Origin of the sequence: Nonomuraea sp. NPDC050783, from assembly GCF_040802095.1 — a bacterium.
Classification (GTDB): domain Bacteria; phylum Actinomycetota; class Actinomycetes; order Streptosporangiales; family Streptosporangiaceae; genus Nonomuraea.
In genome coordinates this window covers 163,718-219,402 of sequence record NZ_JBFAHK010000013.1, presented here as the reverse complement: position 1 = coordinate 219,402, position 55,685 = coordinate 163,718, and the positions used below count along the sequence as shown (strand labels likewise).

Below are 55,685 nucleotides of genomic sequence, written 5' to 3'. Positions count from 1 at the left end.
CGAGTTCGACGGCTACGTACGGGTGGTCCGCTCCGACCCCACCGAGAACGAGTGGGCCGACGCCGAGGTCTACACCAACCTCATCGAGATGAAGATGGTCGGCGAGTCGGAGGAGCTGGGGACGATCACCGTCACCCTCAACCCGACGTGCCTGTCCGCCGGTCAGATCCGCAACCCCTTCGACCCGTACGCGGGCGAGGGCCCCTCGGCCAAGGCGTGCCGGATGGCCGTCGGCTGCCTGTTCGACATGCCGAAGCTGGGCAAGACGCTGTTCAACAAGGAGCCGGTCATCCTGACCATCGACGACGTCCGGTCGATCCCGCCGGCGGGCGCGCCCGGCAAGGGCCAGATCTACCGGATGCTGCCGCTGCACGACCTCAAGGACCCCGACGGCCAGCCGGTCGGCTACCTGACCAGCCTGCGCTTCGCGATGGGCGGCTACCTGGCCCCGGAGAGGTTCGCCTGACCAGGACGGCAGGTCCCCCGAACCCACTGACCGAGCCGAGGATGCCATGACCACTGTCACGTCACTGCCCGACGACCTCACCGTCCCGCTGTCGGAGCCGTCCCCGTTCCCGCCCTTCCGCTCGACGGCCCAGCCCGTCGCGCACGACCGGTGGGAACGGCTGGTCACGACGGTGACCGTGCCGGCCGAGCTGGACGCGGTGTGGACGGCGCTCACCGAGCCCGGCCGCGTCGGGCTGTGGCTGGCGGAGACCGGCGAGACCTGGGCCAGGGAAGGCGAGCGGAGCATGCTCGACTTCCACGACGGCGAGTTCTTCTGGTGTCACACCGACGCCGTCGAGCCGCCGGGCGCCGACGGCCACGCGGCCACCCTGAGCTACCGCTGGCGGTGGGTGGGCGTCGGCCCGGCCACCCGGGTGACCTGGCGGCTCACCGCCCTGGGCGCCGCCACCACGGTGACCACCACGGAGATCAGCTCGAACGGGCCGTCGGACTGGCGGAGCTGGAACGGCACCGGCTGGCCGGGCATCCTCGACCAGTTCTCCGACCACGTCCAGACCGGGCGGGACGTGCGCTGGACCTGGCGGCGCATGGGTCCGTACGTGCAGGCCGAGCTGCCCCTGCCGCCCTTCGAGGCGTGGGCGGCGCTGACCGCCGTCCCGGCCCTGCAGTACTGGATGGGGCGCACGTCGGGCTCGTTGAACGTCGAGGACCCGATGGCGTTCGTGATCGGTGACGCGAGCGGGAGCTGCGTCCTGACGGTGTCCGAGCACGTCGAGGCCGGCCAGCGCTTCCCGTCGTACCTGCCGAGCCTGAGCTTCCGGCTCGGCCGCGGCGGCTGGCCGGACCAGCTCTCCGGCCACCTGTGGATCGAGCCGACGCACCTGGGCGGCAGCCTGCTGCAGGTCTTCCACCAGGGCTGGGAGATGTTCGGCTCGACGCCCGTCGCCCCGCACGACCGCGTCCTGCTCACGCGGTTCTGGGCCTCCGCCTTCGACCGTCTCGGCATGCTCGTCCGGCGCATGTCCCCTCCACCGCCGACGCCGGACGGCATCCCCGGATGACGGCGGTCACCCCCGCGCAAGTTCCGCACCACATACACAACGGAAGGACCGGCGACATGGCACACGCCGAGGACGAGGTTCACCCGCTCTACCACAAACATCTACGCAACGACCCCTTCCCGATCTACGCCGAGATGCGGGAGGAAGGACCGGTCCAGCTCGTCAAGGAGCCGCGCGGCATCGAGCACTGGGTGATCACCCGTTACGACGAGGCGCGGGCCGCGCTGGCGGACCGGCGGCTGTCCCGCGACCCGCGGAACATGTGGGACGTCATGCGGCTGACCGAGCTGTACGACGAGGGCGAGGAGGACTCCGAGCCGCACATGCTGAACGCCGACCCGCCCGAGCACACCCGGCTGCGGCAGCTGGCCAACAAGGCGTTCACCGCCGAGCGGGTGCAGCGGCTGCGCCCGCGCATCCAGCAGATCACCGACGACCTGCTCGCCGCGATGGACACCTCCAAGCAGGTCGACTTCATGACCACGTTCGCCGCGCCGATGCCGATCAAGGTCATCTGCGAGCTCCTGGGCGTTCCGTACCAGGACGCGGTGAGCTTCACCAACTGGGTGCTCGCCGCCCTGACCCCGACCTACGTCAAGGGCGAGCGCATCCGCCCGTACGAGGCCAACCGGCTGCTGCGCGAGTACTTCATCGACCTCGTCGCGCGCAAGCGCCGCGAGCTCAGGCCCGGCTCCGGGCACGAGGAGGAGCAGCCCGACCTGCTCAGCGCGCTGATCGTGGCCTCCGACTCCGGCAACACCTTCACCGAGAAGGAGGTCGTCTCCACGGCCGGCCTGCTGCTCATCGCCGGGTACAAGACCACCGTCAACCTGATCGGCAACGGGATGCTGGCGCTGCTGCAGAACCCGGCCGAGATCAGCCGGCTGCGCGAGGACCCGTCGCTGATGCCGTCGGCGGTGGAGGAGCTGGCCCGCTACGACGGCCCCGTGGAGCGCGCGATGCTGCGCGTGGCCACCGAGCCCGTCACGATCGGGGACGTCACGATCCCGGCCGGCGGCCTGGTGACGATCGCCAACGCCTCGGCCAACCGCGACGAGCGCAGGTTCGACGACGGCGAGCGGCTCGACGTGGGCCGCGGCGACCGCAACCACCTGGGCTTCGGCTACGGCATCCACTACTGCATCGGGGCCCCGCTGTCCCGGCTGGAGACCGAGATCGCGTTCTCCTCGCTGCTCAACGAGTTCTCCGAGATGACCCTGGCCTGCCCGGTCGAGAAGCTGGAGTACCGCGAGACCGGTGTCCTGCGCGGCCTCGCCGAGCTGCCGGTCTGGTTCACCCGGCGCGAGACGGCCTGACCGTCCACCGGCCGGGCCGGAACCGGCACGCCGGTCCCTGCGCATGACGCGGACCGGCGTGCCGGTTCTCCATGTAAGCGGACCGGCGTGCCGGTTCTCCATGGAGGCGGACCGGCGTGCCGGTTCGCCTTCCGGCGCAATCTCGAAGAAGCCGCCCGGCCGGGACCCTGCTTACGCTGGCGGAACCCGACAGAAGCCGACGACAGGTGGCATGTATGGGCAATCCCCCCGTTTCTGACTACGCGCCCCCGTTCGACCAGGCCGCCCTCGACGAGGCCATGGCGGCCGGGGCCCGGTTCATGGCGGATCTGAGCCGCGCCATGGTGACCCTGTCGTGCGCCCTCGGGGACCGGCTGGGGCTGTTCGCGGCGCTGGCCGACGGCGCCGGCCACAGCGCCGAGGAGATCGCCGCGCGGGCCGGCGTGGACGCCCGCTACGTGCGCGAGTGGGCGCGGACGCTCACCGCGGGCGGCTACCTGGAGACGGACCCCGCCGGGCACGAGTTCCGGCTGCCGGCGCCGTACGCGCTGCTGCTGGGCGACCCCGCGTCCCCCTTCTACGTCGGCGGCATCGCCCGGCTCGTCCCCCCGCTGGCCGCGATGACCGACCGCGTGGCGGAGTGCTTCCGCAGCGGCGCCGGGCTGGCCCCGGGCGACTACCCGCCCGAGATGTACGAGGCCATGTGGCGGATGAGCGCCAAATGGCTCAGGGCGATGCTGCTGGAGCAGTGGCTGCCGCTCGTCCCCGGGCTCGGCGAGCGGCTGGCCGCCGGCGCCCGGGTCGCGCACCTGGCCTGCGGCTCGGGCACCGCGCTCGCCCTGCTCGCGCAGCGCTACCCCGCCTCGCGGTTCGAGGGCGTGGACCGGCACGAGCTCAACGTCGAGCGGGCCCGCCGCGAGGCCGCCGACCTCGGCGTCTCCGACCGGGTGACGATCACCCGGACGAGCGGGTTCGCCGACGGGCTGTCCGGGCCGTACGAGCTGGTCATGGCCTTCGACTCGCTGCACCTGGCCGCCGACCCCGCCGAGGTCCTGCGTCAGGTGGCCGTGGCGCTGGCCCCGACCGGCGTCCTGCTCCTGCTGGAGACCCACTGCTCGGCCGACCCGGGCGAGAACGTGGGCGACGTGCCCGCCTTCCTCTACGGCACCAGCACCCTGTACTCGGTGCCGCTGTCGCGGACCGGGCCGCGCGTGGCGGGCATGCTCGGGCTGCCGTACCCCGTGCTCGCCGGCATGTGCGCCGGCGCCGGGCTGGCGGCCCCCCGGCAGATCGCCGCCCCCACCCCCTTCAACGTCCTCTACGAGATCAGGAAGGCGTCATGAGCGCAGCCCCGCCCCCGCCGCCCGCGCCGATCCGCTGGACGCGGGCGAGCGACGGCTCGCAGCGGGCCCGGATGCCCGTGCCCGTGGACCACCGCGACCCGGACGGGCCGTCGATCGACCTCGCCCTGGTCCGCCACCCGGCCGGCGAGCCCGGCGCCCGGCAGGGCGTCCTGGTGGTCACCCCCGACGATCCGGGCAGCTCCGGCATCGCGCTGGCCGGCGAGCTGCGCCAGGCGCTGCCCCCGTCGGTCACCGCCGCCTTCGACCTCGTCGGGTTCGACCACCGCTTCAGCGGCGAGAGCGCGCCGCTGCAGTGGGGGCTGGACCAGCGGGAGATCTTCTGGGTGTTCCACCAGTCGGAGACGTTCGCCGCCGAGGCCCGCTTCCAGGCCGAGCTCGCCGCCAAGGCGGCCGAGCACTCCCTCGACGTGCTGCCCCACATCACCACCCGCGACATCGCCAGGGACCTCGACGCCGTCCGGCGCGGCCTCGGCGAGGAGCGCGTCTGCCTGCTCGGCCACAACTACGGCTCCTACGTCGCCGCCGTGTACTGCCGGATGTTCGGCGAGCACGCCGACCGGGTGATCCTCGACAGCGTGCTCAGCCCCGACTGGGTGTGGCGCGGCCTGTTCGGCAACTTCGCCCGCACCTGCGAGGACACGCTGCGGCGCTGGTGCGAGGAGACCGCCCGGCGCGCGGGCCCGCTCGGCGACAGCCCGCAGCGGGTGCGCGACGCCTTCGACGAGGTGCTGAGCAAGGCGGGCGCGGGCGGGATCATGCTGCCCGGCGTGCCGGTGCCGCTGGACGAGCAGTTCCTGCGGGTGCTGGCGATGATGCTGCTCAGCTCGCGGCGCTCGCATCCGGCGCTGGCGGACGTCATCCGCTCGGCCGGCACCGGCGCGCCGCTGGAGGCGGCCACCCAGCAGCTCATCGGCTCGATGTTCGCCAGGCCGCGCGAGGCGAGCACCGCCGCCGCGCAGATGGCCGTCCTGTGCGGGGACGCGCCCTGGCCGCGGGAGCTGGAGGAGTACGAGACGGCGAGCCGGGCCGCGTCCGGGTTCATGGACCGGGCGCTGCTCGGCGTCAAGGCCGGCGCGTTCTGGCCGGTGCGACCGCTCGAACCGCCCACCGAGTTCGGCCCGCTCACCTCGGGCCGGGCGCTGCTCGTGCAGGCCGAGCGGGACATGTTCACCTCGGACGTCGGCGCCAGGCAGCTACGCGGCCTGCTGGGCGAGCGGGCCCGGCTGGTCATGGTCAGGGACCTCGTCGAGCACCGGGTCTTCCCCTTCGCCGGCGACGCCAGGGTAGACGCGGTGGCCGAGGAGTTCCTGCTGACGGGGCGGCTCCCGGACGCCGACCTCGTCCTCGATCCCGACCGCGCGCCAGAGCGATGAGGAGGCGTCGATGAGCCAGGACCCCGCGCTCGCGCGTTACCACCGGCAGCGCGTCGACTGGAGCCACCCCGACCCCGGGCTGGGCGGCGCCCGCCGGGCGGTGCTGCGGGTGCCCCTCGACCACCGGCGGCCCGGGGAGCGCGACATCGAGATCGGCGTCGCCCGCCACGAGGCACGCGGCCGCCGCCAGGGCGTGCTGCTCGTCGGCCCCGGCGACGACCTGGGCAACAGCGGCCTCAACCTGCTGCGCGCGCTGCTCGGCAGCCTGCCCGGCGAGCTGGTCGAGGCGTTCGACATCGTCGGCTTCGACCACCGCTTCATGGGCGCCAGCACCCCGGTCCTCGCCGGCCTCGACCCGGACGAGCGCTTCTGGGTCTTCCACCACCCCGAGTCGTTCGACGCCGAGCTGCGCTACCAGGCCACGGTCGCCGCCAAGTGCTCGGCGCGCCCGCTGGACCTGCTCGCGCACGCCAACTCCCGCAACATCTGCCGGGACATGGACGTGATCCGCGCCGTGCTGGGCGCCGACCGCATCCACTACCTGGGGTACTCGTACGGGACCTATCTCGGCGCCGTCTACGGCGAGATGTTCGGCCCCCGGCTGGACCGCGCGGTGCTGGACGCGATCTGCAGCCCCGACTGGGTGTGGCGCGGGCTGTTCACCGACTTCCCGCCCAACGGCGAGCGCGCGCTGAACCGGTGGTGCCGGTGGGCCGGCACCCGGCACGCCACCTACCAGCTCGGCCCCACCGGCCCCGACGTGCGGGCCGCCTACGACTCGGTGGTGGCCGCGGTGGACCGGGGCGAGCAGGTCACGCTCATGGGGTTCCCGCTGGACCGCACCCTGGCCAGGCTGATCCCGGTCGGGATGCTCAACAGCGAGAAGGCCTACCCCGTGCTCGCCGACATCGTCCGGCACCTGCTCACCGGCGGGGACCTCGAACCGGACAGCCTGGACTTCCTCACCCGGATGTTCGGGGAGCCCAAGGAGGAGAGCGGCACGGTCGCCCAGCTCGCGATCCTGGCCGGCGACGCCGCCTGGCCGCGCAGCCCGGCGCTCTACGAGCGGGACATGCTGGCGGCGGCCGAGAAGTACCCCTGGACCGGCGCGGCGCTCAGCGGGATCAAGGCGCCGGCGTTCTGGCCGGTCGCGCCGGCGGAGCCCGCCACCCCGCTCGGCACCGGGGCGGGCGGCGGCGACTACCTGCTGGTGGCGGCCGACGAGGACATGTCCACCCCGTGGGCGGCCGCCCGGCGCATGCACGAGGTGCTGGGGGAGCGCTCGGCCTTCGTGACCGTCGCCGACACCGCCCACCACCGCGTCTTCCCCTTCTACGGCAACGCCGGCCTCGACGCGCTGGTCACCGACTTCCTGCTGACCGGCGCCACGCCCGGCCCCGACCACGTCTGCCCCAACCCCGACCGGCTGCTGGAACCGGCCGCCGACGGCCGGGAATGACGGCCACCGGGAGGTAGCCTTCCCCCCATGCTGATCGAGAGGGAACGGCACGACGGCATCCGCAGCGGCGCGATCACCGTCCTGTTCCGCCGCTGGCGGCGGGCGCAGGCGAGCGCGGGCAACGTCTACCGCACCGCGCTCGGCCGGGTGGCGGTCGACGCGATCGACGTCGTGACGGCCGAGCGGATCACCGAGGCCGACGCGGCGGCGGCCGGCTACCCGTCGGCCGCCGCCGTCGCCGCCGACCTGCGCGGCCGGCCCGGCGACCCGGTCTTCCGGCTGCGCATCAGGTACCTCGACGAGCCGGACCCGCGCGACGAGCTGGCCGCCGCCGGCGACCTCTCCGAGGAGGAGCTGCGGGTCCTCGCGGCCAGGCTCGACCGGCTGGACCGGGCGAGCGGCACCGGGCCGTGGACCGGGGCGACCCTGGAGATCATCGGCCGGCGGCCCGAGGTGCGGGCCGCCGACCTGGCCGCCGAGCTGGGCCGCGACCCCGCCCAGTTCAAGCTGGACGTGCGCAAGCTCAAGAACCTGGGCCTCACCCTCAGCCTCGGCACCGGCTACCGCCTCTCGCCCCGCGGCGCCTCCTACCTGGCGAGCCGCCCCCGCGACCACTGACCCGGGGCGCGGGCGGGGGCGTCGAGCTCTTCGGCGGAGGGCCGGGCCGCCGGGTCAGGGGTGGGGCTGATCCGGGGGTGTCCAGCCGAACAGGTCCCCGCCCTGGGAGCCGGAGCCGCGGGTGGTGGCGGCGAGGATCGCGTCGCGGATCGCGGCCAGCGCCGGCGAGCGCACGTGCGCGACCTGGCCCAGCAGCCGCGACTGGCGCACCACCTTGCGCACCCGCGGCCCCCGCACCGCCGCGTACCGCTCCAGCGCCCGCGCCACCGCACCCGCGCCCATGCTCGCGCTCCCACCCGCGGCCGGTTCGGCGGCCAGTACGGCGGCGAGTACGGCGGCGTCCTCCAGAGCCATGCCCGCGCCCTGCCCCAGCGTGTAGACCATGGGGTGCGCGGCGTCCCCGGCGAGCGCGACGCGCCCCCGGCCCCACGCCCGCGGCGGCGGCCGGTCCAGGACGTCGTGCGCGACGCAGCCGGCCGGGTCGGCGCCGGCCGGCACCTTGCGCAGGTCCGGGTGCCAGCCGCCGGTGCGCTCGACCACCAGGGCCAGGGCCTCGGCGGCCGGCAGGGCGGGCACCACGCCGCGCGGCGCGTTCATCGAGGCCACCCAGTACACCTCGCCGCCCCCGATGGCGGCGGCGAACAGGACCAGCCCCCGCCCGTAGGCGATGAAGCCGTCGGGGTGCGCGGCCGGCGCCGGCCCGACGCCCCGCACCGCGGTGAACCCGCGGTAGCGCGGCGCGCCGTCGCGCAGCAGTTGCGCCCGCACGGCCGAGTGCACGCCGTCCGCGCCGACCAGCAGGTCGCCGTGCCGGACCGCGCCGTCGCGGGCGACCAGCTCGACGCGCGACCCGGCGTCGGCGTAGCGGGCGGCGGCGAACCCCTCGACGAGCTCCACCCCGGCCGCTCCGGCCGCGTCGCGGAGCAGGCGGTGCAGGTCGGCGCGCAGGACGGTGACCGCCGGCGCGCCCCAGCGCTCCTCGTACCCGTCGAACGACACCGATCCGAGCACCCGCCCGCGCTCGTCGAGGAACGCGCTGCGGTGCCCGGTCGTGCCGCGCCCGCCGGCGGGCCGGCCGGCGTCGCGGACGCGGCCGGCGAGGCCGGGGGCGACGGCGTCCAGCGCCTTGACGGCGTTGGGGGCGAGCACCAGCCCGCCGCCGGCCCGCTCGGGCCGCGCCGAGCGCTCCAGGACGACGGCCGCGAACCCGCGCCGGCACAGTGCGGTGCCCAGCGCGAGCCCGGCGATGCCGCCGCCCGCCACCAGCACCCGGCCCCGCCTCATCGCGCACATGTCCCGAGCATGCCCGGCCCGGCGGCCGGCGCCTTCTTCGACATTGCGGCCCGCGCCGGCCGGCCGGGGGACACGCGACGCGTAGGATCTACCCGACCCTTGACGGGTAGGATCTTCCCTACCTACGATTGCCGCATGGAAATCACGCATCTGCAGAAACTGACCGTCCCCGTCAGCGACCAGGACGCTGCCAAGTCCTTCTACGTCGACAAACTCGGCTTCGAGGTACGCACCGACACCCCGATGCCGATGGGCGACAACCTGCGCTGGATCGAGGTGGCGCCCAAGGGCGCGCAGACCACCCTGGTGCTGTGCACCTGGCTGCCGGACACCCCGCAGATCAAGAACGCCATGCTGGAGACCAGCAACACCGACGAGGCGGTGGCCGCCCTGCGCGAGGCCGGCGTCTCCGTCGACGACCCCAACCCGACGCCGTGGGGCAAGCAGGCCAGCTTCGCCGACCCGGACGGCAACACCTTCATCCTGACCGACGGCGGCGCCTGACCCGCCCGCCGCCGCGGCGCCCCCGTGGGAGAAGCCATGACTCAACCATCCCGTGACGAAACCTGGTCACCCTCCGGCGCGGACGGGACCGCGCCAGCCGGCACCGTCTCGACCCGGATGTGGATCACTCTGGTGCTCGTCTCCCTCGGAGCCATGATGGAGGCGCTGGACTCCACGGTGATGACGATCGGGAACCCGCAGATCGCCGTCGAGTTCGGCACGCGGCTCAGCCAGCTCCAGTGGGTCAGCAACGGCTACATGTTCGCGGTGGTCGTCTTCCTGATCACGGCGGGGAAGATCGGCGACAGGTTCGGCCACCGCAACACGTTCCTCGTCGGCATGGTGGGGTTCGCCGCCAGCTCGGCGGTCGCGGGCCTGGCCGGCTCCATCGAGGTGCTGATCGCCGCCCGCGTGGTGCAGGGCCTGTTCGGGGCCGTGCTCGCGCCCAACTCGCTGGCGATCATCCGCAACCTGTTCCCCTTCGACCGCATGAAGACCGCCATCGGCGTGTGGGCGGGGTTCGGGGCGCTGGCGATGGCGGCCGGGCCCTTCATCGGCGGCCTGGTCGTCGACCAGTTCGGCTGGCGCGGGATCTTCTTCCTCAACATCCCGATCTGCGCCGTCGTGGTCGTCGCCGGGGTGTGGCTGATCGGCAAGGGGCGCGAGCAGCGGCTGGCCGCGTCCATCGACGTCCCGGGCGTCGTGCTGCTCTCGGCCGCCCTGCTGGCGCTGGTCTGGGGGATCATCCGCATCCCCGTGGACGGCCTCGACCTGGTCACCGTGCTGCTCTTCGTGGGCTTCGCGCTGCTGGCGGCGCTGTTCCTGTGGCGGCAGCGGACCTCGGCGAACGCGGTGCTGCCGCCCGCGCTGTTCCGCTCGCCGTCCCTGTCGATCGCGGTGGTGGTCATCACGATGGCCGCGTTCGTCGCCTTCGGCAGCTACTTCTACTTCGGCCTCTACCTGGAGCGGGTGCAGGGGCACTCGCCGCTGCTGGCCGGCGTCCTGCTGCTGCCGCAGACGGTGCTGTTCGGCGTCGGCGCGGCGGTCGGCGGCAAGCTGGGCAACGACCGGGGGCCGCACGTGCCGATGATGCTCGGCGCCGTCCTGGTCGCGCTGGGCTCGGTCGGGATCACGCTGCTGGACGCGGACTCGTCGTACGCGCTGCTCGGCCCCTCGCTGGGGCTGATGGGCATCGGGATCGGCGCGATCGTGCCCGTGGCGGTGAGCGTGATCCTCGGGCACAGCCCCGCCGACCTCGCCGGCACCGCGTCGGGCATGCAGCAGACCGGCCTCATGCTGGGGGCCGTGCTGGGCACCGCCATCCTCGGCACGATCATCAGCGTGCGCGTCGCCGCGGACCTGCCCGGCAGGCTCGCCGCCGCGGGCGTGCCCCAGGACGCCGCGGGCAAGGCGGTGGAGCAGGCGTCCGTGGCGGCCCAGGGCGTGCTGCCGCGCGTCGGCGGCGTCGCCCCGGGGACCGCCGCGCGCATCGAGGCCGCGGTCGGCCAGAGCTTCACCGGCGGGCTCAACACCGCGATGATCGTGGGCGCGGTGCTGATGGTGGTGGCCGCCGTGCTGGCCGGCCGCGTCAAGGCACCGCCGGCGTCGGCGGCGTCCTGGGGCTGAACGACACCCGTGGCCGCCGGGCCGCGCCCGTGATCCGGGCGCGCCCCGGCGCCCCGCAATCGACGAAAGGAACCGGCAATGGCGCTCTCCGGAGCGGAGATGCTCGTCCGCGTGGCGGCGTCCCTCCCCGAGAAGACCGGCAAGTCGCTGGAGGAGTGGATCGCGGCGGTCGGCAAGTCCGGGATCGACCCGCTCGACCAGCGCGCGGTACGGCAGTGGCTCAAGTCGGAGCACAACCTGACCAAGCCGCAGCAGGAGGCCGTCGCCATCGCCGCGGCCAAGGAGGCCGGCTGGGCCGAGCCCACCGCCGACGACCACCTGGCCGCCCAGTACGCCGGCCCCAAGCAGGCGCTGACGCCGATCTACGAGGCCCTGCTGGCCGCCGCCACCGGGCTGGGCGGCGACGTGGCCGTCGAGGTGCGGGCCGGGTTCGTCGCGCTGAACCGCAAGCGGCAGTTCGCCGCCATCCAGCCGGCCACCGCAAGCAGGATCGACCTCGGGCTGCGCTTCACCGAGCCGCCCGCCGACGAGCGGCTCAAGGCGGCCACGGCGCCCGGCCAGTCCACGCACAAGATCGGCCTGACCGCGGCCGGGCAGGTCGACGCGGGCGTCGAGGCGCTGCTGCGGGCGGCGTACGAGCAGAACGGCTGAGGCCACGGCTCCGCCGGCCCTGTGGAGGAGAGGGGGCCGGCGGAGCCCTTCCTCATCGGAGGAAGTGCCGGGCCGGGTTGGCCCGCGGGTAGCGGCGCAGGTAGGCGAAGAAGTCCGCGAGCGCGGCGTCGCTCTTGGTCAGCAGGCCCGGCGTGTAGTGGATCGTCATCAGCACGGGCGCGTCCTCCGCCAGGAGGTTGAACATGAACGCCTGCACCTTGGCGAGGAACTCCCCGGCCGCCTCGGGCGGCTCGCCGGGCAGCGGCTGGGTGCCCCAGGTGAAGTACGAGGCGGTGGTCCGCGCCCGGGGCGCCGCCATGCCGGTGATCCAGTAGAACCAGCGGCCGTCCAGCGTGCCCTGCTGCCAGAAGATGTTGCTGCCGTGGATCGACGCCCAGACCCGGTACTCCTCGCCGCCCGGCATCAGCGCGTGGTAGCGGTACCCGACCGAGAACTCGTCCCAGGTGACGGAGTCGTTGGGGTCCTCGACGAACGTGCCCTCGTGAGGGAGCGCGAAGTGTTGCAGGTCCAGGGTCTGGGCCGCGACCACCCAGGGGTCCACCGCCAGCTCCTGGCCGAAGGCCGCCGTCCGCGTCACGACGGGCGCGGCCGGGTCCGGCGGGTCCGGCTGGGGGAGCGCGAACAGCGGGGAGGAGCCGTTGAACGCCCAGACGACGCCGTGCGTCTCGACGGCGGGGAAGCGGAACAGGCGCGCCCGCGGATCGACCGGCGTGCCGTTGGCCGACAGGCAGCGCCCGTCCATGTCGTAACGCCAGCCGTGGAAGGCGCACCGGACGGCCTCGCCGTCGAGCCGGCCCACCGACAGGTCGGCGCCCAGGTGGACGCAGTACGCGCTGAACACGGAGACCCGCCCCGAGGGCGAGCGCACCGCCACCACCCGGCCGCCGAGCAGCTCGGCGCCCACGATGCCGCCGCCCTCCGGCAGCGCGTCGCCCAGGCAGACCGGGAACCAGGTCTGGGTGAACAGGCCGTCCGCGCCCTCGGACGGGATCGGCTCGGAGCGGGGCCGGCGGCGTACGTCATCCGTGATCGTCATGAGGGGATCCCGTCCTTCCGGGCGGCAGGCGCTGAATCGCGTTCAGTCTCGCTGCGGCCCACCGGCACGGTCAACGCGAGCTGCCAGAACGACAATCTCGAAGAAACCCCGCCCCTGGCGGTGTGTTTGCCTATGAAGGGTGCCCCTGAAGGATGCCTGTCCCGGCACGCGCCGACCTGGAGGAACCGTGCCCGCCGATACGGATCAGCTGGCCGCCAACAAGGCCATCGTGCAGCAGCTCGTGGACGCCTGGAACGCACGGGACATCGCGCGGATGATGCGCTACTGGGCGCCGGACATGGTGCACCACGGCCGCGAGGGGGCCATGCCCGCCGGGCAGGTGGGCGGCGAGATGCAGCGCTTCATCACGGCGTTCCCCGACATCCACATCGACGTCGAGGAGATGATCGCCGAGCGCGACCTGGTCAGCACCCGGCTGCGGGTCTCGGCGACCCACTCCGGCCCCTACATGGACATCGAGCCGACCGGCCGGGCGGTCCACTGCGCGCTGATGGGCCAGCTGCGCATCGTGGACGGCAAGGTCGTCGAGCACTGGGGGGTGGCCGACACCGTGCACCTCCTGGAACAGCTCGGCCTCATCGACGAGAAGCTGCTGGAGGCGACGGCCTAACCCTGACGGGAGGACACGTGAACGACGAATTCGCGCAGATCAAGGCCGAGCGGGAGGCGATCGTCCGGCGCTTCCGCGGCGCCGTGCTGTTCCGCCGGGACTTCTCCGCGATCGAGGAGGTGCTGGCCCCGGAGTTCGTGGACCACTTCGCGCCCCCGTGGGACCCGCCCGGCCGCGACGGCGTCCAGCACCGGTTCGGCCAGGCCGCCGGCGCGCTGACCACCACGAAGGTGGAGGTCCTGGTCTCGGTCTGCGAGGGGGACTACCTGTCCCAGGCCATCGAGCTGCACTTCGCGCACACCGGCGAGTTCATGGGCATCCCCGCCACCGGCAGGAACATCGCGATCGGCGGGTCGAACACCTTCCGCTTCGACGGCGGGCAGATCGTGGAGCACTGGGGCGTCTTCGACGTGGCGAAGATCCCGGACCTGCTGCGCGAGACGCAGGGCGCCCAGGGCGGCTGGGCCTCGATGTGGCCGAGCCCGCAGGAGGCCTCCAGGCGGAGCTGAACGGCCGTCGCGGGCGGCGGGTGGACATCCATGACGCATCGATGGACCCTACAGGGACCTGGAGGTAGGAGTGCGGATCCGCGAGAACGACGCAACGGACAGGATCGACGTTCCCGGAGACCATCGGATGCGGGCGGTCGAGCAGGTGCTCGGCAAGATCAGGCGCGATCTGTCCCGCGCGCACTCGCTCGACGACCTGGCGCAGACCGCGTGCTTCAGCCCGTTCCACTTCCTGCGCGTCTTCCGCGGCATCACCGCCACCACCCCGGCGCGCTTCCTGGCCGCCCTGCGGATCGCCGAGGCCAAACGGCTGCTCGCAGCCACGAACCTGGACATCACCACCATCTGCATGCAGGTGGGTTACACCAGCCTCGGCACCTTCTCCCACCAGTTCGCCCGGCACGTCGGGGTCTCCCCGCGCAAGTTCCGGCGCCTGATCAACGAGATGTCCGACCAGTCGTGGGAGGCGGTGCTGGCCGCGGCGGCGCCGCCCGCGCCGCGCGCCGGGCCGGCGCGCAAGCTCCGGGTGCGGCTCGACGGCCGGGAGCCGGGCGACATCGCGCTGGTAGGGCTGTTCGAGTCGGGCATCCCGCAGGGCTGGCCGGCCGCCTGCGCCCTGGCGCGGGAGAGCGACGAGGTGGACATGGCGGTCGGTCCCGACGGCGCCTACATGGCCCTGGCGATGAGCTTCCCGTCCGACACCGACATCGAGGACCTGATGGCGGGCGACGGGCCCGGCCGGTGCCTGGTCGGCTCGTACGGCCAGATCCACGTCAAGGGCGGGCGCGCCACCGAGAGCAGCATCGTCATCGGCCTGCGCCCGCGCCGGGCCAGCGATCCGCCGATCGTCTTCGCCTCCCCGCTGCTGGCCGCCCGGGAGCACCGCTTCGCCGAGCCGCGCAAGGCCCTGTCGGCCCGGCCCTGACCCTCCGGCGGCTTGCGCAGGCTCGAAGAAGTACCGGGACCCCGGCCTGATCTAGCGTGTGGTCCACCGCGCCCTCAGGCCGGCGCCATGCGGACCAGCGGAGGTGACCGTGACCCAGCTCCCGACCCCGGCGACCCGTCCCGACGACCCCGTTCCCCGCCCGATGGGCGCGCACCTGCCGCACGAGGGCGACGACGGGCTCTACACGCAGAGCTGGTACCCCATCTGCATGGCGGACGACCTGGCGCCCGGCACGGTGGTCGGCGCGGAGTTCCTGGGCGGGCGGGTGGTGGCCTTCCGCGACGCCGCGGGCCGGCCGGCGGTGGTGTCGGCCTACTGCGTCCACCTCGGCGCCGACCTCGGCGTCGGAACGGTCCGCGACGGCCTGCTGAGGTGCCGCTTCCACGGCTGGACCTACGACGAGCAGGGCGTGTGCCGGCGGACCGGCAGCGGTGACCCGGTGCCCGACGGGGCGCGCCTGTTCCGGTTCCCCACCGAGGAGAGGTTCGGCGTCGTCTGGGCCTTCAACGGCACCGAGCCGATCTTCCGCATCCCCGAGCTGCCCTGCCCCGAGGACGAGGTGCGGGCCGGCCGCGGCCGGTTCGGGCACCTGGCCATGGAGCCGTGGATGGTCTCGGCGCACACCCTGGACCTGCAGCACCTGTCGCTGCCGCACGGCTTCGACCTGAAGGTGCCGCCCGCCGACACGGTGCGCAGCACCGCGCACAGCCACGGCTACGACCTCGTCGGCTCGCTGCCGGACGGCACCACGTACGACGTCAGGATCGACATCCACGGCCCCAACCTGTTCCTGCAGACCGGCCTGCTCGACGGCCGCTGGTACTTCTGGATGACCTCGCCCAGCCTGCCGGCTCCCGGCCGGACCGACTCCTTCTTCGTCTACGGCGTCCGCAAGGACGAGTCGGAGAGCGAGGAGGAGGCGCAGCGGGCGCTGCGGCGGGTGTTCGAGGCGCAGATGCAGTTCTACTCCGACGACTCCGACATCTTCGACACCATCCACTTCCAGCCGGGCCTGCTGACCTCCCGCGACAGCACCCTGGCGATGTTCCTGGACTACCTGCGGACCTACCCGCGCGCCAACCCGGCGCGGGAGTTCCTGAGCTGACCGCCGCCCCTCCTCGTCGAACGGAGTACCCGGTGCCCGACGCCCGTGCCATCCCCGACGTCCAGGCCGACGACGCCTTCGTCACCATGCTGGCCCTGACCGACACCTTCGCGCCCTGGGCGGTCCGCGTGGCGGCGACGCTGCGGCTGGCCGATCTCGTCGCCCCCGGCGGGACGTCCGCCGACACGATACTGAAGGGGCTGGAGGCCGCCGGGGAGAGCGTGCACCCCGACGCGCTGGGCCGGTTGCTGCGCTACCTGGCCGCCCTGGGTGTGTTCGACCACGACGAGCCCGCCGGCCTGTACCGGCCGACGGCGCTGTCGGCCCTGCTGCGCTCCGACAGCCCGGTCAGCATGCGCGACTGGTGGCGCATGGACAGCGCCATGTGCCGGCTCGACCAGACGCCGGTGCTCATGCTGGAGGCGATCAGGACCGGCGAGCCGGTGTACGAGCGCCTCTTCGGCCAGGACGTGTGGGCGGACCTCGCCGCGCACCCGTCGCTGGCGGACTCGTTCGAGCAGGCGATGGCGCACAAGACCCGCATCTCGCTGGACAGCGTCATCGCGGCGCTCGACTGGGCGGCCCGCGGCGACGTGGTGGACGTCGGCGGCGGTCACGGGCTGCTGCTGGAGGCCGTCCTGCGCGTCTCCCCGGACGCCCGCGGCGTCGTCTTCGACACCCCGGCCGCGGTCGCGACGGCCCGGGCGCACCTGGCCGGCTCGCCGGTCGCGGGCCGCGTCTCCTTCGTCGAGGGGGACTTCTTCGCCGAGTGGCCCGCCGGCGCCGACACCTACGTGCTGATGAACGTGCTGCACAACTGGCCCGACGAGCAGGCCGTGCGGGTGCTGCGGCGCGGCGCCGGCGCGCTGGGCGCCACCGGCCGCCTGCTGGTGATCGAGACGCTGGTCGGCGGCGGCGGGGACCAGCGCAGCCTGGCCCGGCTGGACATGATGATGCTGCTGTTCAGCGGCGGCAGGGAACGCACCCGCGCGGAGTTCGACGACCTCGCCGAGCGGGCGGGCCTGGCCGTCACCGGGGCGCACCCGACGACGTTCGGCCTGACGATCCTGGAGCTGGGCCCGGCCGCCGGAGGCCGGTGATGGACGAGCGCACCGTGCACCGCTTCCCGTTCGGGCCCGCCGTCGCGCTGGAGCTGGACCCCAAGTACCGCAAGCTGCAGGAGTCGGAGCGGGTGGCGCGCGTCCGCATGCCGTTCGGCGGCGACGCCTGGCTGGTCACCGGGTACGAGGACACCAGGTTCGTGCTCTCCGACCCCCGGTTCAGCCGGGCCGTCACGCTGGAGATGGACCTGCCCCGGCTGCAGCCGCGCATCGTCCAGAACCCCGAGATGATCATGAGCATGGACCCGCCCGACCACACGCGGGTCCGCCAGGTCGCCGCGCGGGCGTTCACCCCCCGCCGGGTGGAGCGGCTGCGGCCGTGGATCGCCGGGCAGGTGGACGGCCTGCTGGCGCGGATGGCCGGGCAGGGGCCGCCGGCCGACCTCGTACGGGACCTCGCGCTGCCGCTGCCGATCGCGGTGATCTGCGAGATCCTGGGCGTGCCGTTCGCCGACCGGGAGAAGTTCCGGGTGTGGTCGGACATCGTCATGTCCGTCACCGCGTTCACGCCGGAGGAGATCCAGGCCGCCTTCCAGAGCCTCACCGAGTACCTGCAGTGGCTGGTCAAGCAGCGCCGGGTCGCGCCGGCGGACGACCTGTTCAGCGCCATGGTCCGGGCGCGGGACACCGAGGCGGTGATGAGCGAGCGGGAGCTGGTGACCTTCGGCGTCACCCTGCTCGTGGTGGGGCACGAGACGACCGTCAACGAGATCGCGGACATGATGTTCGTCCTGCTGCGCGACGGCGGCTACGCCGAGCTGGCCCGGGGCGGGGGGCCGCCGGTGCCCCGGGTCGTGGAGGAGCTGCTGCGCTTCGTGCCGCTGGAGAGCCCGGGAGGCTTCGCCCGGGTCGCGACCGAGGACGTCGTCGTCGGCGGCACCCTCATCGCCAAGGGCGAGGCCGTCTACACCCAGCTGTCGGCGGCCAACCGCGACCCGCGGGTCTTCGCCGACCCGGACGCGATCGACTTCGCGGCCGAGCGGGAGCAGCACCTCACCTTCGGCTTCGGCCCGCACCGCTGCCTGGGCGCGGCGCTGGCCAAGGCGGAGATCGAGCTGGCCGTCGAGGGCCTGCTGCGGGCGTTCCCCGGCCTGCGGCTCGCCGTCGATCCCGAGCGGGTCACCTGGAAGCTCGACCGGCTGGTACGAGGGCCCGAGGCGCTTCCGGTGACGTGGTGAGCGAGCCGGCGCGCGCCCGCCCGGCGCCCGCCGGGCGGGCCCGTTCCCCGGCCTCGTTGACAGGTAGGATAGACCCTACTGATAATGTACGGGGACCGGCGAGTATCGGGTCGCCGGCGACAGTGCGACCAGGGGCTGCCAACCATGCCGCGGAGCGGGAAGACGACGACGCCGGACGGTGTCCCCACCCTGCTCGACGACGTCTTCCCGGCCCTGGCCAACCCGGTCAGGAGGCGCATCCTCCAGCTCCTGCTCCAGGGGCCGCAGTCGGTCAACAACCTGGCCGCCCACTTCGACATGGCCCGCCCCAGCGTGTCGGAGCACCTGAAGGTGCTGCGCGACTCCGGCCTGGTCACCGAGCGGCGGGTCGGCAGGGAGCGCCACTACTCGCTGTGCCGCGCGCCGCTGGAGGAGATCTCCAACTGGCTGCACCCGTACGAGCTCTACTGGCAGGAGCGGCTGCGGCTGCTGCGCGACACCGTGGTGGAGGAGGAGAACAACCGGCGGGAGGAGAGCGACCGGCAGGGCGACTAGGGCCGGCCCTCGCACGGGACCTCCCGCGCGGGCTCCCCGCCCGCCGCGCCCTTGGCCGCCTCTCTGGCTGGCTCTCTGGCCGGCTCGCCGGCCGCGAGCGCCGCCGCCAGCCGGGTGAACAACCACGAGCGCCAGCCGCCGCCCATGATGCGGCGCGCCCGCTGCTGCAGCTCGTTGCCGGGGTCGAAGCCCTCGTGGTCGAAGAACAGGCGGGTGCCGTGGCCCTCGGCCACCAGCCGCCAGGTCGCGGTGCACCGCGCCCCGCTCGGCCCGTGATCCTCCCAGCTGATGCGCAGCAGGCGCTCGGGCTCGATGGCGAGCACCTGGCAGTGGATGACGCCGTCGAACCTCGTGGTGGGCACGGCCTGCGCCACGATCGTGAACCGGTGGCCGACGACCGGCTGGAAGTCCTCGGGCCCGAGCCATTTCGTCACCAGCCGGGGCTCCACGAACGCTCGCCACACGCGGTCGGGCGGATAGGGCAGGAACTCATCCAGCCTGATCGCCTGGGGATCGTCCGTCATGTCGTCAGCTCTCGATCAGGGACCGAACAATCACCGCGAGTCTATCGCCACGGCTGAGCAGGCGCACTTGCGAAGGAGGCACCAGTGAAGATCGGAATCGGGTTGCCGGGGGACGAGCCGGACCTCCTGCTGGACTGGGCGCGGCAGGCGGACGCGGGGCCGTTCAGCACGCTGGGGCTGCTCGACCGCCTCATCTGGCGCAACCCCGAGCCGCTGGTGATGCTGGCCGCCGTCGCCGCCGTCACCAGGCGGGTCAGGCTCCAGACCGAGGTGCTGATCGGGCCGCTGCGCGACACCGCCCTGCTGGCCAAGCAGGTGGCCACGCTCGACCGGCTCGCCGGCGGCCGGTTCACGCTGGGCATGGGGGTGGGCAGCCGCACCGACGACTTCGCCGCCGCGGGCATGCCGCTCAAGGGCCGCGGCCGGCGGCTCGACGACCAGCTCGTCGCGCTGCGGCAGCTCTGGGCCGGCGAGCGCACCCCCTGCGGGCTCGGCCCGGTCGGGCCCGCGCCGCTGCGCCCGGGGGGCCCGGAGATCCTGTTCGGCGCGTTCGCGCCGAGCGCGCTGGCCAGGGTGGCCCGGTTCGGCCACGGCCTGCTGTGCGCCGCGCCCGCGCCGTGGGCCGGCGACCTGTTCCGCGCCGTCGGCAAGGAGTGGTCGGCGGCCGGCCGGGAGGGCAGCCCGCGCAACGTCGGCCAGCTCAACGTGGCCTTCGGCTCGGACAGCACGGTCGCCACGGCCAAGGCTGCCATCAGCGAGTGCTACGCGATCGTCGGCGCCTCCCACTGGATGGTGGAGGGCATGCTGACCACCGAGGACCAGATCCGGGCGGGGCTGCGCGGGTTCGAGGAGCTGGGCGCGGACGAGGTCATCCTCTACTGCTGGTCCCCGGAGGCCGGCCAGGTCGGCCGGCTGGCCGACCTGGCCGACCGCTACACCGGGCGCTGAACCCGGCGAGCGCGCCGGGTCACCGGCTGTAGGGGGCGAGGGTGATCCGATCGATCAGCGGGGCGTACGCCACTCCTGACGTCAGCGAGAAGGTGAGGGCCGCCGGGAGGAGCCCGGCGCACAAAGCCCTGGTGATGCTCGGGAATGCCATGGCGGTTGCCCCTGGTATGTGAGCGTTAACAAGACTGAGGGAGCAGATCGGCAACGCCACCGGGGGTTGCGCGTAGGTTACGCAGCCGCGTCCGGCGCGTCAATGGGCCGGTCTCCGCGCGTTTCCGGCCGGTCACGATTCGGTATCGCCGGGCGCGGCGGCTCTTGACGCCCGGCGCCCGGTGGAGCAACAGTCGAGCCACATCGTTGAACCGGTTCGCCGACACCGGGGACGTCAGTCTGCGTCCTCCTGGAAGAAGGCGCCATCGGAGCGGCGATGCGAGGGAGCAGTGCAACGTCATCGTCGAACCGGTTCGACAATCAGGAGGTGAGAGTGGCGACGATCGGGGACGTGGCCCGGGAAGCCGGGGTGAGTCGCAGCACCGCGTCGTACGCGCTGTCGGGCAAGCGGCCCATCTCCGAGGAGGTGCGCCGGCGGGTGCTGGCCGCCGCCGAGGCCCTGGCGTACACGCCGAACGCCGGCGCCCGCGCGCTGGCCACCGCCCGGACCAAGGTCCTCGGCCTGCTCGCCCAGTTCCACGAGGACGAGTTCGCGCCCGCGATGATGCAGTACATCCTGGGCGTCACCAACACCGCCCGCGACCTGGGCTACGACACGCTGCTGGTCACCGAGGCCGACGGGGTGCGGGCGCTGCGCCGCATCACCGACTCCCGGATGGTGGACGGCGTCGTGCTCATGAACATCGCCCAGGACGACGCCCGGCTGCCCATCCTGCGCGCCGCGCCGCAGCCGGGCGCGCTGGTCGGGCTGCCGGGCGACTGCTCCGGCCTGGACGTGTTCGACCTCGACTTCGAGGAGGCCGGCCGGGTCATGGTGGACCACCTGCACCGGCTCGGCCACCGCGAGCTCATCCTGATCTCCCACCCGGAGCACGTGGTCGAGCGGGGCGGCGCGTACGTCTGGCGGCTGCGCGACGCGGCGCTCGAACGTGCCCGCCAGCGCGGCGTCACCCTGCGCGCCGTGTACGGCGAGTCCCGGCAGCCCGCCGTGGGCCGCCTGCTGCACGACCTGCTCGACGCCCACCCGGCGGCCACCGGCCTGCTGATCAACAACGAGGCGGTCGCGGCGGCGCTGCCCTCCGTCACCCACGAGCGGGGGCTGCGGGTGCCCGACGACCTGTCGGTCATCGGGCGCTACTCCGCCGAGTTCGCCGCGACCTTCTCCCTGCCCTATTCGTTCATCGAGAGCGCTCCCGACCGGCTCGGCTCCATGGCCGTACGCCAGCTCGTGCGCCGCGTGGAGTCCACGGCGGCCAGGAAGGAGCCGTTCGTGGTGCGCTTCATCTCGCCCGAGCTGGTCTCCCGGGGCAGCACCGCACCCCCGCGCCCGCGCTGACCGCGCGGACGACAGCCCCCACGTCCGACAGCCTCTCGATGTGAGCGCTAACACTGGAGAGTCCAGATGAAGAGTACGTCCGCCAAGGCCACCGTGATCGCCACCGCCCTGCTCGCCCTGGCCGCCTGCGCCTCCGCGCCGACCGGCGGCGGGGGCGGGACCGGCACGACCGCCACCGCCGCCGGCGCCTACACCTGGTGGGACCCCTACCCGCAGCACGACGCCGGCTCCGCCTGGGCCAAGCGGGTGAACTCCTGCGGGCAGCAGGCCGGCGTCACCATCCAGCGCACCGCCTACGACACGACCGCGCTGACGAACCAGGCGCTGCTCGCCGGCCAGGAGGGCAACGCGCCGGACGTCATCCTCCTCGACAACCCCGCCGTCTCGACGCTGGCCGACGCCGGGATGCTCACCGCGATGGCCGACTTCGGCCTCGACACCGCCAGGTTCGACAAGAACCTCATCGCCGCCGGCGAGCTGGACGGCAAGACGTACGGCATCCCCATCGGCGCCAACACCCTCGCCCTCTACTACAACAAGAAGATCCTGGACCAGGCCGGCGTCGAGCCGGACTCGATCAAGGACTGGGCCTCGCTCGGCGCCGCGCTGAAGAAGGTCAAGGCCGCCGGCAAGAAGCCGATCACCTTCGCCGGCATCGGCACGGAGGAGGGCTCCTTCCAGTTCCTGCCGTGGTTCTGGGGTGCCGGCGCGCAGCTCACCCAGCTCGACTCACCGCAGGCCGTCGAGGCGCTGGAGCTGTGGAGCTCCTGGCTCAAGGACGGCCTCGCGCCCAACTCGGTCATCAGCAACTCCCAGAACACCACCTGGGAGGAGTTCCTGACCGGCGAGTTCGCCTTCGCCGAGAACGGCACCTGGCAGATCAACAGCGCCGCCAAGGCCGGCTTCCCGACCGGCGTCGTGCAGATCCCCGCCAAGGACGGCGGCGCCGCGCCCACCCCGACCGGCGGCGAGTTCATCACCGTGCCGGTGCAGAAGGACACCAAGCGCTACGACGTCACCAAGAAGATCCTGGAGTGCATGACCACGCCCGAGGGCCTGGTCGAGACCGGCACCACGTTCGCGTACTACATCCCCTCCACCGCCGACGGGCAGCAGCGCATCCTCGCCCAGGAGCCCGGGCTGAAGCCGTGGGTGGAGGCCGTGCGCTCGGCCAAGGGCCGCACCAGCGACAACCTCGGCACCGACTACCCGAAGATCTCCGAGGCGCTGTGGACCGGCGTGCAGAAGGCGCTCAGCGGCGCGGCGAGCCCCGCCGACGCGCTCAAGCAGGCGCAGGCGCAGGCGAAGCAGGCCATCGGCGGATGACCCGGCGACCGATCCCATGACCTCGCTCCGCACCGGGACGGTGATGACGAGAAGGGCGGCCCACGCCGCCGCCCCGCACCGGCGGGCCCGGCGGTGGACGGCCCTCGCCTTCCTCGCCCCGCTCCTCGTCTACCTGCTCGTCTTCTACGCCTACCCGCTCTACCGCAACATCGAGCTCAGCCTGCACGACTACACGCCCCGGGCCTTCATCCAGGGCGACCCGGAGTTCACCGGCCTGGAGAACTACGCGAAGATCCTGTCCGACGGCGCGTTCCTGCGCGCGCTGGGCAACACCGCGCTGTTCACGCTGGGCTCCATCGCCGCGCAGTACGCGATCGGGCTGGCCCTCGCGGTCTTCTTCCAGCGCACCTTCCGGCTGTCGGCGGTGCTGCGCGCGATGTTCCTCGTGCCGTGGCTGCTGCCGCTCATCGTGTCGGCCTCCACCTGGTCGTGGATGCTCAACAGCGAGAACGGCATCGTCAACGCGGCCCTGCAGGCGTTCGGCGTCGGCCAGATCAACTGGCTGACCTCCCCGGACACCTCGCTGCTGGCCGTCACCGTGGCCAACGTCTGGCTCGGCGTCCCGTTCAACCTGGTGATCCTGCACGCCGGGCTGCAGAACATCCCCGCCGAGCTGTACGAGGCCGCCGGGCTGGACGGGGCCGGCGCGTGGCAGCGCTTCCGCAGCATCACCTTCCCGCTGCTGCGCCCGGTGTCGCTGATCACGCTGCTGCTCGGCCTGATCTACACGCTCAAGGTCGTGGACATCATCTGGATCATGACGAGGGGCGGCCCGGCGGACGCCTCCACGACCCTCGCCATCTGGTCCTACCGGGAGGCGTTCGGCACCGGCCAGCCCGACTTCTCCCCGGCGGCGGCCGTCGGCAACCTGCTCATCCTCATCGCCTTCGCCGCCGGGCTCGCCCACGTGCGCCTGCAGAAGGAGGGGTCATGAGAAAGTGGCGGACCGCCACGGGCGTCGTCCTGGTGGCCGTGATGCTCTTCCCGGTCTACTGGATGGTCAACGTCTCGCTCACCAGGACCGGCGACATGCGGGCCGACCCGCCCCACTGGTTCCCGTGGGACCCCACGTTCGAGGGGTACGCCGCCGCGCTCGGCCAGCAGCTTCCCGCCCTGGCCACCAGCCTGTTCATCGGGCTCGGCACGGTCGCGCTCACGCTCGTGGTGTCGCTGCCGGCCGGGTTCGCCCTGGCCAGGCTGCGTCCGCGCGGCACCCGGGTGATCGACTTCCTGCTGCTGGTGGCGCAGATGATCCCCGCCGTCGTCATGGCGATGGGCTTCTACGCCGTCTACATCAGGCTCGGGCTGCTCAACACCGTCCCCGGGCTGATCGTGGCCGACTCGACGCTCGCCGTGCCGTTCGGGGTGCTGCTGTTCCGGGCGTTCATGGCGGGCATCCCCGCCGAGGTCATGGCCGCCGCGCAGATCGACGGGGCGGGCACCTGGCGCACGTTCCGGTCGATCGTGCTGCCGCTCAGCCGCAACTCCGTGATCACCGTCTCGCTGTTCGCCTTCCTGTGGGCGTGGTCGGACTTCATCTTCGCCTCCACGCTCAACCGCAACAGCGACGTCATCCCGATCACGCTCGGCATCTTCCGCTACATCGGCAACAACACCACGCAATGGAACTCGATCATGGCGACCGCCGTGATCGCCTCCGTGCCCGCGGCCTTCCTGCTGATCCTCGCGCAGCGCTACATCGCCGCCGGGGTCACCGCGGGCGCGGTGAAGGACTGACAGAAAGGGTTTCGCCATATGACCAGCCCCGTGCTGCCCTCCCGCGGCCGGGTACGCCCCCTCGCGCTCGCGCAGGTCTCGCTCACCGGCGGGTTCTGGGGGAGCCGCCAGACCGTGAACGCCACGGCGACGCTCGCCCACTGCGAGTCGTGGATGGAGCGCCTCGGCTGGCTGGCCAACTTCGACCGGGTCGCCGACGGCACCACCGGGCCCGACCGGCCCGGCTGGCCGTTCTCCGACTCCGAGGTCTACAAGCTGCTGGAGGCCCTGTCCTGGGAGAGCGCCAGGACCGGCGACCCGGAGGCGGAGGCGGCGATCAAGCGGCTCACCGCCAGGATCGCCCGCGCCCAGGACCCCGACGGCTACCTCAACACCTGCTTCGGCCACGGCGGCCAGCGGCCGCGCTACAGCGACCTCGAAGGCGGCCACGAGCTGTACAACACCGGCCACCTGCTCCAGGCCGCCGTCGCCCGGCTGCGCGGCCACGGCGAGGACGAGCTGGTACGCCTCGCCCGGCGGGCCGCCGACCACGTGTGCCGGACGTTCGGCCCCGGCGGGCGCGCCGGGATCTGCGGGCACCCGGAGATCGAGGTCGGCCTGGCCGAGTTCGGCCGCGCCCTGGGGGAGGAGCGCTACCTGGAGCAGGCCCGCCTGTTCCTCGACCGGCGCGGCCACGGCACGCTGCGCGACATCCCGCTCGGCCGCGCCTACTTCCAGGACGACGTGCCCGTCCGGGAGGCGCGGGTGTGGCGCGGCCACGCCGTGCGCGCCCTCTACCTGGCCGCCGCCGCGGTGGACGTCGCGGTCGAGCGCGGCGACGACGAGCTGCTGGGCGCCGTGGAGCGCCAGTGGGAGCGCTCGGTCGCCCGCCGCACCTACATCACCGGCGGCATGGGCTCGCGCCACCAGGACGAGGGCTTCGGCGAGGACTGGGAGCTGCCGCCCGACCGGGCCTACTGCGAGACCTGCGCCGGGGTCGCCTCCATCATGGTGTCCTGGCGGCTGCACCTCGCCACCGGCGACGTCCGCTACACCGACCTCATCGAGCGCACGCTCTACAACGTCATCGCGACCTCCCCGAGCGCCGACGGCCGGGCCTTCTTCTACGCCAACCCCCTCCACCAGCGCGTTCCCGGCCGGCCGGCCGACCCGGCGGAGGTCAGCCCGCGGGCCGAGGCGGGCGAGCGGGCCGCCTGGTTCGACGTCTCCTGCTGCCCCACCAACGTCGCCCGCACGCTCGCCGCCCTGCACGGCTACCTCGCCACCAGCGACGACGACGGCCTGCAGATCCACCAGTACGCCTCCTGCCGGATCCGCGCCGAGCTGCCCGGCGGCCGGGCGGCGGCCGTGGACGTCGAGACCGCCTACCCGGAGGGCGGGACCGTCCGCGTCCGGATCGCGGCCGACGCGGACGAGCCCTGGACGCTCGCCCTGCGCGTCCCGGCCTGGGCCGCCGGGGCCACCTTGACCGAGGGCGGCCGGACCCGCCCGGTCGGGCCCGGCCTGGCCCGGGTGCGGCGTGCCTTCCGCGCCGGGGACGAGATCGTCCTCGACCTGCCGATGGAGCCGCGCTTCACCTGGCCGGACCCGCGCATCGACGCCGTGCGGGGCTGCGTGGCGGTGGAGCGCGGGCCCGAGGTGCTGTGCGCCGAGTCCCGCGACCTGCCCGACCCCGGCGCGCTCGGCTCGCTGGTCGTCGATCCCCGCTCCGCGCCGCGGGCCGTCCCCGGCGGGGCCCTGGTCCGCGGCCGGGCGCTCGCGCTCGACGACCGGCCGTGGCCCTACCCCGCCGTCCCGGCCGTCGCCGGGCCCGCTGCCGAGCCCACCGAGCCCGCCGGGACCGTCGCCGGGGCCGCCGAGCCCGTCGCCGGGGCCGCCGGGGCCGCCGGGGCCGCCGGGGACGGGGGCTGGACCGACGTGCCGCTGCGGCCGTACCACGCGTGGGCGCGGCGCGGGCCGTCCAGCATGCGGATCTTCCTGCCCATCGCCCCACCACCCCCTTCAGAAGGAGCGTGAACGCTCATGTCCCGTCTCCGCGTGCTCGCCTTAGTACTGGTCACCACGGCCACCACCGTGGTGACCGGCGCGCCCCCGGCCGCGGCGGCCGGCGCGACGCTGACCGTGGACGTCGCCCGGCCGTTCCGGCCCGTCACCCACGCCGCCTCCGGCGGCCTGTACGGCCTGGCGGAGAACTCCCGCCCGGCCGACTCCACCCTGCTGCCCATCAAGGTCAACTCGCTGACCCAGCCCGCCCCCGGCGTCGGCCAGCGGCCCAACGGCCAGCCGCCCGGCGGCGACTCGCTGCGGATCGCCCCGCAGGCCGACCGGGTCGGGGCCGGCCAGTACATCCGGATGCCCGACATCTACCCCGACTTCCCGTACAAGTGGGTGAGCTGGAGCGACTGGCTGGCCAAGGTGGACACGATGGTCCGCGCCCGGCTCAACGCCACCACGGTCACCAACGTCCTGGGCTGGGAGCTCTGGAACGAGCCCGACTACACCTGGAACACCGCCGCCGCCGGCCCGTTCAACGACGGCTGGGTGCGCACCTACCAGGCGGTACGGGCGCTCGACCCGCTCACGCCGATCGTCGGCCCCAGCGCCGCCACCTACAACCGGTCGTGGATGCAGGCGTTCCTCACCCGCGCCCGCGACACCGGCACGCTGCCCGACATCATCTGCTGGCACGAGCTGAGCGACCCCGCCAGGATCGCCACCGACCTCGCCGACTACCGCAACCTGGAGTCCTCGCTCGGCATCAGCCCGCGCCGCGTCTCCATCAACGAGTACGCCGCCCCCGCCGAGGTGGACGTGCCCGGCCGGATCGCCGGCTACGTGGCCAAGCTGGAGCGCGGCGGCGTGGAGTCCGCGCACCGCGCCTTCTGGTACGAGTACGGCACCATGAACGGCCTGGTCACCGGCAACACCCAGCCCACCGGCACGTGGTGGCTGTACAAGTGGTACGGCGACATGGCGGGGAACATGGTCACCACGACCTCCACCTCGACCGGCCTGGACGGCTTCGCCGCCTACGACCCGACCCGCAGGATCGTCAACGTGGTCCTCGGCAACGAGGCGGGCACCAACACCGTCAACCTGACCGGCCTGGGCCCGCTCGGCTCCAGCGTGCGCGTCACGCTGTCGTCCACCCCGTCCAGCGGCCGCTTCACCGCCGTCGCCGCGCCGGCCACGATCTCCGTGACGACCAGGACCGTCAGCGACGGCCGGCTCAGCGTGTCCGTGCCGGACATGGTGGCCACCAGCGCCTACCAGCTCCTCGTCGAGCCGGTCTCCGGCGTCCCGGCCTACCAGCAGCGCTACGAGGCCGAGAACGCCTCCGTCTTCCGCGCCCAGCGGCTGACCTCCTCCAGCGCGTCGGGCGGCGGCTACGTCGGCCGCATCGACAACTCCGGCACCCCGCGCACCGACAGCTACGTGGACTTCGTGGTGAACGTGCCGGCGGCGCGGGCGTACACGATGACCATCGGCTACGCCAACGCCACCGGGGCCACCGCCACGCAGGGCCTCGCCTACAACGGCGGCGCCTGGAGCACGGTCAGCTACCCGCCGACCGCCGCCTGGGGCCAGTTCGGCGCCACGGTCGCCACGACCGTCACGCTGCGGGCCGGCTACAACGTGATCCGCCTGGCCAAGGGCTCGCCGTACTTCGCGGGCGGCACGGGCTACGCCGAACTGGACTACATCCAGCTCACCTAGAAAGGACGTCGATGACCGTCGCCGGTCCGGTGTTCTCCCTGCGGGAGATCCCGTTCAGCCACCACGGGTCGTGGTTCTGCTTCTCGCCCGTGGTGGCCGAGAAGACCTACGCCGAGGACGTGCACCTGGTCTCCCACCAGAGCGGCATGCACCCGGTCCTCAGGCTGGTCCCCGCGGCGCCCGCCGCGGTCACGGCCACCCCGCAGCGGCTCACCTGGGCCGGCGGCGACGGCCGCCGCATCGACCTCGCCTACGAGAGCCCCGACACGGTACGGGTGCGCGGGCGCGGCCTCGGGCTGCGCCTGCTGGCCGCCGACCCGGTGCTGACGCCGTTCAGCGGCCCGTACTTCTACCAGGACCCCGTGGACGGGGCGTACGTCCTGACCGTCTACCAGACCGGCCGCCGCTACCGCGTCACGCTCCTCGGCGGGCGGGCCGCGTACCTCGGGGCGCAGGCGCTCGGCACCGCCGAGCGCGGGATCGAGTTGGACGGCGACTGGGAGATCGCCGTCGAGGAGTACGAGACCGCCCGCGCCCCCTACGCCGCCACGGACCCCTTCGACCAGGTGGTCAAGGCCGCGCGGGCGGAGTTCGACGCGTTCGCCGCGGCGGTCGCGCCCTGGCGCGGCGAGCGCGCGCCCGCCGCCGAGCTGGCCGCGTACGTGTTGTGGTCGGCCACGGTGCGGCCGGCCGGGTTCGTCACCCGCCCGGCGGTGCTGATGTCGAAGCACTGGATGGACAAGGTGTGGAGCTGGGACCACTGCTTCAACGCCATCGCCCTCGCCGGCGGCCTGCCCGAGCTGGCCTGGGACCAGTACCGCCTGCCCTTCGACCACCAGGACGCCGCCGGCGCGCTGCCAGACTCGGTCACCCACTCCGAGGTCCTCTACAACTTCGTCAAACCGCCCGTCCACGGCTGGGCCCTGCGCCACCTCCCGCCGCCGCCCGAGGACGTCTACCGGCTGCTGGAGCGCTGGACCGGGTTCTGGCTCACCGCCCGCCGCGCCCCCGGCCGGGAGCTGCCGCACTACCAGCACGGCAACGACAGCGGCTGGGACAACGCCACCACCTTCGACCCCGAGCGCGTCGTCGAGAGCGCCGACCTGGCCGCCTTCCTCGTGCTCCAGATGCGCGCGCTGGCCCGCCTGGCGCCCGACCGGGACACCGGCGCCCGCTGGGACGCGCGGGCCGACCGGATGCGCGCCGCGCTCCTCGCCGAGCTGTGGGACGGCGAGCGGTTCACCGCCCGCGGCGCGCTGTCGGGGCGCACCTGGGGCGGCTCCAGCCTGCTCGACCTCATGCCGATCGTGCTGGGGGAGGAGCTGCCCCGCGCGGTCGGCGCCGCGCTGGCCGGCCGGATCAGGCGGCACCTGACGGCGTACGGGCTCGCCACCGAGCTGCCCGGCTCGCCGCACTACCAGGACGACGGCTACTGGCGCGGCCCCATCTGGGCGCCCTCGACCGTCCTGATCGAGGACGGGCTGCGCCGCGCCGGGCACCGGGAGCTGGCCGACGAGATCAGCGCCCGCTTCCGCGCCCTGTGCGAGCGGTCGGGGTTCGCCGAGAACTTCGACGCCCGCACCGGCGAGGGGCTGCGCGACCGCGCCTACACCTGGACGGCCGCCGCCTACCTGCACCTCGCCGCCGCCGCCCACGAGCGGAGCGGCGGGGGCTGACCCCCGCCGGGGCGTCACCGTCCCGAGGTGATCGCCGGCTCCCGCCGCGCCGGCTCCAGCCGCTCGTGGAACCCGCCGTCGGGGGAGCGGACGATGATCCCGGTCTCCACGCCGTGCTCGGCCTCCTCGCGCTCCGCCTGCCGCAGCGCGAGGCAGATCCACCGGGTGACGACGAAGGCGACGGCGGGGCCGATCAGCACCGCGAACCTGAAGAAGACCGTCACGGCGTTCACGGTGAGGTGGAACTGGTGGGCGAGCTGGTCGTTGGCCGCGGCGGCCCACAGCAGGCCGTAGAACGCGACCCCGGCGGCCGCGATGCCGGTCCGCACCGGCGTCTCGCGCGGCCGGTCGAGCAGGCCGCCCGCGTCCGGCTCGCGGGTCGCGCGGGTCCTGGCCCTGGGGCGGCCGAGCGCGTCCCGGCGGTGGCGGCGGGCCCGCAGGAAGCGCTCGGCCGCCGGGTAGGCGGCCAGGGCGGTGAAGAAGACCCCGGGCACCACCAGCGTGGGGACGAGGACCGCGAGGCTGAGCGTGTAGCCGCCGAGGGTCAGCTCCCAGGCGGGCATGATCCGCAGCGCGCCGTCCAGGAACCCCATGTACCAGTCGGGCACCGAGCCCGCCGAGATCTGCGTCGGCCGGGCGGGGCCGTACAGCCAGATGGGCGCGATCTGGAACCCGAACCCGAGGACGACCAGCATGCCGGCCGTGGCCAGCGCCATCATCGGCCGCGCCCCGCGCCGGGCCGGCGCCGCGGCGGCGAACCGGGAGTGGCCGTTGCGCCGCACCAGCAGCTCGCGGGCGACCAGCAGCGCCGCCATGACGGCCGGGACCAGCAGGTGCGCGCCGTACAGGACCGGGATCACCCGCTCGCCGGGGAAGCCCGAGCCGAACAGCAGCGACGCCGCCCAGGTCCCCACCAAGGGCACGGACTGCACCACCGACACGATGAGCCACAGGCTGCCGCCCGACAGCAGGTCGTCGGGCAGGGCGTTGCCGGTCTCGCCCGCGGCCATGCCCAGCGCCAGCAGCGCCACCCAGATCAGCCACTGCCGGGTGCGCGGGCGGCGGAAGGCGCCGGTGAGGAACATCCGCAGCAGTTGCAGCACGACGGCCGCCACGAAGACGAGCGCCGCCCAGTGGTGGACCTGGCGGATGAGCAGGCCGCCGCGCACCTCCAGGCTGAGGTGCATGGTGGAGTCGAAGGCCCCGCTGACCAGCAGCCCGCGCAGCGGGCCGTAGGGACCGTCGTAGGCGACCCGGGACATGCCGGGGTCGTAGAACACCATCAGCACCCCGCCGGTCACCACCAGGACGGCGAACGACCAGACGGCGATCTCGGCGAACATGAACGACCAGTGGGAGAACTGGAACGAGCGGCGCTTGACGACGAACGAGCGCATCTGAAGCCCCCTTACCTTGCCTGTAAACAAGACGCGCCCGGGCCGCCCGACGTGACACGGAAAGGCCGCCGTCGGCGGTGATCCGCGTCACCTCTCCCGGCCGTCAGGGAGCGGGGCGGGGGCGGGGGGTCCAGAAGCGCTCGTGGTTGGCGATGGTGGACAGCGAGCGCGGCTCGGCGCGGTCGAGGTACAGGACGCCGCCGAGGTGGTCGGTCTCGTGCTGGGCGATGCGCGCCGGCCAGCCGGACAGCTCCAGCTCGTACGGCCGCCCGCCGCCGTCGAGGGCCGACAGCCGTACCTGGGCGTGCCGGGCGACCACGGCCGTGAACCCCTCGACGCTCAGGCACGCCTCGTGGAAGGCGTGGTAGCGGGACCCGAGCGGGGTGAGGACGGGGTTGACGAGTTCGAGCGGCGGCTGGGGTGCCCGCTGCCGCTCCGCGGCGATCTCCGGCGGCACGTCGGCGGGGTCCTCGATGACGGCCAGCGCCAGCGGGATGCCGAGCTGCGGGGCGGCGATCCCCACCCCGACGCCCGGCAGGTGCCGGAACATCGCGTCGAGCAGGTCGCGCAGCAGGGCGTCGGGGAGCTGGCCGTCGTACGGCGCGGCGATCCCGCGCAGCACGGGGTCGCCCACCTGGACGACGGGCCAGGGCCGGGGCGCCGCGAGCAGGGCGTGGACCTGTTCCACCAGCTTCGCGCCGCTCGCCGCGGGCCGCGCGCCGGGGGCGTGCTCGTGGTTCATGGAGGCGGTTCCTTCCGGTAGGTCGCACTTCGATCGTAAAGCATGTATATCCAGTAGGAAATGTTGACTTTAGGGAGATGGGCTCTTAGCTTCGTGTTCATGAGAGCCCGCGAGTCAGGGGGCGTCCCGTGACGCTGCCCGAGGTGCAGGCGCCCGCGCGCCAGGAGGCGCTGCGGCCGCCGGAGGTGGTGACCGCCCGCCGGCCGCTGCGCTGGCTGGCCGGGGCCGGTGTGCTCGTCGTGCTGGCCATGGCCGCCAGCGCGCTGATCACCAATCCCGCATGGGAATGGGACGTGGTCGGGCAGTACCTGTTCGCGCCGTCGGTGGTGCGCTCGGTGCTGCTCACCCTGGAGCTGACCGCGCTCGGCATCGGGCTCGGCTTCGCGCTCGGCACGGTGCTGGCGCTGATGCGGCTGTCGCCCAACCGGCTGCTGTCGTCGGCGGCGCTCGGGTACGTGTGGCTGTTCCGGTCGGTGCCGCTGATCCTGCAACTGCTGTTCTGGTACAACCTGGCGCTGCTCTACCCCCGGCTGTCGGTCGGGGTGCCGTTCGGCCCCGAGTTCTTCACCTTCGGCACCATGGACCTGATCGGGCCGCTGACCGCGGCGGCGCTCGGGCTGGCGCTGCACCAGGCCGCCTACGCCGCCGAGATCGTCCGCAGCGGGCTGCTGTCGGTGGACCACGGGCAGCGGGAGGCGGCGGCCGCGCTCGGGCTGCCCCCGGGGCGGCGGTTGTTCCGCATCGTGCTGCCGCAGGCCATGCGGACCATCGTCCCCAACGCCGGCAACGAGATCATCGGCCTGGTCAAGGGCACCTCGGTCGTCTACATCATGGCGCTGCCCGAGCTGTTCTACCAGGTGCAGGTGATCTACAACCGCAACGGCCGGGTCATGGCCCTGCTGCTGGTCGCGGCCCTCTGGTACCTGGTCCTGACCACCGTCCTGTCGGTCGTCCAGCACTACGTCGAACGGCACTACGGCAAGGGGCGCGCATGAGCGCGATGGTCGAGCTGCGCGGCGTCCACAAGAGCTTCGGCCCGCTGCACGTGCTGCGCGGCGTGGACCTCGACGTGCCCAAGGGGCAGGTGCTGGTCGTCCTCGGCCCGTCCGGGTCCGGCAAGTCCACCCTGCTGCGCACGATCAACCACCTGGAGAAGGTCGACCGCGGCTCGGTCCGGGTGGACGGGCGGCTGCTCGGCTACCGGCAGGCCGGCGACCGCCTGCACGAGCTGCCCGAACGCGAGGTGCTGCGCCAGCGCACCCAGATCGGCTTCGTCTTCCAGTCGTTCAACCTGTTCCCGCACCTCACGGTCCTGCAGAACGTCACGGAGGCGCCGCTGTCGGCCCAGCGCCGGCCGCGCGCCGAGGTCGAGCCGCTGGCCGAGCGGCTGCTGGCCCGCGTCGGCCTGGCCGACAAGGCCCACGCCTACCCGCGGACGCTCTCCGGCGGGCAGCAGCAGCGGGTGGCCATCGCCCGCGCGCTGGCCCTGGAGCCCAAGCTGCTGCTCTTCGACGAGCCGACCTCCGCGCTCGACCCCGAGCTGGTGGGCGAGGTGCTCGACGTCATCAAGGACCTCGCCCGCGGCGGCACCACCATGATCGTGGTCACCCACGAGGTCGGCTTCGCCCGCGAGGCGGCCGACGCGGTGGCGTTCATGGACGCCGGCCGCGTCGTCGAGCTCGGCCCGCCCGCCCAGGTCATCGACGCCCCCGCCCACGAGCGCACCCGCGCCTTCCTCGCCAAGGTCCTCTGACCCGCCGCACGGCGCGTTCCTCGGCCTGGGTGCGGCGGGCGAGACCGTGGCCGGCGGCTACGTCCCGCAGTTCGACGTGGACCGCCGGCCCGCGTCGGGGCCGCTCGCCTTCGTCAAGGAACTGACTCATCCCTGTAAAGCCGGTAGGGAAAGTTGAATACCTCCGGCGGGAGGGCGTACAGTCTCCGCATGGATCTGGACGGCGACCCGATCGGCCGCGCGGACGACCCCGGCGCGTCCCCGCAGCCGTTCGCCGCGGAGACGCACTGGTACGACCTGCCCGACGACGAGGCCGAGCCGGAGGAGTGGCCGCCGCCGTCCCACCGCCGCCCGTGGCGGTCACGATGGCGGTCACCATGGCGAGCCCCCCTCAAGGGGCGCCGGTGGCGCGCAGCAGCGGGAGGAGCCGCTCACCCTGGCGCCTGAGCTCCGGCAGGTACGGCGTGTCGGACAGGATGAAGTGGGTGACGCCGAGGGCCTGGTAGTCGCGCAGGGAGGCGGCCACCTCCTCGGCCGAGCCGACGAGCCAGGTGGTGCCCGCGCCGGCGCCGCCGAAGCGGCCGGGGGCGGTGTAGAGGTTGCGGTCGAGCACCTCGCCGCGCGCGGCCAGGTCCAGCAGCCGCCGCTGCCCGGCCGCGGCGCTCCAGTCCACGTCGGCCGCGACGCGGCCCTGCGCCATCGCGGCGACCCGGGCCCCGGCGTCGGCCCAGGCCCGCTCGGCGGTGTCCCGGACGAGGGTGGTGACCCGCAGGCCGAACTCCAGCGGCGGGTGTGCCCGGCCGAGCCGGTCGCCGAGCCGCCGCAGCCGGTCGATGCGCTCGGCGACGCCGTCGAGCGGCTCGCCCCAGAAGAGCTGGACGTCGGCCTCGGTGGCGGCCACCCGCTCGGCGGCGGCGGAGGCCCCGCCGAAGTAGAGCGGGGGGTGGGGCCGGCCCTCCCGGGCGGCGGGCCGCTGCGCCAGGGTCGAGCCGGTCACGCTGAAGTGCTCGCCGTCGTAGGTGACCTCCTCCTCGGTCCACAGGCGGCGTACGATCCGGATGAACTCCCTGGTACGGGCGTACCGCTCGGCCTGGTCGCCCTCGTCGTCGCCGTACGCGGCCAGGTCGTCCTTGCCGGAGACGACGTTGACCAGCACCCGCCCGCCGGTGAGGCGGTCCAGGGTCGCGGCGGCCGAGGCGAAGTTGGCCGGGCGCCAGTAGCCGGGCCGGACGGCGATCAGCGGCTGGAACGTCGTCGTCCGGGCGGCCAGCGCGGCGGCGACCGTGAAGGTGTCGGGCCGGCCCCAGCCGGTGCCGAGCAGCGCCCCGTCCCAGCCGTGCTCCTCCAGGGCCCTGGCGTGGGCGGTGAGGGTCTCCAGGCTGTTGTGTCCCTCGACGACGTCGTCACCGCGGTGCCCCGGCCGGGCCTCGTTCGGGATGTACCAGAGGAATCGCGGGCTCATCGGCGGGCTCCCAAGGGTCGGGCCTCCAGGGTCGGTGCTCCGGGTCGCGGCGAGGCCGGGCGGCCCCGCCGCCGGGGGGAGCCCCGCGCGGCCTCCCCCCGGCGAGTCTCAGCGGGCCCGGGCCGCCCGGGCGGCGGTGATGGCGTCGAAGTCCGGGATGCGCGCGGCGATGGGGTCGCCGGTGAAGTCGCCGACCCAGCCGTCGTCGTCGTGGAAGAAGCGGATGGCCGTGAAGTCGGGCTCGGTGCCCATGTCGAACCAGTGGGTGGTGTTCCTCGGCACGCTGAGCAGGTCGCCGGCCTCGCACAGCACCGCGTGCACCTTGCCGCCGGCGTGCAGGTAGAAGATGCCCGACCCGGAGACGAAGTAGCGGACCTCGTCGTCGTCGTGCGTGTGCTCGCTGAGGAACTTCTGCCGGGCCGCGGCGGCGCGCTCGGGCCAGTCCGGGCCGCCGTCGGGGCGGAGCCGGGCGACGTCGACGAAGGTGTAGCCCTCCTCGGCGATGACGCGCTCCACCTCGGCGCCGTAGGCCGCCAGGATCTCCTCCTGGCCCGCGTCCTCCGGCAGGTCCTCGACGACCTGCCAGTGGCGGAGGACCACGTCGATCTCCTTGAGCGTCGCCGCGATCTCCGCCGTGTCCTCGGTCTCCAGCAGGGTCTCGGGCTGCTCGCCGTCGGTGTAAACGGTCAGGTAGGTCATGACCACAAAGCCTACAATACTTGCATGAATTGTGGGATATAGTCCGCGATGTGAACCTCGCACGACTCGTGGGCGTGGTGTCCCTCCTCGCCCTGGCCGGCTGCTCCCAGGGCACGCCCGCCACCGCCCCGCCCACGTCCCTCCCGTCCGCGCCGGCCTCCTCCGCGCCCCCCTCCTCCGCGCCCGCCTCTCCCGCTCCCGCCCGCTTCGCCGCGGGCGACGTCCGGATCGCCCTGGTCCGGCAGCTCTCCTCCGGCGACTACTTCGAGCAGTGGCTGGCCGGGGCGCAGGCCGAGGCCAAGGCGCTCAACGTGCGGCTGGAGGTCTCCAGCGGCGACGGCAACAACGACAAGCAGGCGCTCAACCTGGAGCAGGCCGTCACGGCCGGGGCGGACGCGATCATCGTCGATCACGGGTTCGCCCAGACCGTGCAGCCGGCGATCAAGAAGGCCGTGGCCGCGAAGGTCCCGCTCGTCGCCTTCGACGTCGATCCCGGCGCCGCCGAGGCCGTCGCCCTCACCCAGGACGACCACCGGATCGCCGAGCAGGCGCTCGGCGCGCTGAAGGCGGACACCGGCGGGACGGGCGAGGTCGTGTACGTCCACGTCGCCGGCTTCGCGCCCCTCGACCGGCGCGACGAGACCTGGCGGCAGTTCAAGAAGGACAACCCCGGCATCAAGCAGGTGGCGCAGATCGGCGTGGTGAACAACTCGACCGCCTCCGCCGTGGCCGACCAGGCCAAGGCCGCCCTCCAGGCCCACCCCGGGGTCAAGGCGATCTTCGCGCCGTACGACGAGTTCGCCAAGGGCGCCGCGCTCGCCGTCAAGGAGCTGGGCCTGGGGGACCGGGTCAAGATCTACGGCGCGGACGTGTCGACCGCCGACATCGCCGTCATGACCGAGCCCGGCAGCCCGTGGGTGGCCACCTCGGCCACCGACCCGGCCAACGTCGGCCGCGTCGCGGTCCGGGCCGCCGCGCTGCTGGTCGCGGGCTCCCCGGTGGAGCACGCGCTCACCGTGCCACCGGCGCTGATCACCCAGAAGGGCCTGCGGGACGCGGGCATCACCAGCGTCGAGCAGCTCACCCGCGCCTTCCCCGAGCTGAGCACGCCGGACGTGGCGCGCGTGCCGTGGACGGCGTCGTGACCTTCACGGTCTCGTCCGTCACCAAGGTGTACGGCGCCACCACCGCGCTGTCGTCCGTCAGCCTCGACCTGAGGCCGGGCGAGATCACCGGGCTCATCGGCACCAACGGAGCGGGCAAGTCCACGCTCATCAAGATCCTGTCCGGGGCGGCCGCGCCCACGTCGGGCACGCTGTCCCGCGACGGCCGCGCGCTGGCGTTCGGCGGGCCGCTGGACGCGCAGGCCGCCGGCGTCCAGACCGTGCACCAGAACATCGACGACGGCGTGGTCCTCGGCGCGAGCGTGGCGGAGAACCTCACGCTCGACGCGCTCGCCGGGCCCGCCCGGCGGGGCTGGTTCGAGACCCGCGCCCGCGTGCGCGCCGCCGCCGAGGCGGTCGCGCCGGGGCTCGGCCTGCCTCTGGACGCGCCGGTGGAGAGCCTGCCGGCCAGCGCCAGGCAGCAGATCGTCATCGCGCGCGCCCTGGCCCGCCGGGCCCGCCTGCTGATCCTGGACGAGCCCACGTCCACGCTGTCGGCGGTCGAGGCGGCGGCGCTGGCCGCCCGGGTGCGGGAGGCGGCGGCCGGCGGTGTCGCGGTGCTGTACGTGTCGCACCGCCTCGCGGAGATCGAGGAGCTGTGCGACCGGGTGCTGGTGCTCAGGGACGGCGCGCTGGTGGCCGAGTTCGCCGCGCCGCTGGAGCGGGCGGCGATCGTCGCGGCCATGCTCGGCGCCCCCGCGCCCGCCGCGTCCGTGCCCGCCGCCCCCGCGCTTGTGCCCGCCGCCCCCGCGCCCGCCGCCCCTTCCGCTCGGGACGGCGACGGGGACGGGGCCGGTGCGGGTGAGGAGGTGCTGGTCGCCGAAGGGGTGCGGGCGGTGCCCGGCGGGCCGGTGTTCGGGTTCCGGGTGCGCGCCGGCGAGGTGCTGGGCGTGACCGGGCTGGTCGGGGCGGGCAAGACCGAGCTGCTCGAACAGCTCGGCGGGGCCCGGCCGCTGGTGTCCGGTGAGCTGCGGCTCGGCGGGGCGGCGTACCGGCCGAAGGACCCCCGCGACGCGATCACGCGCGGGGTGGCCTTCGCCCCGGAGGAGCGGGCGGCCCAGGCGATCGTGCCGGGATGGTCGCTGCGGGCGCACGTCACGCTGCCGTGGCTGCGCCGGCACAGCCGCGCCGGGCTGCTGGCGCGCCGCTCGGAGACGGCCGCCGCGCGGCGCGTCACCGCGCTGTTCGGCGTGCGCGGGCCCGGGGAGGAGGCGCCGATCGAGGCGCTGTCCGGCGGCAACCAGCAGAAGGTGGTGGTCGGCCGCTGGCTGGAGGGGCGGCCCCGGCTGCTGGTGCTCGACGAGCCCTTCCGCGGCGTGGACGTGGCCGCCCGCGCCGACATCGCCCGCGTCGTCAGGGAACGCGCCCGCCCGGGCACCACCCCCGACCGGCCCGCCCCCGACCGGCCCGCCCCCGACCGGCCCGCCCCCGACCGGTCCGGCTCCGATCCGGCCGCCCCCGAGCGGCTCGGGGCCGCCGTCGTCGTGGCCACCTCGGATCCGCAGGAGCTGTACGGCCTGGCCGACCGGGTCCTCGTCCTGCACGAGGGCGCCCCGGCGGGCGAGCTGCCGATCGCCGAGGCCACCCAGGAACGCCTGGCCGTCCTGATGTCCGGATCCGGGACGCGGCCCGCCCCCGCCGGACCCGGCACCGGACGGGAGGAGGGGCCATGACCGTCACCGCGCGCGGCGGCGGACCGGAGGCGGCGACGGCCCGCCGCGCCACCGCCGCCTCCCGGGCCGCCGCCCTCGCCTACCGCTACGGCCTGCTGGGCGTGCTGGCCGCGCTGATCGTCCTGTTCTCCCTGCTGCGGCCCGCTTTCGCCACCTATCCCAACGCCCTGGTCGTCCTGCAGTCCGTGGCCGTGGTCGGGATCGTGGCGCTCGGCGTCACCGTCTCCATGACGACGGGCGGCTTCGACCTGTCGGCCGGGGCCTGCGTCGGCGCGGTGGTCATGGTGACCGCGCTGGCCATGGTGCGCTTCAACCTGACCGGCGGCACCGCGATCGTGGCCGGCTTGCTCACCGGCCTGCTCGTCGCCGGGGTGAACGTGCTGCTCACCGTGGTCGCCAAGGTGCCCGACCTGGTGGCGACGCTGGGCACGCTCTTCCTGTTCCAGGGCCTGGCGCTGATCGTCACGGGCGGCCAGTCCGTCGCGGCCGGCATGACGGTGGACGGCGCGCCCGCCCCCGGCCGCTACACCGAGGGGTTCGCCTGGCTGGGCGGCGGCCGGATCGCGTCCGTGCCGGTCCCGGTGGTGGTGTTCGCGCTGCTCGCCGCCGCCGTCTACGTGCTGCTGGGCCACACCCGCTGGGGCCGCGCCCTGTACGCGATCGGCGGCAACCCGGAGGCCGCCCGGCTGGCGGGCATCCGGGTGGCCCGCTACCGCGCGCTGGCGTACGCGGTGTCGGGGGTGTGCGCGGCGGTCGCCGGGATCCTGCTGTCGGCCCGGCTCGGCAGGGGCGACGTCGGGGCGGGGGACCCGTACCTGCTGCAGTCGGTGGCGGCGGCGCTGATCGGGTTCGCGGTGCTGGGCGCCAACCGGCCCAACGCCCTCGGGACCGTGGTCGGCGCGCTGTTCATCGGCGTCGTCATCAACGGCCTGACCATGCTGAACGCCCCGTACTACGCCCAGACCTTCGTCCAGGGCGCGCTGCTCGTCGGCGCGCTGGTGACCAGCTACACCCTCAGGAGGATCCGGTGAGCTACGAGCTCCTCACCGTGGACACGGTGCCCGGCTACGTCGCCGCCCGTCCCGCGCTGGCCCGCTTCGGCGCGGTCTCGCGGGTCAGGGAGGTGGGCGACGGCAATCTCAACCTGGTCTTCGTCGCCGAGGCCGAGCACGGCGGGCTGGTGCTCAAGCAGGCGCTGCCGTACGTGCGGGTGGACCCCACCTGGCCCGTCACCCCCGAGCGCAACGGCATCGAGGGGCGCGCGCTGCGCGTGCACAACCGGGTCGCGCCCGGCCTGGTGCCCGCGATCCACGACGCCGACCCCGACCGGCACGTCATCGCCATCGAGGACCTGTCGGACCACCGGGTGTGGCGCGGCGCGCTCAACGAGGGCCTGCGCCACGAGGGCGCGGCGGCCGACCTCGGCCGGTACGTCGCCAAGGCGGCCTTCGGCACCTCGGTGTTCGGGCTCGGCGCCAAGGGCCACAAGGCGGCGCTGGCCGGCGCGGCCAACCCCGAGCTGTGCGAGATCACCGAGGACCTGGTCTTCACCGAGCCGTACCTCGCCCACGAGCACAACCGTGTCCTGCCCGCCAACGAGGCGGACGTGGCCGCCTACGCCGGCGACCCGGACGTGCGGGCCGCCGTGGGCGCGGCCAAGCTCGCCTTCATGACGCACGCCGAGGCGCTGATCCACGGCGACCTGCACACCGGCTCCGTGCTCGTCCGCGACGAGCCCCGCTCCACCAGGGCGTTCGACGTCGAGTTCGCCTTCTACGGGCCGGTCGGCTTCGACATCGGCGCGCTCTGGGGCAACTACGTGCTGGCCGCCGCCCGCGCGCTCGTCCGCGGCGACGACGGGCACGCCGCGTGGGTGCTGGCTCAGGCGGCCGAGACCTGGCGGGGCTTCGCCGACGAGTTCACGGCGCTGTGGCCGGAGCGCGCCGACCCGCGCGTCATCGACCTCGACCGCTACCTGGCCACGGTGTACGCCGACGCCGCGCCGTTCGCCGCCGCCAAGGCCGCCCGCCGGGTGATCGGCTTCTCCCGGGTCAGCGACATCGAGAGCCTGCCGGAGGACCTGCGGGCGCGGGCGATCCGGGCCGTCCTGGCCGCGGCGCGGCTCCTGCTCGTCGGCGAGACGCGCGGCGGCGAGACGCGCGGCGGCGAGCCGAAGCGGCTGTTCGACCGGGTCGGGCAGGTGCTGGCGGAGGCCGGCCGGTGATCGGCGACCTGGGCGCGGAGGACTTCGACCGGCTCATCGCCGCCACCACGCGGGCCGTCGAGGCGGCCGGGCGGCAGGAGCCCGAGCCGCCCGGCGTGCGGTACGAGGCGGCCGACCGCGACGGGCTGGCCCGGGTGTCGGCGGTGCTGACCGCCGAGGGGCCCCGCCTGCGGTCGCTCGCGCTGAACCCCCGGGCGCGCCGCCTGGAGTCGGAGGCGCTGGCCGAGCTGGTCCTGCGCGTGGTGAACGACGCGCTGGCCGGGGTGGCCGCGGCGGCGACCCACCAGGCGGCACCCGACCTGGCGGCGCTGTCGGCGGAGTTACGCGAGCTGCAGGAGCTGGCGGCCGACCGCTTCGGCGCGTTCACCGGCACCCTCGGTGACGTGCTGCGCGGGCTCGACCAGCGGATCGGGGAGTGAGGACGATGGAGGACGTCATGGGGCCCGCCGGCGGCGTGGAGGTCAGCAGGGCCGTCCTGCGGAGCGCGGGCACGGAGCTGGGCGAGGTCGCCACCGAGGTGCGGGCGGCCTTCGACGAGCTGCGCGCCGCGATCGGCTCCGCCGGCGCGATCCCGCAGAACGACGACATCAGCGCGATGATCGCCGCGGCCTGCGCCGCCATCCACGAGATCGCGGCCGGTTCGGTCGGCTCGGCGGTGACCGCGCTGGGCGGCCACGGCGACGGGCTGGCCGCGATGGCCGCCGCCCACGAGGCGGCCGAGGCCGCCGGCCGAGCGGTGATGGGCGGCCTGACATGGGCGTGAGGCTGCCGGCGGAGCTGGCGTTCCTGCTCAACGAGCTCGGCTACCACTGGCCCGAGGTGGACGAGGAGGCGCTGCACCGGCAGGCCCTGGCCTGGCTCGGCTTCGCCGGCCGGCTCTCCGGCGTCGCCGGCCGCGCCGACGAGGCCGCGCGGGCGGTCCGCCGCGGCAACGCGGGCGAGGCGGTCGAGGCGTTCCTGCGCGAGTGGCGCGCCGGCGACGCCCCGCGCACCGTGGTCGCCGAGGGCGTGACCGGGGCCCGGGTGGTGGCCTTCTGCCTGCTGGTGTGCGCCGCGCTCGTGCTCGCCCTCAAGATCGCCATGTTCGTGCAGCTCGCCGCCCTGCTGGCCAGGATCCGCCTGGCGGTCGCGACGGCCGCGGCCACCTCCGGCGGCTCGCTGCTGAGCGTCGCGGCGGCCAAGCGGCTCACCGGCCTGCTGCTGGAGCTGACCCGCGACCGGGCCGCGCGGGTGCTGGTTGCGTAGGATCCCGGCCGGCGCGGCCGGCTTCATCGCCCGCCGGGCCGCCCGCTTCTTCCGCGGCGCGAAACCGGTCCCGCTCGGCGGGCTGATCAGGGACGCCCGCCGCAGCGGCGGCTTCTCCTGGTCCCCGGCCACCGGCCGGCAGCCCGTCAGGGGCTACATGGTGGCCACGACCGGCCGTACCGCGCAGTTCCCCGAGAGCATCCTCGACGACCCGGACGCCGCCGCCCGGGCCATCGACCGTTACCTGCGCGACAACCGGGACGTCTTCGAGAAACGCCGCGACATCTACCTCGGCTGCTGGATCGAGGACGGCAAGGTGTGGCTCGAACCGTCCAGGAACATCCCCCGCAGGAGGACGGCGATCAAGCTGGCCAGGGAGACCGACCAGATCGCCGTCTACGATGTGAGAACCCGCGGCTATATCGACACGGGAGGAACCGGTGGCTTTCTTGAGGAGGCGTAAGACCTACGCCGCGCTGCCGGAGGGCTACTTCGACCTGCCCGACGAGGAGCGCCTGGCCTGGGCCAGGGGGCTCGCCGAGGAGCTGAAGGACGAGCGTGACGCCCGCCGGCGCGACGACGAGGAGGAGTGACCGCTCAGAAGACGGCGTGACCGCTCAGAAGACGGCGTCACCGCTCAGGAGACCGCCAGCTTGTAGGACAGCAGCCACTCCACGCACTCGGTGACGTGGCGGGCGTGCTTCAGGTCCGTGCCCCACGCGTACAGGCCGTGATCGGCGACGATCACGGCCGGCGTGCGCGGGTCGTGGGCGGCCTCGAAGCGGTCGCCCAGCTCGTCCATGTCCTGGCTGTTGCGGATGACCGGGATCGTGACCTCGTCGTCGTGGGCGAGACGGCCGATGCCCTTCAGCGTCTCCACGTCCCGCAACAGCACGCCGCCCGGCCAGCGGTGCCCGGCCACGACCGCGTTCAGCGCGTGCACGTGCACCACCGCGCCGGCGCCGGTCAGGGCGGCCACCCGGGCGTGCAGGCCGGCCTCCGCGGACGGCCTGAGCGGCGCCACCCCGTCCACGGCGACGGCCTCGCCGCGCGGGCCGACCACCGCCACGTCCGTGGGCAGCAGCTCGCCCTTGTCCAGGCCGCTGGCGGTGACGGCGAGCCGCAGCGGATCGCGGGAGACCACCTCGGAGAGGTTGCCCGAGGTGCCGCGCATCCAGCCGATCCAGGTGAAGCGGGCCGCCTCCACGGCCAGCCGCGCGCCCGCCTCGTGCACCCGCTCGGCGGCCAGGGTCGTGTCCACGCTCATAGGTCGATCTCCTCGAAGGTCGTGACGACGGGATGGGGCCCGAACGGCGCCGCGGCGCTCGGCTCGCCCGGCCTGCGCACGCCGGTGGTGCGCCAGCCGGCCGCCGCGGCCGCGTCCAGCTCGGCCGGGACGTCGGACAGGAAAAGCGGCGGGCCGGGCTCGCCGAGGGCCCGCGCGATCCGCTCGTACGAGCCCGGCTCCCGCTTCGGCCCGGCGTTGACGGTGTCGAACCAGCCACCGACCAGCGCCGACAGGTCCCCGTACGGGGAATGGGCGAACCACGGCCGCTGGCTGGCGACCGAGCCGGAGGAGAAGACCGCCAGCCGGTGCCCCGCCGCGTGCCAGGCGCGCAGCGCGGGCGGCACGTCGGGGAAGAAATGGGAGGTCAGCTCCCCGGCCGCGAAGCCCTCCGCCCAGATCCGGCCCTGGAGGGTCTTCAGCGGGGTGGCCTTGACGTCGCCGTCCATCCAGGCGTGCAGCACCTCGACCGCCTCCTCGGTGCCGGCGGCGCCGATCTCGGCCAGCACCGCGCGCACGGCGGGGTCGTCGCGGTGGGCCTCCAGGTACGGGCCGAGGCGGGGCCGGGCGTAGGCGTACAGGCCGACGTGGACGGACGCGGTCGAGCTGGTCGTCCCCTCGATGTCGAGCACGACGGTCGTCACCGGGTCAGCACCTCCACGAAGTCGGCCACGAACCGGCGGGCGTCCACGGCGGTCACCACCCGGGTGGCGGGCGCGGGCTCGTACGGGAAGGCCGGCGGCAGCCCGTCGTGGGTGCGCATGAGCCGGGCCCGGTACAGGAAGCCGTCGCCGCGCACGTTGACCGGGCCATCCGCCCAGGCGGTCGCGAACGCCGGGTCCAGCAGGACGCCGGCGGCGAGCGGGTCGTGCAGCGGGATGATCCGGCGGCCCCACTCGTTCTGGTAGAAGTCCAGGTACGCGTCCAGGATGTCGGTGGCGAAGCGGGCCTCGGGCGTGGCGCGGGCGCGCAGCGCGGCGATGGCGTGCTCGTCCAGGATGGTGCCCGCCGTCACGTTCACGCCCACCATCACCAGCTCGCGGCGCGGCGCGGCGAAGACCGCCCGGGCGGCCTCGGGGTCGTTGTTGACGTTGGCGTCGATCATCAGCAGGGTGCCCGGCGGGGCGTAGGGGCCGGAGCCGCCCATCACGACCACCGAGCGGTACTTCGTGAACAGCTCCGGGTCCAGGCGCAGGGCCAGCGCCAGGTTGGTGAGCGGGCCCAGCGCCAGCAGGTCCAGCTCGCCCGGCCGCTCGGCGGCCAGCCGTACCAGCAGCTCGGGGCCGGACTCGGCGCTCACCCGGGGGAGGGGGCGGTCGCGGCCGAGGTCGCCCAGGCCGTCCTTGCCGTGCACGTACCCGGCGATGTGGGCGGGGCCGCGCAGCGGCTCGGCGGCGCCCCTCGCGACCGGCACGTCCAGGCCGAGCAGGCCGGTGACGACGCCGATGTTGCGGGTGGCGTCCTCCTCGGTGCAGTTGCCGTACACCGAGGTGATCGCGACGATCTCGGCGTCCGGGCGGCCGGCCAGGTACAGCAGGGTGTGGGCGTCGTCGATGCCGGTGTCGGTGTCGACCACGACGTGTCTCACAAGCTCTCCTTCACGTTGTTCGGGTGGTAGGCGCCGCGCTCGGTCACGATGCGGGTCACCAGATGGGGCGGGGTCACGTCGAAGGCCGGGTAGTAGCCGGTCACGCCCTCGGCGGCGGTGCGGGTGCCCAGCGCGTGCAGCACCTCGTCGCCGTCGCGCCGCTCGATCACCACGTCGGCGGCCGTCGGCGCCTGCGGGTCGGGGGCGTCGATGAGCGCGTAGAACGGGACGCCGAAGGCGCGGGCGGCCAGCGCCACGCCGAGCGTGCCCACCTTGTTGATCACGTGGCCGTCCAGGGTCACCCGGTCGGCGGCGGTCAGGGCCACGTCCGCCAGCCCGTCGGACAGGGCGGCGGCGACCATGCCGTCGGTGATGACCGTGGGCCGGTAGCCCATCTCCACCAGCGTCGCGGCGGTCAGCCGGGCCCCTTGCAGGTACGGGCGGGTCTCGGTGCAGACGAACTCCAGGCGCTTGCCCGCCGCCCGCGCGGCCTCCACGGTCGCGATCAGGAACGCGTCGGCCCAGCAGTGGGTGAGCACGCGGGTGCCGTCGTCCAGCAGCCCGGCGGCGTGCCGGCCGAGGGCGGCGCTGCGGGCCCGGTAGCCGTCCTCGTGCGCCCGGGCCGCCGCCTCCACCGCCTCCACCAGCTCGTCCCCGGCCGGCGGCCCTTCGCCGCTCCGGTCCACCGTCGCCGCGAGGACGGCGTGGACCGCGTCCCGGATGTGGTTGTTCGTCGGCCGCGTGGCCACCAGCCGGGCGCCGACGGCACGCAACCGCGCCGCCGCCTGCTCCGGCCCGTCGTGGCGGGCCTCGCGCGCTCCCAGCACCATCCCGGCCGTGGCCGCGAACAGCGGCCCCGAGCTCTGGGTCACCATCCGCTCGATGGCCACCGCCACGTCCTCGCTGGTCGCGCAGCGCACCCAGCTCACCTCGAACGGGTAGACGCGGCGGTCCAGGATCTCCACCGCCCCGTCGGCCGCGTACCGCACCGACGCGGCGAGCACCGGTCCACTCATGCCGTCCTCTCCTTCCGGCGTGCCGCCGCGGCCACCACCAGGGCCAGCAGCGTGATCAGATACGGGGCCGCGTCCGCGGCCTGCTGCGGCAGCCCGAGGCCCTGCAGCCGGAAGCCCAGCGCCTCGGCCGCGCCGAACAGCAGGCAGGCCCCCAGCCCGAGCCACGGCCGGACCCCGGCGAGCATCACCGCCACCACGGCCACCCAGCCGCGCCCGGCGCTCATGCCCTCGCTGAACAGCGTCACGTTGCCCAGCGCGAGCTGCGCCCCGCCGAGCCCGCACAACGCCCCCGCGCCCAGCACGGCGGCGTGCTGGTAACGCGGCACGCGCAGCCCGATCGACGCGGCGGCCTCCGCGTGCTCGCCGACGCCGCGCAACCGCAGCCCCGACCGGGTGCGGCGGAGCCACCACCCCGCCCAGGCCACGAGCGCGAGCGCCACCGGCACCAGCGGCGACTGGGGCCCCAGCACCGGCACGTCCAGGCCGAGCGACGCCAGCGGCGGCAGCCCGGCCAGCCCGGGCGGGCTGAACGTGCCGCCGCTGCCGAACAGCTGCCGCATGAGGAACGCCGTCAGGCCGAGCGCCAGCAGGTTCGTCCCGACCGCGACCACCACCGGGTCCGCGCGGAAGGTCACGGCGGGCACCGACAGCAGCAGGGCGTACAGGGTGGTGGCGAGCACCGCGCCCGCCACGCCCGCCCACGCGCTGCCCGTCACGTGGCTGGCCAGCACCGCCGTGAACGCGCCCCAGAGCAACTGGCCCTCCAGCGCCATGTTGAAGACGCCGGCCGCCGCGCACAGCAGCCCGCCCAGCGCCGCCGGCACGACCGGCGCGGTGGCGGTCAGCACCGCCGCGAGGAAGGCGTTCATCCGCGCCCGCCCGCCGTCCGGGCCCGCACCACGGCGGCCACCGCCACGATCACGATGATCAGGCCCTGGACGATCTGGGTGAGCTGGCTCGGCACGCCCGCCTCCCGCTCCATGCCCTGCCCGCCCGCCTGCAGGATCGTCAGCAACGCCACCGCCGCGGGGACCGCGGGCGGGCGGCCCGCGGCCAGCAGCACCGCCGCGATGGCGGTGAAGGTGTAGCCGGGCGCGGTGAGCGCGCCGTCCACGAACCGGTACGGCGGGCCCAGCACGACCAGGCCGCCGACCAGCCCGGCGAACGCGCCGCCCGCGGCCATCGTCACCGTCGCCAGCCGGTCCACGCGGACGCCGCCGTAGCGGGCGAACTCGCGGTTCGCGCCGAGCGCGCGGATCTCGTAGCCGGGCACCGTGCGCGCGTCGGCCAGCAGCCACAGCGCGGTCAGCACGGCGACCAGGGGGAGGGCGAGCGTCACGTACGAGCTGCCGCCGAGCGCGGGCAGCCGGGCCGCCTCCGGCAGCACCGGGGTCTGCGCCAGGCCGGTGCCCGGCTCGGCCAGCGGGAACCTGGCCAGGTACGAGGCGAGCGACACCGCGGGGGCGCTCAGCAGCAGGGTGCTGACGATCGCCGGGATGCCGAGGCGGGTGCGCAGCGGCGCGGACAGGGCCGCGGGCAGCGCTCCGGCCAGCGCCGCGCCGAGGAGGGGGAGCACGTACGAGCCGCCGGCGTGCAGGGCCAGCGCGGCCGCCGCGATGCCGCCCAGGGAGAGCTGGCCGTCGCCGCCCAGGTTGAGCTCGCCCGCGCGCAGCGGGATCGCGAAGGCGACCGCCATGCCCAGCGTCGGGACGTACGCGGCGAGGGTGTACTCCAGGTTGCCGTCCAGGAGCGCGCCGCGTACCAGCGCCGGGTAGGCGAGCGCCGGGTCCACCCCGGCCGCGGCCATGACGAGCGTGGTGAGCGCCAGCGCGCCGGCCACGGACAGCAGCGCGGGCGACAGGACCACCCGCCGCGCCACCACCAGCGCCCGCGGCCCCCCGCTGACGGGCGGGGGGCCGGCGACCGTTCCGGCCCGGGTCATCGGACGCTCCCCCGGCCGTCGGCCGGCGCCTCGCCGGCGGCCGGATCGCCGCTGGGCAGGGTGCCGGTGGGCGGGGCGTCGGTCGGTGGGGTGCCGGTCATCGCGGCGCCGAGGCGTTCGTCCGTGGCCTCGGCGGCGGGCAGCTCGGCGACCACGCGGCCCTCGAACAGGACCAGCACCCGATCGGCCAGGGCCCGCAGCTCCGACAGCTCGCTCGACTGCACCAGCACCGCCCGCCCCGCGTCGCGCGCCCCGGCCAGCAGGGCGTGGATCTGCTCCTGGGCGCCCACGTCCACGCCCTGGGTCGGCTCCTCCACGACCAGCACCGGCGTGTCCCTGGACAGCTCCCTGGCCAGCACCGCCTTCTGCGCGTTGCCGCCGGACAGCTGGGCGATCGGCGCCCGCACCGAGGGGGCGCGGATCGCGAACCGCTCGACCAGGGCCGCGGCCCGCCGCCGCAGCCGCGACGGCCGCAGGAGGAAGCCGCGCTGCTCGCCCATCAGCAGGTTCTCGGCCAGCGACAGGCCGGGAGCGGTCGCGCGGCCCGCGCGGTCCCCGGGCACGTAGGCCACCCGGCGCTCCCGCCCGCCGGCCAGGCGCCGCCCGTCCAGGAGCACCGTGCCGGAGTCGGCGCGGCCGAGGCCGGTGACGGCGTCGACCAGCTCGCGCTGCCCGCTGCCCGCCACGCCCGCCAGGCCGACGATCTCCCCGGCCCGCACCCCGAACGACACCCCGTCCACCACGCGCACGCCGTCGCGGTCACGCACGCGCAGGTCACGCACCTCCAGCACCGGGTGCGCGGCCTCACCGGCGGCCCGGGAGCGGGCCGCGCCCCCGGCGGGCCGGGCGGGCGCCGTGCCCCCGGCGAGCCGAGCGGACGCCGTGCCCTCAGTGGGCCGAGCGGGCGCCGCGTCCCCGGCGGGCCGAGCGGGCGCCGTGCCCTCAGTGGGCCGGGAGGGCGCCGTGCCTCCAGAGGGCCGGGCGAGGGAGCGGCCCAGCATCGCGCGGACCAGCTCGTCGGCCGTCGTGGCGGCGGTGTCGAACCGGCCGGTCACCCGCCCGCCACGCAGCACCGTCACCCGGTCGCCGGCGGCCAGCACCTCCTCCAGCTTGTGGGTCACCAGCAACACCGAGACGCCCTCGCCGGCCAGCCCCCGTACCATCCGGAACAGGCTCTCGGCCTCGCCCGGCGTGAGGACGGCGGTCGGCTCGTCGAGGATCAGCACCTCGGCCCGGCGGTGCAGCGCCTTGAGGATCTCCACCCGCTGCCGCACCCCGACCGGCAGGTCCCCGACGCGGGCCGCCGGGTCCACGGCCAGGCCGTACCGCGCGGCCAGCGCGGACACCGCCCGGTGCGCGGCCGCCCGGTCGAGCAGGCCGCGCCGCGTCGGCTCGGCGCCGATCACCACGTTCTCCGCCACGCTCAGCCCGGGGAAGAGCCGGAAGCGCTGGTGGACCATACCGAGCCCGTGCGCGATGGCGTCGGCGGGGGAGCGCAGCCGCACCGGCGTCCCGGCCCGCAGCACCTGGCCGGCGTCCGGGCGGTGCAGGCCGTACAGGACGGACATGAGGGTGGACTTGCCCGCACCGTTCTCGCCGACGACCGCGTGCACCTCGCCGGGCCGCACCGCCAGGTCGATGCCGTCGTTGGCGGGCACGCCGCCGAAGCGCTTGGTGATGCCCCGCAGCTCGACCGCGGGGACGCCGCCGCCGGGCGCGCCGGCGCCGCTCATCCGGCCAGCGGGTCGGCGACGGTGACCCGGCCGGCCACGATGTCGTCGCGGACCTGCTTGACCTTGGCCACCACCTCGGGGCTGGAGGCCACCGCGCAGCCGGAGGAGGCCAGGTCGTCGCCGAGCGCGTTCACGCCGACGCCGCCCTCCTTGAGCCCGTAGACCTTGACGCCGCCGGCCCGGCCCGCCGCGATGTCCGCGATGGCGGCCCGCTCGGCCACGTCCACGTGCTTGAGCACGTTGTCGATGACCGCGCCGGGGCTCTGCGCGCACTGGTTGACGTCCACGCCGAACGCCTTGGCGCCGGCGGCGGCCACCGCCTCGAAGACGCCCTGGTTGCCGGCGGACGCGGCGGCGGCCACGATGTCGGCGCCCTGGCCGGTGAGCGTCTGGGCCTGGGACTTGGCGCGGGCCGGGTCGCTGAACGGGTTGCTGCCGCCGACGTACAGCGGCGTGCCGGTGACCGAGCCCTTGACGGCCTTGGCGCCGGCGAAGAACGGGTCGATCCAGCGGTGCACGAACGGCGAGTCGAGCGCGGCCACCACGCCCACCTTGCCGCTCCGGGTCAGCAGGCCCGCCTCGACCCCGGCCAGGTAGGCCGCCTCGTGCTCGCGGAACGACACGCAGGTCAGGTTGGCCGCCTGCTTCTTGGCACACGAGTCCACCTGAAGGAACTGCTGGCCGGGATGTTGCCCGGGCACGGTGGCGAACAGGTCGTCGAAGGAGAAGCTGACGCCGACGATCACGGTGGGCTTCGCCCGGACGGCGGCGTCGAGGTTCTGCGCGATGCTCGTCGGGTCCTTGCTCTCGTACAGCTTGAACGAGGCGCCGATCTCCTTGGCCGCGGCCTCCGCGCCCTTGACGCTGAGCTGGAGGAAGCTGTTGGTCCCCACCGGGTTGGGCGTGATCAGGATGACGGACTTGCCGGACGAGCCGGCGGAGGAGGAGGGGGAGGCGGCCGGCCGGTCGGCGCCGCACGCCGTCAGGGCGAGCGTGGCGGCGGTCAGGGCGGCCAGAGGGGAGATGGCGCGTTGCATGGCGGGCAGCATAACATGTATATCCAGTAGGTAATGTTGCCTATATGCGGGGCGCTGTGTAGCGTCGTCCTCATGGATCACGGCCTCCTGCTGACGGTGCGCGCGTACGTGGACTTCGGCCGCGTCGCCAGCGCGCGGTGTCGCTGACCGCCACGCGCGGAGCGGCGCGACGCGAGACCCGATTTCCCCGACGAGAGCGGCGGGCGACGGCGGCCGGGCGACGGCACGCGCGCGCCGCGGGAGGACACGTGAAACGCGGACGCGAGAGCGCCGTCGTCGTGATCGGCGCGGGCGCCACCGGAACGTGCCTGGCGGAGCGCCTGTGCGCCCACGCCGCCCACCACCTGGAACGAGGGGACGTGCTCGACCTGCACGTCGTGGACCCGCGCCCGCCGGGCCCCGGCCGTACGTGGCGGGACGGCCTGCCGGACGCGTTGCGGGCCGAGTCCCCCGCGGCCGACCTCAGCGCGTACACCGGCGCCGCGCGCCCGGGGCCGTCGCCGGCGCAATGGCTGGGCCGCCCGCCCGGCCACCTGCCCACCCGCTCCGAGCTGGGCCGCTACCTGGCGTTCACCTTCGAGCGGATGCTGCGGACCGCGCCGGACGGCGTCCGCGTCCACGTGCACCCGGCCCGCGCGACGGAGCTCACCGGGGCGGCGGGCCGCCAGCGCGTGGAGCTGTCCACCGGCGCGTGGCTGGAGGCGGACGCGGTCGTGCTGGCGCGGGGGTGCCCCGAGACGGCGCCCCCGCCCGCCGAGGCGGCAGAGCTCGCCTTCGCTGCCCGGCACGGCCTGGCCTACCTGCCCCCCGCCGACGCCGCCGACACCGCCAATGCCGACACCGCCGATGCCGACGCCGCCACCGGCTTCGCCGCCGGGAGCGTGCCGGCCCGCGAGCCGGTGCTGGTGCGCGGCATGGGCCGGACGTTCGGCGACCTGGTGGCGCTGCTCACCGTCGGGCGCGGCGGGCGGTTCGCCGAGGAGGGGCGAGGGGAGCTGGTCTACCTGCCGAGCGGCGACGAGCCGCTGCTGCACGTCGGCTCGCGGCGCGGCGTGCCCCGCCACGCCCGTCCCGGCTACCGCCTGGCGGCCACGCCGTGGCTCCCGGAGGCGGCCCGAGGGATGGAGCCGCGGCAGGCCGCCGCCCGGCGGCTGGCGTACGCCTACTACCGGGAGCTGTTCACCCGCCATCCCGCGCGCACCCGGACGACCTGGGAGGCGTTCGAGGCCGTGCTCGCCCGCGCGGAATGGGGCGGCAAGGAGACGCGCGCCCTGGTCACCAGGTCGGTGCCCGGCTTCGCCGACCGCCTCCACCTGGACCGGCTCGCCCGCCCGCTGCACGGCATGCGCTTCGGCGACCTGGCCGGCCTGCAACGCTGGATGCGCGGCTACCTGACAGCCGACCTGGAACGGCGTGCCGACCCCGCCTTCAGCGCCGACCTGGCCCTGGTCCACGCGCTGCTGTCCGCCCCGGAGACGGGCGACCCCTGGCTGCGGGGGCTGCGCGACCTCCTCGCCGACGGCCCGTCCCTCGTCCGGCAGGCGGAGCTGCGTGCCCTGGCGAAGGCGGGCGTGGTCACGTTCCTCGGCGCCGGGCCGCGCGTCCATCGGGACGAGGCCGCCGGCGCGTGGCGGGCGGGCGGGCCCACCGTGCCCGGCAGCGTGACGGCGCGGGCGCTCGTCGAGGCGCGCCGCCCGGCCGCCGCAGTCCGGGACGCCATCGACCCGCTGCTGGCCCGGCTGCGCGCCACGGGCGAGTGCCGCGACGTGGCGGGCCTGCTGGACGTCCGGCTCCCGGACCGCAGGCTGCGCGGCGCGTCCGGGCAGGTCCACGCGCGCCGCTTCGCCCTGGGGTCCTGGACGGCGGGCGGCGCCGGCTTCGACGGCCCCGGCGGCAGCGCCCTCCTGCTCCAGCAGGCCGACGACCTGGCGCGGGCGGTGCTGGCCCTGGCCGCGGGCGAACGCCTGCGCACGGCCGCGTGACCGACCGCGTGACCGACCGCGAGGGCGGCGCGGGTGGCGGGGCGGGTGGCGGGGCGACCGGCCTCGGGGACGGCGCGGGTGGCGGGGTGACCGGCCCCGGGGGCGCGGCTCCCGGCACGGCCGTGCCTCAGGAGCCGTACGATCGCGTCACGAGCGCGGCCGGGCGGCCCCGCGTCCGCTACGGTCGGTGGCATGCCCCCAGCCGTGATCCCCAGCCCTTCCGAGGCGGTCTGGTACCTCGGATTCATCCCGATCCGGGCCTACGCCCTGTGCCAGATCCTCGCCATCGTCTTCGGCGCGTGGCTGAGCGAGCGCCGCTGGCGCGCCCGCGGCGGCGAGAAGGGCACGATCACCGACATCGCGGTGCCCGGGGTGATCTTCGGCCTGATCGGCGCCCGGCTCTACCACGTCATCACCGACTGGCAGACCTACTTCGGCCCGCGCGCCATCAAGGAGCCCTACCGGGCGCTGTTCGTCTGGGAGGGCGGGCTCAGCATCTGGGGCGCGGTCGCCCTGGGCGGCGTCGGCGTGTGGTGGGCCTGCCGCCGCCGGGGGCTGCGGCTCGGCCCGGTGGCCGACGCGATCGCGCCCGGCATCGCGTTCGGGCAGGCCATCGCCCGCTGGGGCAACTGGTTCAACCAGGAGCTGTACGGCAGCCCGACCACGCTGCCGTGGGGCCTGGAGATCGACCAGGCGCACGGCGGCGAGCCGGGCGTGCTCTACCACCCGACCTTCCTGTACGAGTCGCTGTGGGACCTGGCGCTCGGCTTCGCGCTGATCCTGGCCGGCCGGCGGTTCGCGCTGCTGCGCCACGGCCGGCTGTTCGCCCTCTACGTGGCGGGCTACACGCTCGGCCGCTTCTGGATCGAGGGGCTGCGCATCGACCCGGTCGGCGGGGTGGACCACGCGGTGACCTTCCTGGGGCTGCGGATCAACCAGTGGACGTCGATCGTGCTGTTCGCCGGCGCGCTGGCCTACATCTGGATCACCCGCCACAGGACCGGCGAGGAGATCGTGACCCCGGCCCCGCCCGCCGGCCCAGACCCAGACCCAGGCCCAGGGCCCGACCCCGACCTCGGGGACGCGGCCGTCCTCACGAACTCCGAGGATCGCCGCCCGGGCCGAACCGGCGCCGGTACTCCAGAGGAGTGAGCCCGATCCCGCGGCGCATCCTGCAGCGCCGCACCGCGCCCACCGGCCGGCCCGCCCGGGCCCGGGACACCCCCGGGTCCGGGGCGACGGCCGTAGGCGACAATACGGCCTGTGATTGTGGACAAAGCGATCTACCGCGACGGCGTGCGCGAGACCATCACCGGTGACATCAGCGACGCCTGGGCCGCCGCGCGCTCCCAGGGCGGCTGCTTCCTGTGGATCGGCCTGCACGAGCCCACGCAGGAGGAGTTCGACCTGATCAGCCACGAGGTGGAGCTGCACCCGCTGGCGGTCGAGGACGCCATCAAGGCCCACCAGCGGCCCAAGCTCGAACGCTACGACCACACCCTGTTCGTGGTGCTCAAACCGCTGCTCTACGTCGACCGCACCTCCGACATCGAGGTCGGCGAGATCAACATCTTCCTCAGCGGCGACTTCGTCATCAGCGTCCGCCACGGCCAGGCCAACCCCCTGGCGGAGGTACGCAGGCGCGTCGAGTCCGACCCGGACCTGCTGGCGGCGGGCCCGGCGGGCGTGCTGTACGCGATCTGCGACCAGGTCGTGGACACCTACTCCCTGGTCTCGCACGAGGTCGAGCACGACCTCATCGCCCTGGAGCGGCGCGTGTTCAGCGGCGAGCACTTCGACGTCACCGCCGACATCTACTCCCTCAAGCGGGAGGTGCTGGAGTTCCGCACCGCGCAGGACCCGCTCATCCCCGTGCTGGAGGAGATCGTCAAGGGCCGGGTGGAGCTGTGCCTGAGCACCCGGGAGCTGTTCCGCGACGTCCTGGACCACCTGCTGCGCGTGGACGGCCAGGTGGACGAGCACAACGAGCTGCTCACCAGCGCGCTGAGCGCCCACCTGGCACTGGTCGGCAGCGAGCAGAACAAGGTCGCCATGCAGCAGAACGCCGACATGCGCAAGATCTCCTCCTGGGCGGCCCTCATCGCCGTCCCCACCATGATCGCCGGCATCTACGGCATGAACTTCGACCACATGCCCGAGCTGCACTGGACCTTCGGCTACCCGCTGTGCCTGGCGATGATGGCCCTGTCCGTGTTCCTGGTGTACCGGCTGCTGCGCAGGAGCGGCTGGTTGTGAGCGGCCGGCCTCCCGCGAGGCCGCGGCGGACAGAGGGCCGGTGACCGGTCGTTCAGGTGTCCTGGTCGGGCCGGCCGGTCTGGTGGAGGCTCCAGCGCGAGCGATGGTGCGACGCCGCCAGCCGCGCTGTCGCCACGGCCTGCGCCGGCACGACGTCCCCGCGCCACGACGTCCCCGCGCCACGACGTCCCCGCGCCACGACGTCCCCGCGCCACGACGTCCCCGCGCCACGACGTCCCCGCGCCACGACGTCCCCGCGC

Annotated in this window: 56 protein-coding genes (1 of these 56 cut by a window edge); 39 read left to right on the top strand and 17 right to left on the bottom strand. The window is 74.4% G+C overall.

All coding sequences use genetic code 11. The annotated features are described in order from the left end of the window. The 7 genes from AB0H75_RS31310 to AB0H75_RS31280 all read left to right on the top strand — a co-directional run. Positions 1–466, top strand: partial view of a DUF6073 family protein gene (locus AB0H75_RS31310; RefSeq protein WP_367802557.1) — the 3' portion only. The gene continues 179 nt to the left of window position 1, outside the view; the window shows 466 of its 645 coding nt (coding positions 180–645); its start codon lies off the left edge, out of view; the stop codon is at positions 464–466. Between the two features lie 46 nt (positions 467–512). Next, positions 513–1,529 (top strand): SRPBCC domain-containing protein, encoded by a 1,017-nt coding sequence (locus AB0H75_RS31305; protein WP_367802555.1) that lies wholly within the window; start codon positions 513–515, stop codon positions 1,527–1,529. A 56-nt stretch (positions 1,530–1,585) separates the two neighbouring features. Then, the gene (locus AB0H75_RS31300) at positions 1,586–2,845 is read left to right on the top strand and encodes a cytochrome P450 (RefSeq protein ID WP_367802553.1); all 1,260 of its coding nucleotides are present in this window, start codon (positions 1,586–1,588) and stop codon (positions 2,843–2,845) included. A 215-nt stretch (positions 2,846–3,060) separates the two neighbouring features. Continuing rightward, on the top strand, positions 3,061–4,167 hold the full coding sequence (locus tag AB0H75_RS31295; protein ID WP_367802551.1) for a trans-aconitate 2-methyltransferase: 1,107 nt from the start codon (positions 3,061–3,063) through the stop codon (positions 4,165–4,167). Further along, complete coding sequence (locus AB0H75_RS31290) at positions 4,164–5,561, top strand: alpha/beta fold hydrolase (RefSeq protein ID WP_367802550.1); 1,398 nt, start codon at positions 4,164–4,166, stop codon at positions 5,559–5,561. Before AB0H75_RS31295 ends, AB0H75_RS31290 begins: the two co-directional genes overlap by 4 nt. 10 nt (positions 5,562–5,571) lie before the next feature. Continuing rightward, positions 5,572–7,020, top strand: a complete 1,449-nt coding sequence (locus AB0H75_RS31285) for an alpha/beta fold hydrolase (protein ID WP_367802548.1) — start codon at positions 5,572–5,574, stop codon at positions 7,018–7,020. A gap of 27 nt (positions 7,021–7,047) precedes the next feature. Next, a complete protein-coding gene (locus tag AB0H75_RS31280) occupies positions 7,048–7,638 on the top strand; it encodes a hypothetical protein (protein WP_367802546.1) in 591 nt (196 codons plus the stop codon). A 54-nt stretch (positions 7,639–7,692) separates the two neighbouring features. Here the strand turns inward: AB0H75_RS31280 and AB0H75_RS31275 are convergent, their stop codons facing one another. Next, positions 7,693–8,931, bottom strand: a complete 1,239-nt coding sequence (locus AB0H75_RS31275) for an FAD-dependent monooxygenase (RefSeq protein WP_367802544.1) — start codon at positions 8,929–8,931, stop codon at positions 7,693–7,695. A gap of 135 nt (positions 8,932–9,066) precedes the next feature. On the opposite strand from AB0H75_RS31275, the gene AB0H75_RS31270 reads away from it, so the two are divergent. The 3 genes from AB0H75_RS31270 (at position 9,067) to AB0H75_RS31260 (ending at position 11,712) form a co-directional block, all read left to right on the top strand. Beyond that, a complete protein-coding gene (locus tag AB0H75_RS31270) occupies positions 9,067–9,435 on the top strand; it encodes a VOC family protein (protein ID WP_367802542.1) in 369 nt (122 codons plus the stop codon). A 117-nt stretch (positions 9,436–9,552) separates the two neighbouring features. Continuing rightward, positions 9,553–11,061 (top strand): MFS transporter, encoded by a 1,509-nt coding sequence (locus AB0H75_RS31265; RefSeq protein ID WP_367802540.1) that lies wholly within the window; start codon positions 9,553–9,555, stop codon positions 11,059–11,061. A 78-nt stretch (positions 11,062–11,139) separates the two neighbouring features. After that, positions 11,140–11,712 (top strand): DUF5655 domain-containing protein, encoded by a 573-nt coding sequence (locus AB0H75_RS31260; protein WP_367802538.1) that lies wholly within the window; start codon positions 11,140–11,142, stop codon positions 11,710–11,712. 52 nt (positions 11,713–11,764) lie between these two features. Here the strand turns inward: AB0H75_RS31260 and AB0H75_RS31255 are convergent, their stop codons facing one another. Beyond that, positions 11,765–12,769 (bottom strand): aromatic ring-hydroxylating dioxygenase subunit alpha, encoded by a 1,005-nt coding sequence (locus AB0H75_RS31255; RefSeq protein WP_367802537.1) that lies wholly within the window; start codon positions 12,767–12,769, stop codon positions 11,765–11,767. A gap of 187 nt (positions 12,770–12,956) precedes the next feature. Here AB0H75_RS31255 and AB0H75_RS31250 point away from each other — a divergent pair, with 187 nt between their 5' ends. From AB0H75_RS31250 to AB0H75_RS31220, 7 genes are all read left to right on the top strand, one after another. Beyond that, the gene (locus AB0H75_RS31250; RefSeq protein ID WP_367802535.1) at positions 12,957–13,400 is read left to right on the top strand and encodes an ester cyclase; all 444 of its coding nucleotides are present in this window, start codon (positions 12,957–12,959) and stop codon (positions 13,398–13,400) included. Between the two features lie 17 nt (positions 13,401–13,417). After that, positions 13,418–13,909, top strand: coding sequence for an ester cyclase (locus tag AB0H75_RS31245; RefSeq protein WP_367802533.1), 492 nt, complete (start codon positions 13,418–13,420; stop codon positions 13,907–13,909). A gap of 127 nt (positions 13,910–14,036) precedes the next feature. Further along, on the top strand, positions 14,037–14,834 hold the full coding sequence (locus AB0H75_RS31240) for a helix-turn-helix domain-containing protein (RefSeq protein WP_367802531.1): 798 nt from the start codon (positions 14,037–14,039) through the stop codon (positions 14,832–14,834). 109 nt (positions 14,835–14,943) lie between these two features. Next, the gene (locus AB0H75_RS31235; protein ID WP_367802529.1) at positions 14,944–15,960 is read left to right on the top strand and encodes an aromatic ring-hydroxylating dioxygenase subunit alpha; all 1,017 of its coding nucleotides are present in this window, start codon (positions 14,944–14,946) and stop codon (positions 15,958–15,960) included. Between the two features lie 32 nt (positions 15,961–15,992). Beyond that, entirely contained in the window at positions 15,993–17,060 is a 1,068-nt protein-coding gene (locus AB0H75_RS31230) for a methyltransferase (RefSeq protein WP_367802527.1), read from the top strand. Further along, positions 17,060–18,259, top strand: coding sequence for a cytochrome P450 (locus AB0H75_RS31225; protein WP_367802525.1), 1,200 nt, complete (start codon positions 17,060–17,062; stop codon positions 18,257–18,259). The genes AB0H75_RS31230 and AB0H75_RS31225 overlap by 1 nt, the downstream gene beginning before the upstream one ends. 144 nt (positions 18,260–18,403) lie before the next feature. After that, positions 18,404–18,793: an ArsR/SmtB family transcription factor gene (locus AB0H75_RS31220; protein WP_367802523.1), complete on the top strand. Its 390-nt coding sequence runs from the start codon at positions 18,404–18,406 to the stop codon at positions 18,791–18,793. On the opposite strand, the gene AB0H75_RS31215 is transcribed toward AB0H75_RS31220, so the two are convergent. Beyond that, positions 18,790–19,317, bottom strand: a complete 528-nt coding sequence (locus tag AB0H75_RS31215) for an SRPBCC domain-containing protein (RefSeq protein WP_367802521.1) — start codon at positions 19,315–19,317, stop codon at positions 18,790–18,792. The two genes, AB0H75_RS31220 and AB0H75_RS31215, sit on opposite strands and share 4 nt — an antisense overlap. Positions 19,318–19,401: 84 nt before the next feature. On the opposite strand from AB0H75_RS31215, the gene AB0H75_RS31210 reads away from it, so the two are divergent. Further along, positions 19,402–20,265: an LLM class flavin-dependent oxidoreductase gene (locus AB0H75_RS31210; RefSeq protein WP_367802519.1), complete on the top strand. Its 864-nt coding sequence runs from the start codon at positions 19,402–19,404 to the stop codon at positions 20,263–20,265. A gap of 19 nt (positions 20,266–20,284) precedes the next feature. Here AB0H75_RS31210 and AB0H75_RS31205 read toward each other — a convergent pair whose 3' ends face one another. Then, the gene (locus tag AB0H75_RS31205; protein WP_367802517.1) at positions 20,285–20,416 is read right to left on the bottom strand and encodes a hypothetical protein; all 132 of its coding nucleotides are present in this window, start codon (positions 20,414–20,416) and stop codon (positions 20,285–20,287) included. A gap of 333 nt (positions 20,417–20,749) precedes the next feature. Between AB0H75_RS31205 and AB0H75_RS31200 the strand changes: the two genes are divergently transcribed. From AB0H75_RS31200 to AB0H75_RS31170, 7 genes are all read left to right on the top strand, one after another. After that, positions 20,750–21,772: a LacI family DNA-binding transcriptional regulator gene (locus AB0H75_RS31200; RefSeq protein WP_367802515.1), complete on the top strand. Its 1,023-nt coding sequence runs from the start codon at positions 20,750–20,752 to the stop codon at positions 21,770–21,772. A gap of 66 nt (positions 21,773–21,838) precedes the next feature. Next, positions 21,839–23,098 (top strand): extracellular solute-binding protein, encoded by a 1,260-nt coding sequence (locus AB0H75_RS31195; protein WP_367802514.1) that lies wholly within the window; start codon positions 21,839–21,841, stop codon positions 23,096–23,098. Positions 23,099–23,141: 43 nt separating this feature from the next. Next, a complete protein-coding gene (locus AB0H75_RS31190; protein WP_367802512.1) occupies positions 23,142–24,053 on the top strand; it encodes a carbohydrate ABC transporter permease in 912 nt (303 codons plus the stop codon). Beyond that, entirely contained in the window at positions 24,050–24,856 is an 807-nt protein-coding gene (locus tag AB0H75_RS31185; protein WP_367802510.1) for a carbohydrate ABC transporter permease, read from the top strand. Before AB0H75_RS31190 ends, AB0H75_RS31185 begins: the two co-directional genes overlap by 4 nt. An 18-nt stretch (positions 24,857–24,874) precedes the next feature. Beyond that, positions 24,875–26,872, top strand: a complete 1,998-nt coding sequence (locus AB0H75_RS31180) for a glycoside hydrolase family 127 protein (protein ID WP_367802508.1) — start codon at positions 24,875–24,877, stop codon at positions 26,870–26,872. A 6-nt stretch (positions 26,873–26,878) separates the two neighbouring features. Beyond that, a complete protein-coding gene (locus tag AB0H75_RS31175; RefSeq protein WP_367802506.1) occupies positions 26,879–28,573 on the top strand; it encodes a CBM35 domain-containing protein in 1,695 nt (564 codons plus the stop codon). Positions 28,574–28,584: 11 nt separating this feature from the next. Further along, positions 28,585–30,249: an amylo-alpha-1,6-glucosidase gene (locus AB0H75_RS31170; RefSeq protein ID WP_367802504.1), complete on the top strand. Its 1,665-nt coding sequence runs from the start codon at positions 28,585–28,587 to the stop codon at positions 30,247–30,249. A 14-nt stretch (positions 30,250–30,263) separates the two neighbouring features. Here AB0H75_RS31170 and AB0H75_RS31165 read toward each other — a convergent pair whose 3' ends face one another. Together AB0H75_RS31165 and AB0H75_RS31160 are read right to left on the bottom strand one after the other, a co-directional pair. Beyond that, positions 30,264–31,646 (bottom strand): cytochrome bc complex cytochrome b subunit, encoded by a 1,383-nt coding sequence (locus tag AB0H75_RS31165; protein ID WP_367802464.1) that lies wholly within the window; start codon positions 31,644–31,646, stop codon positions 30,264–30,266. Positions 31,647–31,749: 103 nt separating this feature from the next. Beyond that, a complete protein-coding gene (locus AB0H75_RS31160; RefSeq protein ID WP_367802462.1) occupies positions 31,750–32,388 on the bottom strand; it encodes a peptide deformylase in 639 nt (212 codons plus the stop codon). Positions 32,389–32,516: 128 nt separating this feature from the next. On the opposite strand from AB0H75_RS31160, the gene AB0H75_RS31155 reads away from it, so the two are divergent. Together AB0H75_RS31155 and AB0H75_RS31150 are read left to right on the top strand one after the other, a co-directional pair. Next, entirely contained in the window at positions 32,517–33,383 is an 867-nt protein-coding gene (locus AB0H75_RS31155) for an amino acid ABC transporter permease (protein ID WP_367802460.1), read from the top strand. Continuing rightward, positions 33,380–34,141: an amino acid ABC transporter ATP-binding protein gene (locus AB0H75_RS31150; RefSeq protein ID WP_367802458.1), complete on the top strand. Its 762-nt coding sequence runs from the start codon at positions 33,380–33,382 to the stop codon at positions 34,139–34,141. Before AB0H75_RS31155 ends, AB0H75_RS31150 begins: the two co-directional genes overlap by 4 nt. Before the next feature lie 370 nt (positions 34,142–34,511). Here the strand turns inward: AB0H75_RS31150 and AB0H75_RS31145 are convergent, their stop codons facing one another. Next, on the bottom strand, positions 34,512–35,582 hold the full coding sequence (locus AB0H75_RS31145) for an LLM class flavin-dependent oxidoreductase (protein ID WP_367802456.1): 1,071 nt from the start codon (positions 35,580–35,582) through the stop codon (positions 34,512–34,514). A gap of 108 nt (positions 35,583–35,690) precedes the next feature. After that, positions 35,691–36,281, bottom strand: a complete 591-nt coding sequence (locus AB0H75_RS31140; protein ID WP_367802454.1) for an acireductone dioxygenase — start codon at positions 36,279–36,281, stop codon at positions 35,691–35,693. A 50-nt stretch (positions 36,282–36,331) separates the two neighbouring features. On the opposite strand from AB0H75_RS31140, the gene AB0H75_RS31135 reads away from it, so the two are divergent. The 9 genes from AB0H75_RS31135 to AB0H75_RS31095 are packed head-to-tail and all read left to right on the top strand — an operon-like array spanning position 36,332 to position 43,179. Next, positions 36,332–37,426 carry a substrate-binding domain-containing protein gene (locus tag AB0H75_RS31135; RefSeq protein WP_367802453.1) on the top strand — a complete coding sequence of 365 codons (1,095 nt, stop codon included), beginning with the start codon at positions 36,332–36,334 and terminating at the stop codon, positions 37,424–37,426. After that, positions 37,423–39,117: a sugar ABC transporter ATP-binding protein gene (locus tag AB0H75_RS31130; protein WP_367802451.1), complete on the top strand. Its 1,695-nt coding sequence runs from the start codon at positions 37,423–37,425 to the stop codon at positions 39,115–39,117. Before AB0H75_RS31135 ends, AB0H75_RS31130 begins: the two co-directional genes overlap by 4 nt. Beyond that, the gene (locus tag AB0H75_RS31125; RefSeq protein WP_367802449.1) at positions 39,114–40,148 is read left to right on the top strand and encodes an ABC transporter permease; all 1,035 of its coding nucleotides are present in this window, start codon (positions 39,114–39,116) and stop codon (positions 40,146–40,148) included. The genes AB0H75_RS31130 and AB0H75_RS31125 overlap by 4 nt, the downstream gene beginning before the upstream one ends. Next, positions 40,145–41,341: an S-methyl-5-thioribose kinase gene (gene mtnK / locus AB0H75_RS31120; RefSeq protein ID WP_367802447.1), complete on the top strand. Its 1,197-nt coding sequence runs from the start codon at positions 40,145–40,147 to the stop codon at positions 41,339–41,341. The genes AB0H75_RS31125 and mtnK overlap by 4 nt, the downstream gene beginning before the upstream one ends. Continuing rightward, positions 41,338–41,760 carry a hypothetical protein gene (locus tag AB0H75_RS31115; RefSeq protein WP_367802445.1) on the top strand — a complete coding sequence of 141 codons (423 nt, stop codon included), beginning with the start codon at positions 41,338–41,340 and terminating at the stop codon, positions 41,758–41,760. Before mtnK ends, AB0H75_RS31115 begins: the two co-directional genes overlap by 4 nt. Before the next feature lie 5 nt (positions 41,761–41,765). After that, entirely contained in the window at positions 41,766–42,104 is a 339-nt protein-coding gene (locus AB0H75_RS31110) for a hypothetical protein (protein WP_367802443.1), read from the top strand. Then, positions 42,095–42,586, top strand: coding sequence for a hypothetical protein (locus AB0H75_RS31105; protein WP_367802441.1), 492 nt, complete (start codon positions 42,095–42,097; stop codon positions 42,584–42,586). Before AB0H75_RS31110 ends, AB0H75_RS31105 begins: the two co-directional genes overlap by 10 nt. Next, positions 42,579–43,049, top strand: a complete 471-nt coding sequence (locus tag AB0H75_RS31100) for a hypothetical protein (RefSeq protein ID WP_367802440.1) — start codon at positions 42,579–42,581, stop codon at positions 43,047–43,049. The genes AB0H75_RS31105 and AB0H75_RS31100 overlap by 8 nt, the downstream gene beginning before the upstream one ends. Beyond that, a complete protein-coding gene (locus AB0H75_RS31095; RefSeq protein WP_367802438.1) occupies positions 43,036–43,179 on the top strand; it encodes a hypothetical protein in 144 nt (47 codons plus the stop codon). The genes AB0H75_RS31100 and AB0H75_RS31095 overlap by 14 nt, the downstream gene beginning before the upstream one ends. Positions 43,180–43,223: 44 nt before the next feature. Here the strand turns inward: AB0H75_RS31095 and mtnB are convergent, their stop codons facing one another. The 8 genes from mtnB to AB0H75_RS31055 are packed head-to-tail and all read right to left on the bottom strand — an operon-like array spanning position 43,224 to position 51,187. Beyond that, on the bottom strand, positions 43,224–43,853 hold the full coding sequence (gene mtnB / locus AB0H75_RS31090) for a methylthioribulose 1-phosphate dehydratase (RefSeq protein WP_367802436.1): 630 nt from the start codon (positions 43,851–43,853) through the stop codon (positions 43,224–43,226). Further along, on the bottom strand, positions 43,850–44,515 hold the full coding sequence (mtnC, locus tag AB0H75_RS31085) for an acireductone synthase (protein WP_367802434.1): 666 nt from the start codon (positions 44,513–44,515) through the stop codon (positions 43,850–43,852). Before mtnC ends, mtnB begins: the two co-directional genes overlap by 4 nt. Further along, the gene (locus AB0H75_RS31080; protein WP_367802432.1) at positions 44,512–45,459 is read right to left on the bottom strand and encodes a nucleoside hydrolase; all 948 of its coding nucleotides are present in this window, start codon (positions 45,457–45,459) and stop codon (positions 44,512–44,514) included. The genes mtnC and AB0H75_RS31080 overlap by 4 nt, the downstream gene beginning before the upstream one ends. Next, a complete protein-coding gene (locus tag AB0H75_RS31075) occupies positions 45,456–46,475 on the bottom strand; it encodes a s-methyl-5-thioribose-1-phosphate isomerase (RefSeq protein ID WP_367802430.1) in 1,020 nt (339 codons plus the stop codon). The genes AB0H75_RS31080 and AB0H75_RS31075 overlap by 4 nt, the downstream gene beginning before the upstream one ends. Beyond that, positions 46,472–47,344 (bottom strand): ABC transporter permease, encoded by an 873-nt coding sequence (locus AB0H75_RS31070; RefSeq protein WP_367802428.1) that lies wholly within the window; start codon positions 47,342–47,344, stop codon positions 46,472–46,474. Before AB0H75_RS31070 ends, AB0H75_RS31075 begins: the two co-directional genes overlap by 4 nt. Further along, positions 47,341–48,417: an ABC transporter permease gene (locus tag AB0H75_RS31065; protein WP_367802426.1), complete on the bottom strand. Its 1,077-nt coding sequence runs from the start codon at positions 48,415–48,417 to the stop codon at positions 47,341–47,343. The genes AB0H75_RS31070 and AB0H75_RS31065 overlap by 4 nt, the downstream gene beginning before the upstream one ends. Continuing rightward, entirely contained in the window at positions 48,414–50,150 is a 1,737-nt protein-coding gene (locus AB0H75_RS31060; protein WP_367802424.1) for an ABC transporter ATP-binding protein, read from the bottom strand. The genes AB0H75_RS31065 and AB0H75_RS31060 overlap by 4 nt, the downstream gene beginning before the upstream one ends. Then, a complete protein-coding gene (locus tag AB0H75_RS31055) occupies positions 50,147–51,187 on the bottom strand; it encodes a BMP family ABC transporter substrate-binding protein (RefSeq protein WP_367802423.1) in 1,041 nt (346 codons plus the stop codon). The genes AB0H75_RS31060 and AB0H75_RS31055 overlap by 4 nt, the downstream gene beginning before the upstream one ends. Before the next feature lie 248 nt (positions 51,188–51,435). Here AB0H75_RS31055 and AB0H75_RS31050 point away from each other — a divergent pair, with 248 nt between their 5' ends. The 3 genes from AB0H75_RS31050 (at position 51,436) to AB0H75_RS31040 (ending at position 55,425) form a co-directional block, all read left to right on the top strand. Next, positions 51,436–53,169: an FAD/NAD(P)-binding protein gene (locus tag AB0H75_RS31050; RefSeq protein WP_367802421.1), complete on the top strand. Its 1,734-nt coding sequence runs from the start codon at positions 51,436–51,438 to the stop codon at positions 53,167–53,169. A 192-nt stretch (positions 53,170–53,361) separates the two neighbouring features. Continuing rightward, positions 53,362–54,321, top strand: coding sequence for a prolipoprotein diacylglyceryl transferase (gene lgt, locus AB0H75_RS31045; RefSeq protein WP_367802389.1), 960 nt, complete (start codon positions 53,362–53,364; stop codon positions 54,319–54,321). Positions 54,322–54,432: 111 nt separating this feature from the next. After that, entirely contained in the window at positions 54,433–55,425 is a 993-nt protein-coding gene (locus AB0H75_RS31040; protein ID WP_367802386.1) for a magnesium and cobalt transport protein CorA, read from the top strand. 52 nt (positions 55,426–55,477) lie between these two features. Here AB0H75_RS31040 and AB0H75_RS31035 read toward each other — a convergent pair. Beyond that, the coding region (locus tag AB0H75_RS31035) for a hypothetical protein (protein WP_367802384.1) at positions 55,478–55,685 on the bottom strand (208 nt) is incomplete at its 5' end.

Bases quoted from the DNA above. Each gene is read 5' to 3' on its own strand.
- AB0H75_RS31105 (WP_367802441.1), top strand. From the start codon at position 42,095: ATGGGCGTGAGGCTGCCGGCGGAGCTGGCGTTCCTGCTCAACGAGCTC.
- AB0H75_RS31195 (WP_367802514.1), top strand. From the start codon at position 21,839: ATGAAGAGTACGTCCGCCAAGGCCACCGTGATCGCCACCGCCCTGCTC.
- AB0H75_RS31305 (WP_367802555.1), top strand. From the start codon at position 513: ATGACCACTGTCACGTCACTGCCCGACGACCTCACCGTCCCGCTGTCG.
- AB0H75_RS31240 (WP_367802531.1), top strand. From the start codon at position 14,037: ATGCGGGCGGTCGAGCAGGTGCTCGGCAAGATCAGGCGCGATCTGTCC.
- AB0H75_RS31275 (WP_367802544.1), bottom strand. From the start codon at position 8,931: ATGTGCGCGATGAGGCGGGGCCGGGTGCTGGTGGCGGGCGGCGGCATC.
- AB0H75_RS31150 (WP_367802458.1), top strand. From the start codon at position 33,380: ATGAGCGCGATGGTCGAGCTGCGCGGCGTCCACAAGAGCTTCGGCCCG.
- AB0H75_RS31145 (WP_367802456.1), bottom strand. From the start codon at position 35,582: ATGAGCCCGCGATTCCTCTGGTACATCCCGAACGAGGCCCGGCCGGGG.
- AB0H75_RS31065 (WP_367802426.1), bottom strand. From the start codon at position 48,417: ATGACCCGGGCCGGAACGGTCGCCGGCCCCCCGCCCGTCAGCGGGGGG.
- AB0H75_RS31205 (WP_367802517.1), bottom strand. From the start codon at position 20,416: ATGGCATTCCCGAGCATCACCAGGGCTTTGTGCGCCGGGCTCCTCCCG.
- AB0H75_RS31255 (WP_367802537.1), bottom strand. From the start codon at position 12,769: ATGACGATCACGGATGACGTACGCCGCCGGCCCCGCTCCGAGCCGATC.
- AB0H75_RS31165 (WP_367802464.1), bottom strand. From the start codon at position 31,646: ATGCGCTCGTTCGTCGTCAAGCGCCGCTCGTTCCAGTTCTCCCACTGG.
- AB0H75_RS31070 (WP_367802428.1), bottom strand. From the start codon at position 47,344: ATGAACGCCTTCCTCGCGGCGGTGCTGACCGCCACCGCGCCGGTCGTG.
- AB0H75_RS31125 (WP_367802449.1), top strand. From the start codon at position 39,114: ATGACCGTCACCGCGCGCGGCGGCGGACCGGAGGCGGCGACGGCCCGC.
- AB0H75_RS31220 (WP_367802523.1), top strand. From the start codon at position 18,404: ATGCCGCGGAGCGGGAAGACGACGACGCCGGACGGTGTCCCCACCCTG.
- AB0H75_RS31270 (WP_367802542.1), top strand. From the start codon at position 9,067: ATGGAAATCACGCATCTGCAGAAACTGACCGTCCCCGTCAGCGACCAG.
- AB0H75_RS31180 (WP_367802508.1), top strand. From the start codon at position 24,875: ATGACCAGCCCCGTGCTGCCCTCCCGCGGCCGGGTACGCCCCCTCGCG.
- AB0H75_RS31110 (WP_367802443.1), top strand. From the start codon at position 41,766: ATGGAGGACGTCATGGGGCCCGCCGGCGGCGTGGAGGTCAGCAGGGCC.
- AB0H75_RS31280 (WP_367802546.1), top strand. From the start codon at position 7,048: ATGCTGATCGAGAGGGAACGGCACGACGGCATCCGCAGCGGCGCGATC.
- AB0H75_RS31290 (WP_367802550.1), top strand. From the start codon at position 4,164: ATGAGCGCAGCCCCGCCCCCGCCGCCCGCGCCGATCCGCTGGACGCGG.
- lgt (WP_367802389.1), top strand. From the start codon at position 53,362: ATGCCCCCAGCCGTGATCCCCAGCCCTTCCGAGGCGGTCTGGTACCTC.
- AB0H75_RS31285 (WP_367802548.1), top strand. From the start codon at position 5,572: ATGAGCCAGGACCCCGCGCTCGCGCGTTACCACCGGCAGCGCGTCGAC.
- AB0H75_RS31055 (WP_367802423.1), bottom strand. From the start codon at position 51,187: ATGCAACGCGCCATCTCCCCTCTGGCCGCCCTGACCGCCGCCACGCTC.
- AB0H75_RS31260 (WP_367802538.1), top strand. From the start codon at position 11,140: ATGGCGCTCTCCGGAGCGGAGATGCTCGTCCGCGTGGCGGCGTCCCTC.
- AB0H75_RS31175 (WP_367802506.1), top strand. From the start codon at position 26,879: ATGTCCCGTCTCCGCGTGCTCGCCTTAGTACTGGTCACCACGGCCACC.
- AB0H75_RS31185 (WP_367802510.1), top strand. From the start codon at position 24,050: ATGAGAAAGTGGCGGACCGCCACGGGCGTCGTCCTGGTGGCCGTGATG.
- mtnB (WP_367802436.1), bottom strand. From the start codon at position 43,853: ATGAGCGTGGACACGACCCTGGCCGCCGAGCGGGTGCACGAGGCGGGC.
- AB0H75_RS31075 (WP_367802430.1), bottom strand. From the start codon at position 46,475: ATGAGTGGACCGGTGCTCGCCGCGTCGGTGCGGTACGCGGCCGACGGG.
- AB0H75_RS31225 (WP_367802525.1), top strand. From the start codon at position 17,060: ATGGACGAGCGCACCGTGCACCGCTTCCCGTTCGGGCCCGCCGTCGCG.
- AB0H75_RS31140 (WP_367802454.1), bottom strand. From the start codon at position 36,281: ATGACCTACCTGACCGTTTACACCGACGGCGAGCAGCCCGAGACCCTG.
- AB0H75_RS31215 (WP_367802521.1), bottom strand. From the start codon at position 19,317: ATGACGGACGATCCCCAGGCGATCAGGCTGGATGAGTTCCTGCCCTAT.
- AB0H75_RS31265 (WP_367802540.1), top strand. From the start codon at position 9,553: ATGTGGATCACTCTGGTGCTCGTCTCCCTCGGAGCCATGATGGAGGCG.
- AB0H75_RS31170 (WP_367802504.1), top strand. From the start codon at position 28,585: ATGACCGTCGCCGGTCCGGTGTTCTCCCTGCGGGAGATCCCGTTCAGC.
- AB0H75_RS31190 (WP_367802512.1), top strand. From the start codon at position 23,142: ATGACGAGAAGGGCGGCCCACGCCGCCGCCCCGCACCGGCGGGCCCGG.
- AB0H75_RS31160 (WP_367802462.1), bottom strand. From the start codon at position 32,388: ATGAACCACGAGCACGCCCCCGGCGCGCGGCCCGCGGCGAGCGGCGCG.
- AB0H75_RS31060 (WP_367802424.1), bottom strand. From the start codon at position 50,150: ATGAGCGGCGCCGGCGCGCCCGGCGGCGGCGTCCCCGCGGTCGAGCTG.
- AB0H75_RS31300 (WP_367802553.1), top strand. From the start codon at position 1,586: ATGGCACACGCCGAGGACGAGGTTCACCCGCTCTACCACAAACATCTA.
- AB0H75_RS31295 (WP_367802551.1), top strand. From the start codon at position 3,061: ATGGGCAATCCCCCCGTTTCTGACTACGCGCCCCCGTTCGACCAGGCC.